Source organism: Paenibacillus sp. RC334, assembly GCF_030034735.1.
GTDB lineage: Bacteria > Bacillota > Bacilli > Paenibacillales > Paenibacillaceae > Paenibacillus > Paenibacillus terrae_A.
The window spans coordinates 1324253-1381923 of record NZ_CP125370.1; the positions used below are offsets into that span (position 1 = coordinate 1324253).

At 48.2% G+C, this 57671-nt stretch carries 51 protein-coding genes, 6 tRNA genes, 2 pseudogenes and 2 riboswitches (2 of these 61 running past the window's edge); of the genes and pseudogenes, 42 read left to right on the forward strand and 17 right to left on the reverse strand.

The annotated features are described in order from the left end of the window. The 6 genes from QMK20_RS06270 to QMK20_RS06295 all read right to left on the reverse strand — a co-directional run. On the reverse strand, positions 1–1929 hold the 5' portion of the coding sequence (locus QMK20_RS06270) for a methyl-accepting chemotaxis protein (protein ID WP_283655041.1). Its footprint begins 114 nt before the window's first position; only the first 1929 of its 2043 coding nucleotides appear in the window; its start codon is at positions 1927–1929; its stop codon lies beyond the left edge, outside the window. A gap of 241 nt (positions 1930–2170) precedes the next feature. Next, positions 2171–3118, reverse strand: a complete 948-nt coding sequence (locus tag QMK20_RS06275; RefSeq protein ID WP_283655042.1) for a DMT family transporter — start codon at positions 3116–3118, stop codon at positions 2171–2173. 170 nt (positions 3119–3288) lie between these two features. Continuing rightward, positions 3289–3433, reverse strand: a riboswitch (FMN riboswitch). Between the two features lie 122 nt (positions 3434–3555). Further along, a complete protein-coding gene (locus QMK20_RS06280; protein ID WP_283655043.1) occupies positions 3556–4251 on the reverse strand; it encodes an ABC transporter permease in 696 nt (231 codons plus the stop codon). After that, positions 4244–5167, reverse strand: a complete 924-nt coding sequence (locus tag QMK20_RS06285; RefSeq protein ID WP_283655044.1) for an ABC transporter ATP-binding protein — start codon at positions 5165–5167, stop codon at positions 4244–4246. Before QMK20_RS06285 ends, QMK20_RS06280 begins: the two co-directional genes overlap by 8 nt. Before the next feature lie 118 nt (positions 5168–5285). Further along, entirely contained in the window at positions 5286–6230 is a 945-nt protein-coding gene (locus QMK20_RS06290; protein WP_283655045.1) for a sensor histidine kinase, read from the reverse strand. Position 6231: 1 nt separating this feature from the next. Next, the gene (locus QMK20_RS06295; RefSeq protein WP_283655046.1) at positions 6232–6939 is read right to left on the reverse strand and encodes a response regulator transcription factor; all 708 of its coding nucleotides are present in this window, start codon (positions 6937–6939) and stop codon (positions 6232–6234) included. 338 nt (positions 6940–7277) lie between these two features. On the opposite strand from QMK20_RS06295, the gene QMK20_RS06300 reads away from it, so the two are divergent. Together QMK20_RS06300 and QMK20_RS06305 are read left to right on the forward strand one after the other, a co-directional pair. Further along, positions 7278–7790, forward strand: a complete 513-nt coding sequence (locus QMK20_RS06300; protein WP_283655047.1) for a DUF6933 domain-containing protein — start codon at positions 7278–7280, stop codon at positions 7788–7790. 393 nt (positions 7791–8183) lie between these two features. Next, positions 8184–9815 carry a formate--tetrahydrofolate ligase gene (locus tag QMK20_RS06305; RefSeq protein WP_283655048.1) on the forward strand — a complete coding sequence of 544 codons (1632 nt, stop codon included), beginning with the start codon at positions 8184–8186 and terminating at the stop codon, positions 9813–9815. Between the two features lie 26 nt (positions 9816–9841). Here QMK20_RS06305 and QMK20_RS06310 read toward each other — a convergent pair whose 3' ends face one another. The 3 genes from QMK20_RS06310 to QMK20_RS06320 all read right to left on the reverse strand — a co-directional run bounded on the left by QMK20_RS06310 (position 9842) and on the right by QMK20_RS06320 (position 14056). Then, positions 9842–11437: an ABC transporter substrate-binding protein gene (locus QMK20_RS06310; protein WP_481857801.1), complete on the reverse strand. Its 1596-nt coding sequence runs from the start codon at positions 11435–11437 to the stop codon at positions 9842–9844. 275 nt (positions 11438–11712) lie between these two features. Beyond that, positions 11713–12708: an ABC transporter substrate-binding protein gene (locus QMK20_RS06315; RefSeq protein WP_283655050.1), complete on the reverse strand. Its 996-nt coding sequence runs from the start codon at positions 12706–12708 to the stop codon at positions 11713–11715. Positions 12709–13294: 586 nt separating this feature from the next. Continuing rightward, positions 13295–14056 carry a DeoR/GlpR family DNA-binding transcription regulator gene (locus QMK20_RS06320; protein ID WP_192510385.1) on the reverse strand — a complete coding sequence of 254 codons (762 nt, stop codon included), beginning with the start codon at positions 14054–14056 and terminating at the stop codon, positions 13295–13297. A gap of 372 nt (positions 14057–14428) precedes the next feature. On the opposite strand from QMK20_RS06320, the gene iolA reads away from it, so the two are divergent. The 16 genes and pseudogenes from iolA to QMK20_RS06400 all read left to right on the forward strand — a co-directional run bounded on the left by iolA (position 14429) and on the right by QMK20_RS06400 (position 32807). After that, positions 14429–15892 (forward strand): methylmalonate-semialdehyde dehydrogenase, encoded by a 1464-nt coding sequence (gene iolA / locus QMK20_RS06325; protein WP_283655051.1) that lies wholly within the window; start codon positions 14429–14431, stop codon positions 15890–15892. A gap of 15 nt (positions 15893–15907) precedes the next feature. Beyond that, positions 15908–16744, forward strand: coding sequence for a 5-deoxy-glucuronate isomerase (gene iolB / locus QMK20_RS06330; protein WP_283655052.1), 837 nt, complete (start codon positions 15908–15910; stop codon positions 16742–16744). A 22-nt stretch (positions 16745–16766) separates the two neighbouring features. Next, positions 16767–17783 (forward strand): 5-dehydro-2-deoxygluconokinase, encoded by a 1017-nt coding sequence (gene iolC / locus QMK20_RS06335; RefSeq protein ID WP_283655053.1) that lies wholly within the window; start codon positions 16767–16769, stop codon positions 17781–17783. A 14-nt stretch (positions 17784–17797) separates the two neighbouring features. Continuing rightward, positions 17798–19708: a 3D-(3,5/4)-trihydroxycyclohexane-1,2-dione acylhydrolase (decyclizing) gene (gene iolD, locus QMK20_RS06340; protein WP_283655054.1), complete on the forward strand. Its 1911-nt coding sequence runs from the start codon at positions 17798–17800 to the stop codon at positions 19706–19708. A 17-nt stretch (positions 19709–19725) separates the two neighbouring features. Further along, entirely contained in the window at positions 19726–20631 is a 906-nt protein-coding gene (gene iolE / locus QMK20_RS06345; RefSeq protein WP_283655055.1) for a myo-inosose-2 dehydratase, read from the forward strand. 5 nt (positions 20632–20636) lie between these two features. Then, complete coding sequence (locus QMK20_RS06350) at positions 20637–22064, forward strand: sugar porter family MFS transporter (protein WP_283655056.1); 1428 nt, start codon at positions 20637–20639, stop codon at positions 22062–22064. Positions 22065–22096: 32 nt separating this feature from the next. Beyond that, complete coding sequence (gene iolG / locus QMK20_RS06355; RefSeq protein ID WP_283655057.1) at positions 22097–23125, forward strand: bifunctional inositol 2-dehydrogenase/D-chiro-inositol 1-dehydrogenase; 1029 nt, start codon at positions 22097–22099, stop codon at positions 23123–23125. 137 nt (positions 23126–23262) lie between these two features. Continuing rightward, the gene (locus QMK20_RS06360; RefSeq protein ID WP_192510392.1) at positions 23263–24138 is read left to right on the forward strand and encodes a sugar phosphate isomerase/epimerase family protein; all 876 of its coding nucleotides are present in this window, start codon (positions 23263–23265) and stop codon (positions 24136–24138) included. Positions 24139–24243: 105 nt separating this feature from the next. Then, positions 24244–25095 (forward strand): 2-keto-myo-inositol isomerase, encoded by an 852-nt coding sequence (gene iolI / locus QMK20_RS06365; RefSeq protein WP_283655058.1) that lies wholly within the window; start codon positions 24244–24246, stop codon positions 25093–25095. Between the two features lie 53 nt (positions 25096–25148). Further along, positions 25149–26021, forward strand: a complete 873-nt coding sequence (gene fba, locus QMK20_RS06370; protein ID WP_349361956.1) for a class II fructose-1,6-bisphosphate aldolase — start codon at positions 25149–25151, stop codon at positions 26019–26021. A gap of 244 nt (positions 26022–26265) precedes the next feature. Further along, positions 26266–26572 (forward strand): annotated as a pseudogene (locus tag QMK20_RS06375) (hypothetical protein). A gap of 116 nt (positions 26573–26688) precedes the next feature. Then, entirely contained in the window at positions 26689–28011 is a 1323-nt protein-coding gene (locus tag QMK20_RS06380) for a LolA family protein (protein ID WP_283655060.1), read from the forward strand. Positions 28012–28272: 261 nt separating this feature from the next. Next, positions 28273–29469 (forward strand): alanine racemase, encoded by a 1197-nt coding sequence (gene alr, locus QMK20_RS06385; RefSeq protein ID WP_283655061.1) that lies wholly within the window; start codon positions 28273–28275, stop codon positions 29467–29469. A gap of 294 nt (positions 29470–29763) precedes the next feature. Further along, entirely contained in the window at positions 29764–30045 is a 282-nt protein-coding gene (locus tag QMK20_RS06390) for a CopG family ribbon-helix-helix protein (RefSeq protein WP_007429334.1), read from the forward strand. Between the two features lie 6 nt (positions 30046–30051). Then, a complete protein-coding gene (locus QMK20_RS06395) occupies positions 30052–30402 on the forward strand; it encodes a type II toxin-antitoxin system PemK/MazF family toxin (RefSeq protein ID WP_007429335.1) in 351 nt (116 codons plus the stop codon). A gap of 182 nt (positions 30403–30584) precedes the next feature. Beyond that, on the forward strand, positions 30585–32807 hold the full coding sequence (locus tag QMK20_RS06400) for a Tex family protein (protein WP_283655062.1): 2223 nt from the start codon (positions 30585–30587) through the stop codon (positions 32805–32807). A 101-nt stretch (positions 32808–32908) separates the two neighbouring features. On the opposite strand, the gene cmpA is transcribed toward QMK20_RS06400, so the two are convergent. Then, positions 32909–33043 carry a cortex morphogenetic protein CmpA gene (cmpA, locus tag QMK20_RS06405; protein ID WP_007429337.1) on the reverse strand — a complete coding sequence of 45 codons (135 nt, stop codon included), beginning with the start codon at positions 33041–33043 and terminating at the stop codon, positions 32909–32911. Between the two features lie 160 nt (positions 33044–33203). Between cmpA and QMK20_RS06410 the strand changes: the two genes are divergently transcribed. The 3 genes from QMK20_RS06410 (at position 33204) to QMK20_RS06420 (ending at position 33914) form a co-directional block, all read left to right on the forward strand. Next, positions 33204–33704, forward strand: a complete 501-nt coding sequence (locus tag QMK20_RS06410) for a SprT family protein (protein WP_283655063.1) — start codon at positions 33204–33206, stop codon at positions 33702–33704. A gap of 44 nt (positions 33705–33748) precedes the next feature. After that, positions 33749–33824, forward strand: a tRNA-Asn gene (locus tag QMK20_RS06415). A gap of 1 nt (position 33825) precedes the next feature. Beyond that, a tRNA-Ser gene (locus QMK20_RS06420) sits at positions 33826–33914 on the forward strand. Positions 33915–34043: 129 nt separating this feature from the next. Here the strand turns inward: QMK20_RS06420 and QMK20_RS06425 are convergent. Then, a complete protein-coding gene (locus QMK20_RS06425; RefSeq protein ID WP_283655064.1) occupies positions 34044–34916 on the reverse strand; it encodes a Cof-type HAD-IIB family hydrolase in 873 nt (290 codons plus the stop codon). A 47-nt stretch (positions 34917–34963) separates the two neighbouring features. Next, entirely contained in the window at positions 34964–35722 is a 759-nt protein-coding gene (locus tag QMK20_RS06430; RefSeq protein ID WP_044644752.1) for a DeoR/GlpR family DNA-binding transcription regulator, read from the reverse strand. Between the two features lie 245 nt (positions 35723–35967). On the opposite strand from QMK20_RS06430, the gene QMK20_RS06435 reads away from it, so the two are divergent. The 6 genes from QMK20_RS06435 (at position 35968) to QMK20_RS06460 (ending at position 37953) form a co-directional block, all read left to right on the forward strand. Beyond that, positions 35968–36039: transfer RNA gene (locus QMK20_RS06435), tRNA-Glu, on the forward strand. An 81-nt stretch (positions 36040–36120) separates the two neighbouring features. After that, a tRNA-Lys gene (locus tag QMK20_RS06440) sits at positions 36121–36196 on the forward strand. 15 nt (positions 36197–36211) lie between these two features. Further along, positions 36212–36294, forward strand: a tRNA-Leu gene (locus QMK20_RS06445). Positions 36295–36457: 163 nt separating this feature from the next. Beyond that, positions 36458–36913: a MarR family winged helix-turn-helix transcriptional regulator gene (locus QMK20_RS06450; protein WP_283655065.1), complete on the forward strand. Its 456-nt coding sequence runs from the start codon at positions 36458–36460 to the stop codon at positions 36911–36913. Positions 36914–37098: 185 nt separating this feature from the next. Further along, positions 37099–37473 carry a helix-turn-helix domain-containing protein gene (locus tag QMK20_RS06455; protein ID WP_283655066.1) on the forward strand — a complete coding sequence of 125 codons (375 nt, stop codon included), beginning with the start codon at positions 37099–37101 and terminating at the stop codon, positions 37471–37473. 96 nt (positions 37474–37569) lie between these two features. Continuing rightward, positions 37570–37953, forward strand: coding sequence for a helix-turn-helix domain-containing protein (locus tag QMK20_RS06460; RefSeq protein WP_014280376.1), 384 nt, complete (start codon positions 37570–37572; stop codon positions 37951–37953). A 127-nt stretch (positions 37954–38080) separates the two neighbouring features. Here QMK20_RS06460 and QMK20_RS06465 read toward each other — a convergent pair whose 3' ends face one another. Together QMK20_RS06465 and QMK20_RS06470 are read right to left on the reverse strand one after the other, a co-directional pair. After that, positions 38081–38302, reverse strand: coding sequence for an XRE family transcriptional regulator (locus QMK20_RS06465; RefSeq protein ID WP_134910706.1), 222 nt, complete (start codon positions 38300–38302; stop codon positions 38081–38083). Positions 38303–38654: 352 nt separating this feature from the next. Continuing rightward, positions 38655–39344, reverse strand: coding sequence for an urease accessory protein UreF (locus QMK20_RS06470; protein ID WP_349361957.1), 690 nt, complete (start codon positions 39342–39344; stop codon positions 38655–38657). A gap of 262 nt (positions 39345–39606) precedes the next feature. Here QMK20_RS06470 and QMK20_RS06475 point away from each other — a divergent pair. After that, a tRNA-Leu gene (locus QMK20_RS06475) sits at positions 39607–39689 on the forward strand. Positions 39690–39841: 152 nt separating this feature from the next. Here the strand turns inward: QMK20_RS06475 and QMK20_RS06480 are convergent. Further along, on the reverse strand, positions 39842–40327 hold the full coding sequence (locus QMK20_RS06480) for a glutathione peroxidase (RefSeq protein WP_283655068.1): 486 nt from the start codon (positions 40325–40327) through the stop codon (positions 39842–39844). Positions 40328–40794: 467 nt separating this feature from the next. Continuing rightward, positions 40795–40970: riboswitch (cyclic di-AMP (ydaO/yuaA leader) on the forward strand. Between the two features lie 115 nt (positions 40971–41085). On the opposite strand from QMK20_RS06480, the gene QMK20_RS06485 reads away from it, so the two are divergent. The 5 genes and pseudogenes from QMK20_RS06485 to kdpC all read left to right on the forward strand — a co-directional run bounded on the left by QMK20_RS06485 (position 41086) and on the right by kdpC (position 46465). After that, positions 41086–41481, forward strand: a complete 396-nt coding sequence (locus QMK20_RS06485) for a hypothetical protein (RefSeq protein WP_283655069.1) — start codon at positions 41086–41088, stop codon at positions 41479–41481. Between the two features lie 215 nt (positions 41482–41696). Beyond that, a complete protein-coding gene (gene kdpF / locus QMK20_RS27565; RefSeq protein WP_223264321.1) occupies positions 41697–41771 on the forward strand; it encodes a K(+)-transporting ATPase subunit F in 75 nt (24 codons plus the stop codon). A 149-nt stretch (positions 41772–41920) separates the two neighbouring features. Then, positions 41921–43598 (forward strand): annotated as a pseudogene (kdpA, locus tag QMK20_RS06490) (potassium-transporting ATPase subunit KdpA). Positions 43599–43650: 52 nt separating this feature from the next. Next, a complete protein-coding gene (gene kdpB / locus QMK20_RS06495) occupies positions 43651–45681 on the forward strand; it encodes a potassium-transporting ATPase subunit KdpB (RefSeq protein ID WP_283655070.1) in 2031 nt (676 codons plus the stop codon). A 58-nt stretch (positions 45682–45739) separates the two neighbouring features. Next, positions 45740–46465, forward strand: a complete 726-nt coding sequence (kdpC, locus tag QMK20_RS06500) for a potassium-transporting ATPase subunit KdpC (protein ID WP_283656220.1) — start codon at positions 45740–45742, stop codon at positions 46463–46465. A 97-nt stretch (positions 46466–46562) separates the two neighbouring features. Here kdpC and QMK20_RS06505 read toward each other — a convergent pair whose 3' ends face one another. After that, positions 46563–47885, reverse strand: coding sequence for an Nramp family divalent metal transporter (locus QMK20_RS06505; protein ID WP_283655071.1), 1323 nt, complete (start codon positions 47883–47885; stop codon positions 46563–46565). A gap of 290 nt (positions 47886–48175) precedes the next feature. On the opposite strand from QMK20_RS06505, the gene QMK20_RS06510 reads away from it, so the two are divergent. From QMK20_RS06510 to QMK20_RS06520, 3 genes are all read left to right on the forward strand, one after another. Beyond that, entirely contained in the window at positions 48176–48595 is a 420-nt protein-coding gene (locus tag QMK20_RS06510) for an organic hydroperoxide resistance protein (protein ID WP_283655072.1), read from the forward strand. 124 nt (positions 48596–48719) lie between these two features. Continuing rightward, on the forward strand, positions 48720–49046 hold the full coding sequence (locus tag QMK20_RS06515) for a hypothetical protein (protein WP_137062016.1): 327 nt from the start codon (positions 48720–48722) through the stop codon (positions 49044–49046). 123 nt (positions 49047–49169) lie between these two features. Next, positions 49170–49610, forward strand: a complete 441-nt coding sequence (locus tag QMK20_RS06520; RefSeq protein ID WP_283655073.1) for a thiol-disulfide oxidoreductase DCC family protein — start codon at positions 49170–49172, stop codon at positions 49608–49610. A gap of 4 nt (positions 49611–49614) precedes the next feature. Here QMK20_RS06520 and QMK20_RS06525 read toward each other — a convergent pair whose 3' ends face one another. Further along, positions 49615–50424: a DUF3153 domain-containing protein gene (locus QMK20_RS06525; protein WP_283655074.1), complete on the reverse strand. Its 810-nt coding sequence runs from the start codon at positions 50422–50424 to the stop codon at positions 49615–49617. Between the two features lie 236 nt (positions 50425–50660). Between QMK20_RS06525 and QMK20_RS06530 the strand changes: the two genes are divergently transcribed. The 6 genes from QMK20_RS06530 to QMK20_RS06555 form a co-directional block, all read left to right on the forward strand. Further along, the gene (locus tag QMK20_RS06530; protein ID WP_283655075.1) at positions 50661–51632 is read left to right on the forward strand and encodes a metal ABC transporter solute-binding protein, Zn/Mn family; all 972 of its coding nucleotides are present in this window, start codon (positions 50661–50663) and stop codon (positions 51630–51632) included. Between the two features lie 15 nt (positions 51633–51647). After that, positions 51648–52412: a metal ABC transporter ATP-binding protein gene (locus QMK20_RS06535; RefSeq protein ID WP_283655076.1), complete on the forward strand. Its 765-nt coding sequence runs from the start codon at positions 51648–51650 to the stop codon at positions 52410–52412. Positions 52413–52417: 5 nt separating this feature from the next. Beyond that, the gene (locus QMK20_RS06540) at positions 52418–53347 is read left to right on the forward strand and encodes a metal ABC transporter permease (RefSeq protein WP_283655077.1); all 930 of its coding nucleotides are present in this window, start codon (positions 52418–52420) and stop codon (positions 53345–53347) included. Beyond that, positions 53344–54231 (forward strand): metal ABC transporter permease, encoded by an 888-nt coding sequence (locus tag QMK20_RS06545; protein WP_283655078.1) that lies wholly within the window; start codon positions 53344–53346, stop codon positions 54229–54231. The genes QMK20_RS06540 and QMK20_RS06545 overlap by 4 nt, the downstream gene beginning before the upstream one ends. A 216-nt stretch (positions 54232–54447) precedes the next feature. Further along, positions 54448–56775 (forward strand): histidine kinase, encoded by a 2328-nt coding sequence (locus QMK20_RS06550; RefSeq protein WP_283655079.1) that lies wholly within the window; start codon positions 54448–54450, stop codon positions 56773–56775. 546 nt (positions 56776–57321) lie between these two features. Continuing rightward, positions 57322–57671 carry the start of a P-loop NTPase family protein gene (locus QMK20_RS06555; protein ID WP_283655080.1) on the forward strand. It continues 808 nt past the right edge of the window, so 350 of the gene's 1158 nt are visible here — the first part of the coding sequence; the start codon lies at positions 57322–57324; the stop codon falls past the right edge of the window.

Here is a 57671-nt window from a genome sequence, read left to right on the forward strand (position 1 = left end):
GGTCGTCTGTGAGCTATCCGCCGAATTGCGGGACAGGCTTGCCAGATGGGTAACAGTAGCCGAAACTTCCTCTGTGCTGGCCGAAATTTGTTCAGCGGCTGCGGATACGCTTTGAATCTGTTCCACAATATGAGATGTGGAGCGCTCAATATTCGTGAAAGCACCTTCTGCATCTTGGCTAATACGCAGTCCCTCGCCCACCTGGTTACGAACATTACCGTTCATCGTAGCTGTGGAGCGCTGGATCAGATCCAGCATCTGTGTAATGATCTGGCTGATGGAATCCGCGCTTTCCTTGGATTGCTCCGACAGCTTGCGAACCTCCACGGCTACCACGGCGAATCCACGCCCGGCTTCGCCTGCTCTGGAGGCTTCAATTGACGCGTTCAGCGACAACAGGTTGGTCTGCTTGGCAATGGCAGCAATTGCGCTATTCATCTGCTTCGCATCGTCAGAGAGCTGTGACAGCTCATCCATCAGGCTGGCGGTTTGGGTCACAGCTTCCAAAATACGGTCCATCTGTGTGCGTACGCTTCCGATCATTTGGCTGCCTTTGGCTACGTCATGCTCAGTCTGTCCTGCTGAATCTACGATGGAGCTTGCCGATTCCGCAATGGTGCTGACACCCTTGGCCATTTCCTCAACGGCATTGGCCGTTTGCTCGGATGCCTCTGCACTGGTGGTCGCATTTTCTGCGGATTCCATAACCGTTTCCGCTACATGCTGCACGGATTCCGTCGTTTGCTCCGTGCTTTCCTTGATCATCAGGGAGGAGGACGCGAGTCGGGACGACGTTTGGTTGACCTCGGAAACCATCGTATGCAGTGCATGTGTCATCTGGTCAAAATTTTGCGCCAGCTCGCTGAATTCATCCTTGCCGGACAGATTGACCCGTGCGGTGAGATTGCCGTCACGGACGCTGCGGGTTCCATTTTGCAGCTTGCCCAGTGGAATCAGGAACGAGCGAATCATCAGGATAATAACAATAGCAGCAGCCAGCACGGATATAGCAATAACGATCAGGCTTTGTTTCAAAATGGGAGCTACCGAATCGCTAAAATCCTCCTGATCTGCCAAGGCGATGATGTTCCATCCCGTGAGAGGATCAACGAGTGTAAATGATTGCATATCTCTGTTCATAAATCGAATTTCTTTCGTTGCAGATGATGATTGGGTTTCCCCTTCATTTAACTTGGTAATAACGGGTAGTCCCTCAATGGAGTCTGCCGGTTTTTTCCCCGTATTCTTAAAGGCAGCTCCAGCACCCGCTACAACTGTACTGTTCGCATCAACCACAAACAGTCCGCCACGATTGCCGATCGTAACATCCTTCAAGCTTTGACTTAGTCTATCCAGACTCAAGTTCATTGCTATAGCTCCTTGACCATCTGGTAAGTTTCTGGACAACGTGACCACTAAATTACCCGAGGAAGCACTGACTGACGGAGCACTAATGAATGTTTCATCGTTTAACTTCATCGCATTTGAATACCATGTTTTTTCACGGGGATCATAATCCGTTGATTCTTTCTTTGGTGAACGGACATATTCTCCTTTTGTATTACCGAGAAGTACCCCATCCAGCTCGGGATGAGCTTTCAGGATCACATCAAATTTAGCCTGAATTTCTTCTTCCTTGGAGTTCAGGGTATTGGATTGAACCTCAGTAGCTAATACATTTAAATCTTTTATTAAAGGTGATACATATTGATTAATGTTGCTGCGAAATAAAAACAGGTTGAAATCAATCGAGCTACCCATTTGCTGGCGAAGCTGTGTTTCGGCACTCTGATAGGAAAAGTACCCAATCAATATGCTGGGAATCAATAAGACAGCCAAAAAAGCTACAATTAATCTTGTTTTCATTAAATAAAACTGTCTGAGAAACCTGGTCCACCATGGCACTGTTTGTTTTGCTTTATTAGTCATAGTTCTTACTCCTCTGTGTCTGATAATTACTACATTGTTTTATTCGACAGAAACCGATGAATTTTATAGATGTAATCTATGGGAAAAGATAAATAGGTGCTTGTTTTGCACGTTTTTATCTAAAAATAGTTCTAAAGTATCATGTTATATATTAATACTTATACATAAAAAGCCAAATCGGAGATGCAAAAGCATCTTCTCGATTTGGCTTGGGTGAGGGATAAAATGGACATTGAACCTATTAGTTTTTTTGCTGACGAGAAATCATAAAGAGTGTAATCCAGATAAGCATAAAGCCAGTCAATTGCGCTACCGTAACGATCTGCTGGAAAGCGATCCAGTTAATTACAACGCCGACCATCGGGAAGCTTAGTTCTGCCATCGTGGCATAAGACGCCTTGGTCGTACTGAGGCCCTTGTAATACAGTAACAGACTGAGAAGACCGGGGAGCAGCGCCTGCAACAACAGATTGATAATCACGGCTGCGCCCGCCCATGTGCCAGCAGGCATATTCCAAGGTGCATGCTCCACAGAGGTGAGAACGATCAGCAGAGGGAGAGCCACCATGAAGCGCAGGGAGGTCACCGTCTCATATTTCATCGAACGAAGCAAGTAGCTTCCCATCACTGTCGAACCGCCCCACAGGACCGCTGCTCCTAGTGCAAGCAGGCTGCCGACGTGGACGAAATCATTAACATGTCCAAAAGGGAGCGACCAGCCGAAGGTAAGAAGATACGTTCCAAACAGAGCCACGACAATTAATATTCCAAAATTACGCGGCAGCATTTCCTTCAATATAACGCGGGCCAGAATAATAGCGACCAACGGCTGAAGCTTTTGGAGCAGCAGCACAGCGTTAAGATCACCGTTGCTAAGTGCCATCGTGAAAATCACGCTGGCCAGAGCAGAACCGCCCCACGAGACGAACAAGATAGCCAAAATCTGACGAAGCCGTACCGCTTTAAGCTCCTCGCGATGCTTCCACAGCACTGGTGCCAGGGCGATAAAGAGCAGCACATGCTCCATCAGCACAATTTGTGTAGAGGTAAATGATTTGAGCAAAATAATGCGAAACAGTGGGTCCGCGCCCCACAAGGCCGCTCCAATCGCGACTAGCCAAAAACCGCTTTTCATGTGGGAGCTACGATCAAAACCTTTGGATGTTAGTACAGTTGATGATTGACTCATTCTCAATTAGCTCCTTGCGAATACAGGACCGGTGGCATAAAAACCCCCGTCCATGGCGATAGGCCATGCAAGACGGGGGTTGATCAAATAAACTTGCCGCTTTATGCAAGTTAAGAAGTTGCTGCAAAACCAAGAATGCAGCATTCATCCACTTGACGGCATGTTCATGCTTCGATCTTCTTCCATCCGGACTTTACCGTCGGCTTTGGCATCTCACCAAATCAGTCCGTATCTTGTTGCCAGATACAGAGTCGCGGGCTTAGCTCCATGAGCCATACCGCCGGTTGGGAATCACACCCTACCCCGAAGATCCTTATTCCGTTTTTTAATTTCTCCTATAGGATATACCTGTTTTAGAATGAAGTCCAGTGAAAAATATGTGTACATCGAGCAAGGTTTTTCATATATTTCTTGAAAGCGTTTTACAAAATTACATATTACGAGGTAATATCGTTATACTCGATGCGGCGGATGGCCGCATAAGCTACGAGCATTCCCAGCACGGCAAAGCCGATCTGTACAAGTGCAATGGAGCTAAGCGTAGCGCCGTTATTATTCGAGAAAAGCAGGGCTACGATCAGGATCGAGCTCACAATGGTGGTAGGTATCGAGTATTTTCGCATCCCCATGTACAGCGGAACCAGCCCCATAAAGCTTGCTGCAACCGCATTGATCAGTGTCCGCACTGATTGCTGTCCCAGTATAGTGAGGCTAAGCTTATCCGGTACAATAACGACAAACTGATTTAATAGATGAAGGGCTGCCGTAATGATGATTTCCGATAAAATAATGGACAGGAACGTAAACAGCAACACGACCAAGAGTTTGGCGACCATCAGCTTTTTGCGGTCAATCGGGTACATGAACAAGATGTTAATCGACTTGGACTTAAATTCGCTCACAATAAAGCGGCACAGCAGGACGGAGGCAAAAATAATAAATGTGGCTCTGACCATATAGTCCAGGAGGTCCAAAAGCTCAGCGTACCCTGTAAATTCGGGCACTCCTTCACTTTGGCTGTCCAGCGCAATAATGATGAACAGGCCAAAAATACACGCGTTGGCGATCAACGCCGAACGGATATATCCTGCCAAATGAAACTTTTTCAGCTCCAGTTGCATCAGTTTAAGCATGGAGTTCACCTCCATGTAACAGCCGCACGAAGTAGTCTTCCAGTGTACTGTTTTTTTGGTGGATGGAATCCACCTCTACATCATTTAAAATGAGTGTTTTCGTAATTTGTTTCTGCGGTACACTTGTATCGTAAATGCGTATATTCTGATCATTCAGCACCCGGATATTCGTCAGATTCAGGTGATGGGAGAGGACGTAGGCTGCTTTTTTGCAGTCATTGGTCGTAAATTCGATGTATTCCGTATTGGTTTCCCGCACCTGTTCCATCGACACTTCCTCAATCAGTCGACCGTGATTAATCACACCCACCGTATCGGCAATTTGCTCGATTTCCACTAAAATGTGGCTGGACACAAGGATCGTCATGCCATATTCCTTGCACAGCATGTGGAACAATTGGCGGATTTCCTTGATCCCCACCGGGTCCAATCCATTAATTGGCTCGTCCAGAATCAGCAGCTCCGGCTTGGTCGCAATCGCTCGGGCGATCCCGAGACGCTGCTTCATCCCCAGAGAGAAATCCTTTACCGGCTTGTCATCTGCGTTTCGCAGGTTCACCAGTTCCAGTGCATCCCGAACAGCCTGCTTGTTATAATAGCCCATGTATTCACAATGAAGTTCGAGATTTTGTCGGGCGGTCAGCCTGTCATAAAAAATCGGATATTCAATAATCGAGCCCATCCGGCCGAGCAGGTGGTACGACTTTGGCGTTAATTTTTCACCGAACAATTCAATCTCACCGGAGGTGGGCTTGAGCAGGTTCGTAATCATTTTCATAATCGTCGTCTTCCCCGCCCCATTAGGACCGAGAAAGCCATAAGTTTCCCCCTGGCGCACATTCATGCTGACCCCCGTTACAATTTCGTTGCCCTTCAGGGCTTTGGTCAGTTGATGCGTCCTTAATATGTAAGTCATGGGTGTTCTCCCTTCGTATACTGTTGATAATTTAAGCATAAAGGGTGAAATGTTCATTTTTCTTTCTCGATTCTTACAAATTTATTAAGTTGAGCATTCTGCATAATGCTGAGTTCGATTAATAGTTGATTTTTTTCAATGTAAAAGAGAAGACCGTCCGCTCATAAGGAATGCTGCTCAAATGAATCTCTCCGTTCATCGTCTCAACCAGACGTTTGGCAATCGTAAGACCCAGCCCGCTGCCCTGTATCGCCTTATTTCGGGAATCCTCAAGCGTGTACATACGTTCAAAAACCTTGTCCTGCTCAGGCTCCTGTATGCCTTGCCCCCGATCCCATACCTCTATACGCACCGTGTCCTGCTGTTCCGTTAGAGTCAGTCCCAGTGTCCGACCATCGGCACCGTAGCGAATCGCATTCGAGATCAGATTGTTCAGCACCCGCCCAAACGCTCCTTCGTTCCCCAAGGCATGAATGGGGTGCTCCGGGATATCAATATGCACAGCAAACCCCTGCGCGGTCAGCAGATCATAAAACTCCAAAATGCTGCGTCTGCACAGCTCTCCCACCTCTAGCCGGGTCAACGGAATGTCCGTATCATTAGCCTCCAGCTTCGCCAAGCTAAAAAAGCTTCCGATCAGCTTAATCGCTTCGCTTGTCTTCTGATGAATCCTGGATAGCAGCTTTGCACGTTCTTCCGGCAAAATATGCGGATCGGCATCCAGCATCTCGGCATATCCGAGTACCACCGTCAGCGGGGTCTTGAGGTCATGAGAAATGTTTGAAATCATTTTACGCATGGCGATTTGGCTTCGGTTGTAATCCACAGACACTCTCAAATTCAAGTCCAGCAGACGGTTAATTTCCGTCATGAGCCTTTGCAGCTCGGGATCGCCTGTGACATATAACAGCTTTTCCGCATGATTAACGGTTACAATCCGTTCCAGTGCGTTTCGGATATCCTTTATTTTGCGCTTTTGGGCCACACGCTCCCGCCAGAGCCATACAATAACGACGGACAGGATGAGGACGACGATCCATTCAGAAATGATCTCGATGTTCATATCACCCGTTCTCCCATTTGTAGCCAATGCCCCATAAGGTCTTAATATGAACAGGGTGGGAGGGGTCTTCTTCGATTTTCTCACGCAAGCGGCGAATATGGACGTTAATCACATTTTCGTCACCCATATAATCCTCTTTCCAGATAAACCCGTATAATTGCGCTTTAGTAAATACACGGTTCGGATGGGTGACAAATAGCTTGAGAATATCAGATTCCTTAGCTGTTAACTGAATTTGGATTCCGTTGCGGGTGACCATAAAATGATCAAAATCAATGCGCAGATTTCCGTAGGTCAGGACCTGTGCTTTCGGCTGTTCCTCCTGCTGTTGCTGCCGCGCATAGATAGTGAATCTGCGGATAGCGGACTGAATGCGTGCCGTCATTTCTACCATCGAAAAAGGCTTGGCGATATAATCGTCTGCCCCGAAGCCCAGTCCAAGCGCTTTATCCACGTCGCTGTCCTTGGCTGACATAATCAGAATCGGCACAGCGCTGTGGGTACGGATTCGACGGATGACCTCCATACCATCCACCTTGGGCATCATCAGATCCACCAATACCAGATCGTAGGTGTGACGTTCAAAGGCAAGAAGCCCTTCTTCCCCGTCATAGGCGGTGGTTAATGTGTAGCCTTCTTTACTGAGCGCTTTGAGCAGCATCTCGGCAATGGCTGTATCATCTTCAATGAGTAAAATATGTTGTGACATAGGTGTGGAACACCCCTAATTTTAGATTAAGCTCGTGTGACGAACTGTACCTGAATTATATAGAGCAGTGGAGAGGATTTCCATGAAAATATCCAACGAATTTAAACGGGCGAATATTCTCAACTTAAATGCACTGAAGTAGATTTTTTTTCTCCATCTCCAGCATAAGATGTAATCAAATTACTGGAAATTCACCGCCTTCCTATATTATACTGAAAGAGTTTACAATCCGAAGTTTGGAATACAGTGTTATGATATCCGGGACATGCCTTATACGAAAGTTTGGACATGATCGAAACATGAGCTACGGCACAGGACCGTCATAAAGGAGAGCAACGATGTTTGTCATACGGGGAACACAAAAGCTGCTGAAGGAATGGGATGTCGAACCACTTCAAGTTGATATTTATCCGCCTTTGAATAGTTGGCACGCCAACTTGTTTTTGCTGAATCGGAAAAAAAATATTGTGTTTATGCATGATGCATCCCGCTTGAGTGTTACACTGTTCGGAATCAAAAAGGCGCAGTACAAAAACCTGCCAACTCTTTTTGTCCAAGCCTTGAAGGAACTTATGCTCAGTGAGGGTTTTGATGAGCAAATTGTAGAGGCGTACACACAGGAAGGTGAGCAGATGCTGCCTGCTACAACCAATAATCGCAGTGTCGTCGGGACGCTGAATGAGATTATTTTCGTCATGAAGGAACTGGATATGGAGCATGGGATCGATCTGGAAAAAAACCAGTGGAATAACCGAATTGTCTTCAAATCGATACAATACCAGTATCCTATTGATGCTTTTAAAGAGGCCTTGGAGAAGCATTATAAACAAGAAAATGTTCGAGAGTCTTGAGATCAATTCGGAAATAAGTTCCATTTGTTCCCTCTTATGATATATAATCTAGTATATTATAATCGCTTACATATTAATGATCTGCTGTCCCAAGGCTATGGTCCTGCGACGAAGAAATCCCAAGCTGTCCTGATTTCTAAAGGATTTATTGCTGAAAATTATGCTGCCAACTTTGTCGGTTAGTTTCTGAGCTGGTCGTTAAACAGGACGTGCCAAAAGAGTATCCACCAAAGTCCATCTGGGCGGGGGATGCTCTTTTTTTACAACTCACAGGAAAGCAAAGCTTGCGATGAAATGAATCACAGCGCAAAAAGCGTCACACTTTGGTAAAATAAAACGATACAGTGTTTGACACCATCGGTCAGACTTAAAAACAGGGGGTACATAACGAGCATGAAACGGATTATTGAGGTAGCCAAAGAAGCAGGAATCGCAGAAGAGCATCTGGAGACGTATGGAAAATATAAAGCGAAGCTGAATCCGTCCCTGTGGGAGCAGGTGAAGGACCGTCCGAACGGAAAGCTGGTGCTGGTCACAGCAATGAATCCGACTCCTGCGGGAGAAGGAAAAACGCTAACCACCATTGGACTGTCACAGGCGCTGAATGCGCTGGGGCACAAGACCATAGCTGCGCTGCGGGAGCCGTCACTTGGCCCCTGCTTTGGCATGAAAGGGGGAGCAACCGGGGGTGGAAAAGCCCAGATTGTTCCGGCCGAGGATATTAATCTGCATTTTACGGGCGATATTCACGCGATTTCGGCGGCGCATAATTTGCTGGCAGCGATGATTGACAATCATTTGTTTCATGGCAATGCTTTGCGCTTGAAGCCGGAACGAATCATGTGGAAACGGGCTGTAGATATGAATGACCGGAGTTTGCGAAGTATAGTAACCGGATTGGGAACAGGTAATGGAGCAGTGAGAGAGAGCGGATTTCTGATTACCTCGGCCTCGGAAGTGATGGCGGTATTGTGCTTGAGCGAGAATATCGACGACCTCAAAGTGCGCTTGGGTCGAATGGTCATCGGATATAATGAAGCGGGCGAAACGGTAACGGCGGAGGATTTGCAAGCAGTGGAAGGTATGGCTGTGCTGCTTCGGGATGCGTTAAAGCCGAATCTGGTGCAAACGCTGGAGGGAACACCAGTCATTGTGCATGGTGGTCCTTTTGCCAATATTGCGCACGGATGCAGCAGTCTGATCGGTACGAAGCTGGCATTGAAGCTAGGGGAGGTTGTCGTGACGGAGGCCGGATTCGGGGCTGAGCTGGGGGCAGAAAAGTTTTTTGATATCAAATGCCGTCAGTCCGGTTTGCAGCCGGATGCGGCTGTGTTGGTCGTAACCGCCAAAGCGCTGAAATATAACGGCGGTGTAGCTAAAAATGAGCTGGACGAGGAAAATCTGGCGCAATTACAGCTTGGATTAGCCAATATGAATCGGCATGTACGGAATTTGCAAAAATTCGGCGTGCCTGTACTGGTAGCTGTCAACCATTTTGTAACAGATAGCGAAGCCGAATTGGAACTGATTTTCGCGGAGTGTGGCAAGCTGGGTGTACCCGCAGAGCTATCGCAGGTGTGGGCACATGGAAGCCGAGGGGGAGAAAAGCTGGCCCAAAGTCTGCTACATCTGCTCCAAGAGGACAAGGCTCATTTTGCACCCTTGTATGATAGTGCGCTTGATCTGCAAGCGAAAATCAGGTTCATTGCGCAGGAGCTTTATGGCGCGACAGAGGTAGCGTATACTCCAGCGGCTAAACGGGCGTTGTCCGGTATGGAGCAGCTTGGCTTTGGACAACTGCCTGTATGCATGGCCAAAACGCCGTATTCTTTTTCAGATCAGCCGTCTCTGCTAGGCGCACCGGAGGGCTTTACGATCCACGTGTCCAGAGTGTCATTGTCCGCAGGAGCAGGCTTTGTGGTCGTGGAAACGGGCAACACCATGACCATGCCCGGTCTGCCTAAAACCCCGGCAGCCGAGCATATGTCGCTGGAGCCGGATGGGAGCATTCAGGGCTTGATGTAGTATTTTTATGAAAAATGTTAGGCGTTTTACGAAGAAGCACCGAGCAGCTTGGGCAATGCGATGAGCAGCTTTTGCCGGGTCATGGCATCGTTCCAGTTCCAGCGGTCAGCTTCTACGAAATACACCCGGCCTTGACGCACAGCGGGCAGGTTGTGCCAGAGAGCGCTGTTCAGCATGCGTTCCAGCGTACGTTTGGAGTCCGGTGCAGTGGGAATGAGCATGAAAATACGGTCCCCGGCGTAGTCGGGAAGCTGGTGTGGCTCGATTTCCGCAAAGCCATGCCCTTCGTCGAGTACCTTTTGGATCGGCTCAACAGGTTGAAAGCCCTGCGGGTGGTAAAGAGCCGCCGAGAAGCCGGACATCCCCATTACAAATAGACGATTACCATGATCGAAGATGAAGACGGAGGCCGTTTCTCCGGCTGTAATCTCTGTGCCAAGCTGTTGCCACATACTCAGATTGCGGTCGGCGAAGGCAGACAGCCATTGTTCGGCTTCGCGCTCCTTGCCAAGCCAGGAGCCGAGCGTCCGCAGACGTTCCTCCAGCGTGGCAAAGGAGTTGAAGGTAACGGTGGGCGCAATGCCGGCAATGCGCTCATATTCCTGTTCATCCGAATTGGCGATGATAATCAGATCGGGATCGAGAGCACTGGTCAAGCGAGTATCGAGTGGAAGACCGACATCGGCAACGTTCGCTAGACGATGCTTATAGACGCTGTATTCACTGAACCGTAAACTTCCACCGATGGCTTTGGCCCCCAGTGCGAACAGGTCGCCCATCGTTTCTCCATGATAAATAATACGGCAGGGGCGGCGCGGAATATGGATTTGGTGACCCGTCCAATCCTTGACGCGGACAGAACAGGGAACGGTAAGCGCGTATTGTCTCGGGGGAATCCCGGTCATTTGCCGAAAGCGGCGGTTAAAATAATATTCGTCAGAGAAACCAACCTGACGGGCAATTTCACGTAAAGGCCGTTTGCATTCCAGCAGCAGCCGCTTGGCATGATTCAAGCGTAGCTCAGTGAGGTAATGCAGCGGCTTTTTGCCTGTCCTTTTGCGAAACATTTGCGAGTATTGCCAAATGGAAACGTTCGCTTGTTCGGCAAGCTGCTTGACGGTAATCGGCTTTTCGTAGTGTTTCTCCATGTAGGTAATGGTGGCCTCAACTGATGCTGGCAAAGCCGGGCAAGAATTATCTTTATGCTCCACATTGACATGCGATTCCTGCCACAATAGCAGTAGCTCCTGAAAGATAATTTGCTGCCGTAATCCAGAAAGGCCATTATGCAGGTGTATCGGCTGATGGGCGCTATGGAATAGCTCATCGGTCAACCGAATGGACTTGGAAGAGGAGGTAACGATATGCTCACGTGACCCCGGCAGTAGAGGACCTCTATATATGGAAGGAGAGCTATTTGTATTTTCAACCAGAGCTGTGTCTGATCCTGATTCCGATGACATGACGATGACCTCGAACATGAGCTTGTAGTATTCGGGTACAGTTCCATTCAGGGGAGCGATCCGATAGGAATCACCGGGAGTCAGCCAATACCCGTGACCCGCATGGAATAGAAACTGTTCCGGTCCAATGTCCACCATACCTGTGCCATCGATGAACATAAGCAGGCAGTGATATGGAACCGCATGTGAATAAGATGTAAATGCAGATGCTGAAGGGCTGGAGGACTGCACTTCACCAGGCTTCCGAACCCACTCAATCCCCTTAAAGTGAAAAAGCAACGAGCTGGGTGAGGGAGGACAGACGGGCGATTGAGGCTGCATGACTGTGTAACACTCCTTTTATTGAGAATCGTTATCATATATACATAAGTATACCTCCTTTTGGGTGAACAAAAAAGAAGCACATCAACAAGTGTCGATATGCTTCCCCATTCTTATTTGATCAGCTTGGGTAATTCCTCCAGCAACCATTCCCGAGTGGTGGCATCACTTTCGGTCTTGCCAATATCCTGAGCGTACACATGTCCCTGCTTTACGGCAGGAAGCTGGAGCCAGAGCTTGCTTTTCATCAACTGCTCAGTAGATTGCTTGGCTTCAGCAATTGGGGTATTGAGTATGAAAATCCGATCTCCGGCGTATTGTCCAATCACTTCAGGTGAAATTTGCACAAATCCTTGGTCTTCATCCAGCACTTTCTGGACAGGGGCCGTAGGCTTGAGGCCATTCTTTTCGTACAATATCTGTGACAGTCCTGTCTTTCCCATCACGAACAAGCGATCACCGGGATAGTAAGTGAAGACCGTAGCTGTTTCTCCCGGCTTGACGCCGTTGGCATGCAGCTTGCTCCACATCTCGGTTTCCTTGATTTTGTACTGTGCAAGCCAATCCTCGGCAGCTTTTTTCTTGTTTACGATTTCTCCGAGGTGCAGCAATCGCTCGTTCAGCGGAGCGAAGGTGTCGAATACAATCGTAGGCGCGATTTTGCTCAGAGCTACATACTGCTTTTCGTCTGTATTGCCTGTAATGATCAGGTCAGGCTTTAGCGTCAATGCTTTTTCCAAATTAATCGGAAATCCCAGATCGGCTACATTCTGAACCTGCTTCTCATACACCTTGCCCTCAATCATGGAAGTGGATGTGCCTACAGCCTGAACGCCCAAAACCAGCAGATCCCCATAGTTTTCTCCGAAATAGGCAATACGTTGGGGAGACGTGGGGATGTTTACCGTGTGTCCCCTATAGTCTGTGTAAGAGCGTGTTGCAGCCGCTTCTGAAGTCTTGGTAGATGCCGTCGTTCCTGCAGTGGGTGCTGTTGTGTTACTATTTGCAGCAGGTTTCTCCGAGGTGCCGCATCCCAACAGCAATGCTCCGATAAGAGAGAATAGGCCGAGCATAGTCGTATATTGTCGAGTGGATTTCTTATTGATCATGGTAACCTCCGTATGATTGATGGATTCAGGGTTGTGTAAATGAGAATTATTATCACAGAAGCAATGATAAGCGATGCACCTTCAATACTCAATGGACAAACTTGGTCACGGAATTCGATTTTGTACAAAATGAAGATGCATGAATAGAGCTGACACGTATCGCACCTTGTATTACAATTTGTCTCACGCAAAAAAGAGGCCGCTTATAGTAGTTAAAACTACTTTTGAGCCAGCCCTATGTGCTTTTGTCTAATTTAGTTATTTAATAAAGAGGAAATAGGTACATTACTGTAGAACGAGCTATATACTATTGTGATTTCAGATGCAGAAGCAAAGGTTAAATATCTTATTGATCCTAATATAAGCTTTATTCAAGAAATCCAGGGGCGACGGTGATGGGAAGCACCATCCGACTGCGCAGTGGCTCCAAATGTAACTATTTACTTTCAGTGCAGCTTATATAAAGATTTTTTGGAATGCACTCAATTTAACTTTGTACAAAACACAAACACACGGATAAGCCGGCTGTCCCGGTTCTATCCGTGTGTTTTGTTCTGTCGCAACGTCCTGTCTGATCGCTCTACTTCTACTCCCGATCCGCAATAATCAACTGAATATCGTGCTCCCGCACATATTCCTGATACGTGTTATCTGGCATCGTGTCTGTGACGAGATAATGAATCTGATCCAGACTGCAATAGGTCATGAGCGCGTATTTGTCGAACTTATAGTGGTCCACCAGCAAGAAAACCTCCGAGCTTTTTTCGACCACTACCTGCTTGATCTCGCTCTCCAGGGGAGAGGAATTGGTGACCCCATTGGCAATGGAAATGCCGGTAGAAGCCATGAACGCTTTATTAATGTTATAGGATTTTAAGAGTTCAATATTTTTGAAACTGGCAAAAGATTTGGTTTTCCGCTCCAGCATACCGCCTGTCGAAATAACATTCAAACCCGGAAACGGGAAAGAGTCGATCATAAAATCAAAATTGTTAGTGATAATCGTCAGTTGCTTGTTTTTGAGAAATTCGATCATTTCCAGCGTCGTGGTTCCCGAATCTATGAAAATAATATCCCCGTCTTCCACATAGCTTGCCGCCGCTTTGGCGATGAGTGTCTTCTCCTGCTGGTGCCGTGTGATTCGGTCGTTAAAAGGCTCCAGTGTCGTATGATTAACCGCCACACCTCCATATACCTTTTTAAGCTCTCCACGTTCCACGAGTTCCTGAACATCGCGACGAATCGTATTTTTGGAAACATCAAATACATTAACTAATTCATCTAATGAAGCCGTCTGGTGCTCAAAAACATATTCCTGAATTTGTTTAATGCGTTTCGTCTTTAACATGTAAATCCACCTTTTAATTTGGTAAATGAGAGCGATTATTGCAATTGAACAGCGGTAAAAGGTTCTCTTACATTCATTATAACAACATTTAACCAAAACTTAATCATTTTTTTGTGTTTTATGTTTATTTCGATATATATTCGTAATTTGGATAGATAAATTTATAAAAAATTCAAATTACGTATTGACTGAAAGCGCTTCAAATATTATGATGTTATCAGATTATGACCAAAACATAACAAAAAGATAACAAAAAAACGATGAAAAGAGGGATTAACACCATGGTTTAGCACCCCTGTGAATGAATTTTGTCCCAATGTAACCAAGAGCTTACTTCAGCATCAACCAAATAGCCGCAAGGAGGAACAATGTATGTCTGAAGCACGGAAACTGAAAAACTACATTAACGGAGAATGGGTAGAGAGCAAAACAACACGTTATGAGGAAGTATACAATCCAGCTACGAAAGAGGTTGTAGCGCTGGTGCCGATTTCGACGCAGGAGGATACAGATTACGCGGCAGAGGTTGCCGCCCGTACCTTTGAACAGTGGAAGAAGGTCCCTGTCCCGCGCCGAGCCCGCATTTTGTTCAATTACCAACAGTTGCTCATACAGCACAAAGAAGAGCTGGCCCGCCTGATCACCATTGAGAACGGTAAAAATTTGTCCGAAGCGTTGGGTGAGGTTGGACGTGGGATCGAAAATGTGGAGTTTGCCGCTGGAGCGCCTACCTTGATGATGGGTGACTCGTTGGCGACAATTGCAACGGATGTGGAAGTGGCGAACTATCGGTATCCGATAGGAGTGGTTGGCGGCATTGCCCCTTTTAACTTCCCAATGATGGTACCGTGCTGGATGTTCCCGATGGCGATTGCGCTGGGAAATACGTTTATTTTGAAGCCTTCCGAGAGAACGCCGCTGTTAACTGAAAAGCTGGTGGAGCTGTTTACGGAAGCCGGACTGCCAAAGGGTGTATTTAACGTGGTGTACGGCGCTCATGATGTGGTCAACGGTATTTTGGATCATCCGCAGATCAAGGCGATTTCCTTTGTCGGCTCCAAGCCGGTAGGGGAATACATCTACAAGCGTGGTAGTGAAAATCTCAAACGTGTTCAGGCTCTTACGGGAGCGAAAAACCATACCATTGTGCTGAATGATGCGGATCTGGACGATACGGTGACGAACATTATAGCTTCGGCTTTTGGTTCAGCAGGTGAGCGCTGTATGGCATGCGCCGTGGTTACTGTGGAGGAAGGAATTGCGGACGCACTTCTAGCCAAGCTGACAGAAAAAGCAGGGAGCCTGAAAATCGGCAATGGGCTGGATGATGGGGTGTTCCTCGGTCCGGTCATTCGGGAAGAAAATCAGCAACGAACCATTCGCTACATTGAAAAAGGCATTGAAGAAGGAGCCACTTTATTGTGTGATGGGCGTGAACGTGTGTCGGACGAAGGCTTTTTTATCGGGCCAACGATTTTTGATGGCGTAACTACGGACATGACGATCTGGAAGGAAGAAATTTTTGCTCCTGTGCTGTCCATTATCCGTGTGAAGCATCTCCAGGAAGCGGTAGACATTGCCAACCAATCTGAATTTGCAAATGGAGCATGTATTTTCACTACGAATGCGTCAGCGATTCGTTATTTCCGTGAAAATATCGACGCAGGCATGCTGGGCGTAAATCTGGGTGTACCCGCACCGATGGCTTTCTTCCCTTTCTCGGGATGGAAATCCTCATTCTTCGGAACACTACCTGCCAACGGTAAGGATGGGGTAGAATTTTATACCCGCAAAAAGGTTGTGACAGCGCGGTATCCCAAGCCTGTTTTTGAGTGAGGGGGGAGTAGAGAGATGAGCAAATTGCTGCGAAAACCAGGCACGAATAACGAAGCTCCAACAACTACACCAACTACGAAAACGGGGACCCTCGTCCATGATGTAACAGCGAGTAATTCGCCATTATCCTATATCGGTTTTAAAATCGTGGATTTGGCTCCGGGTGAAGTGTACGCCGAGGAACTGGGCAAAATGGAATGCTGTATTGTGGCGGTCACAGGCCGCATTCATGTTACCGCGCAGGGAGAAACTTATGAGAATATAGGCACGCGAACGAGCGTGTTTGAGAAAATACCGACCGATAGTGTGTATGTATCCAATGATAGTGCTTTTCAGGTGGAGGCGGTCACGCCAGCCCGGATTGCGTTATGCTACTCTCCTTCGACCAAGCAGCTACCGACCCGGCTCATTCGGGCTGCAGATAATCAGGTGGAGCATCGGGGGCAGTATCATAATCAACGCACGGTGCATAACATTTTACCGGATTCCGATCCGGGTGCGAACAGTCTGTTAGTGGTTGAAGTGTTCACGGATAGCGGAAACTGGTCCAGCTATCCTCCGCATAAGCATGACCGGGATCGTCTGCCAGATGAATCATTGCTGGAAGAAACCTATTATCATGAAATCAACCCGCCGCAGGGCTTTGTGTTTCAGCGTGTCTATACCGATGACCGTTTGCTGGATGAGACGATGACCGTGGAGAACGGCGATGTGGTCATTGTACCGAAGGGATATCATCCGGTGGGTGTGCCGGACGGTTATACGTCCTATTATTTGAATGTCATGGCTGGACCGACACGTATTTGGAAGTTTCATAATGATCCTGCGCATGAATGGATATTGAAGCGTTAACCGGAGAGGAGAGAAACAGCCCGTGAAATATGAATTCAACAGTCCCACCGAGAGAGAATATGATCTGATTGCCATCGGTCGAGCTTGTATTGATCTGAACGCAACGGAATATAACCGCCCGATGGAAGAGACGATGACGTTTACCAAATATGTAGGGGGTTCCCCGGCGAATATCGCGATTGGGGGTTCCAGGTTGGGCTTGAAGGCCGGATTTATTGGCAAAATTGCTGACGACCAGCATGGACGTTTTATTGAAAAATACATGCGCAACACAGGCATTGATACCTCCAATATCGTGGTGGATCAGGAAGGGCACAAGACCGGGCTGGCTTTTACCGAAATTAAAAGTCCGGATGAATGCAGTATTCTGATGTACCGTCAGGATGTGGCGGACTTGTACCTGACCCCGTCCGAGGTGGATGAGGAATATATCCGCAAAGCCAAGCTGTTGCTCGTGTCAGGGACAGCTTTGTCCAAAAGTCCCTCCCGCGAGGCGATGCTGAAAGCGGTAAGTCTGGCACGGAAAAATGACGTTAAAGTGGTGTTTGAGCTGGATTACCGTCCGTATTCGTGGGCCACACCGGAGGAAACGGCAGTGTACTACGCACTGGTTGCCGAGCAGTCAGATGTAGTTATAGGCACTCGTGACGAATATGATGCTTTGGAAAATCAAACGGCTGACGATGAGCAGGGAGAGCAAGCCAATGAGCAGACGATTCGCTATCTGTTTCAGCATTCACCGGAGTTAATCGTGATCAAGCATGGGGTCAAAGGCTCCTACGCTTATACCAACACAGGAGAAACGTTCAGCGGCCGAGCCTATAAGACGAAGGTTTTAAAAACATTTGGTGCAGGCGATTCCTATGCCTCCGCGTTCCTGTATGCACTCTTGCGGGGCAAGGATATTGAAACGGCTCTTAGATTCGGCAGCGCCTCGGCTTCTATTGTGGTGAGCAAGCACAGTTCTTCCGATGCCATGCCGACAGCCACAGAGATCGAGCAACTGATCGCGGAGAATGAAGCCAAACAGTACAGATAGGAGGAGAGCAGACGATGCGAACAATTCGTTTGACGACCGCACAAGCGTTAATACGCTTTTTGAATCAGCAATACGTGCATATCGATGGCCGAGAGTTTCCATTTGTAGAAGGTATATTTAACATTTTTGGACACGGAAACGTACTGGGCATCGGACAGGCGCTGGAGCAGGAATCAGGTCACTTGAAGATTATTCAGGGGAAAAATGAGCAGGGCATGGCCCACGCAGCTATTGCATACAGCAAACAGCTACTGCGGCAAAAAATATACGCAGTCACGACATCCGTCGGACCGGGCGCAGCTAATTTGGTGGCTGCCGCAGGTACAGCGCTGGCGAATAACATCCCTGTGCTGCTGCTGCCGGGGGATACCTTTGCTACACGCCAGCCTGATCCGGTGCTACAGCAGGTGGAGCAGGAGCACAGCGCAGCCATCACGACCAATGACGCGCTGCGGCCCGTGTCCCGCTATTGGGATCGCATCACCCGCCCCGAGCAGCTTATGTCCAGCCTGATTCGGGCGTTCGAAACGATGACGAATCCGGCCACGGCAGGACCAGCAACGATCTGTATTTCTCAGGATGTGGAGGGCGAAGCATTCGATTACGAAGAATCGTTTTTTAGTAAGCGCATTCATTATATCGACCGCAAGCTGCCGTCCGAACGGGAATTACAGGGTGCGGCAGATATTTTAAAGGCGAGCCGCAAGCCCGTGATTCTGGTCGGCGGCGGTGCTAAATACTCTGAGGCACGCGAAGCTTTGATCGCGCTGTCCGAGCAATACCAGATTCCGCTGGTCGAAACACAGGCCGGGAAATCGACGGTGGAAAGCACGTTTGCAAACAACCTGGGCGGCGTGGGTATCACCGGAACGGCAGCAGCAAATGCGGCGGTGCGACAGGCGGATCTGATCATCGGGATTGGCACAAGATACACCGATTTTGCCACATCCTCGAAAACGGCTTTTGAGTGGGATACGACCCGGTTCCTGAATATCAATGTCAGTCGTATGCAAGCGTACAAACTGGATGCATTTCAGGTTGTCGCAGATGCCAAAACAACGCTGGAACAGCTTGGCTCCCGGTTGGAAGGCTACACAAGCACGTGGGGAGACACCATTTCACGGTTGAAGAAGGATTGGTTAGCCGAACGTGACCGTCTAAGCCAAGTGACCTTTAGTCGAGAAGGCTTTACACCAGAGGTGAAAAACCAGTTTACACAGGAAGTGCTGAATGAATATGCGGACGCTCTCCAGACCGAATTGCCGCAAACGACGGCTTTGATCGCAGTTAACGATACGATTGCGCCAGACAGTATCATCATTAGCTCAGCCGGATCTTTGCCGGGGGATTTGCAGCGCGTATGGAATCCTGCCGTCCCGAACACCTATCATATCGAATATGGTTACTCCTGCATGGGGTATGAGGTATCCGGCACGTTGGGACTGAAATTGGCGGAACCGGATAAGGAAGTATACTCCATCGTAGGTGATGGCAGCTTCCTGCTGCTGCATTCCGAACTGATTACTTCGATTCAATACAATCAGAAAATCAACATTGTGCTATTCGACAATTCGGGCTATGGCTGTATTAACAATTTGCAGATGGAGCATGGCAGCGGCAGCTACTATTGTGAATTCCGTACACATGACAATCAGATTCTCAATATAGATTATGCCAAAGTAGCCGAAGGCTATGGAGCGAAGACTTACCGTGCCAATACGGTAGAGGAATTAAAAGCAGCGCTCGAAGACGCGAAAAACCAGACGGTTTCCACACTCATTGAACTGAAGGTGCTGCCGAAGACAATGACGGATGGCTATGATAGCTGGTGGCATGTCGGTGTAGCCGAAGTATCTGATTCAGACAACGTACAACAGGCGTATGAGGCCAAAGAGAAAAAGCTGGAAAACGCCAAACAATACTAGGAAGGAAGGTCTGGCTCATGTCTATTTTGTGGGGGATTGCCCCGATTGGCTGGCGAAACGATGATATACCGGAAATCGGGGCAGACAACACGCTTCAGCATCTACTTAGTGACATTGTCGTTGCTGGATTTGACGGAACAGAGGTAGGCGGCTTTTTCCCTGAACCCCAAATCCTGAATAAAGAATTACAGCTACGCAATCTGAAAATTGCCGGACAGTGGTTCAGCAGCTACATCATTCGTGACGGTATCGAGGAAGCAGCGGCGGCTTTCCACAAGCATTGTGCTTATTTGCAGCAGGTGCATGCCAGTGTGGCAGTTGTTTCCGAGCAAACATACAGCATACAAGGCACAGGCCGATGCGTTTTTTCCGACAAGCCTTATTTTACAGATGAAGAATGGAGCCAGTTGTGCCAAGGGCTGAATGAGCTGGGCAGGATTGCAGAGCAATATCAGTTAAAGCTGGTATTTCATCATCATATGGGAACAGGTGTGCAGACGCTGGAAGAAGTAGATCGTCTCATGGCAAATACCGACCCGAAGTATGTACATTTGCTTTATGATACAGGCCATATTTATGTGTCAGATGGAGACTACCTGACGCTGCTGCATCGGCATATGGACCGCATTCAGCATGTGCATTTCAAGGATGCACGCAAGAAAGTGCTGGATAGCTGTAAAAAAGAGAAAAAATCTTTCCGTGATTCCTTCCTGATGGGCATGTTTACGGTCCCTGGCGATGGATGCATCGATTTCAGCAAAGTGTACGAAGTGCTCTTGAAGCATCAGTATAGCGGCTGGATTGTTGTCGAAGCGGAACAGGACCCGGCGGTTGCGCACCCTCTGGAGTACGCGCTGATCGCTCGCAAGTATATTAATGAAGCTTTACTTGCTCACACTTTAGGGAAGACAGAGGAGAGGTGAACGAATTGAGTAACGGGGCAGTTCAAAATACATTTTTGCGCAAGATCGTCATCATTTCTACCTTGGGTGGCCTGCTGTTCGGATATGACACTGGAGTTATTAACGGTGCGCTTCCTTACATGTCAGCCAAAGATCAGCTTAATCTTACAGCGCTTACACAAGGTTTAGTTGCCAGCGCGCTGCTGTTCGGCGCTGCGTTTGGTGCAGTGTTCGGCGGCAGATTATCCGATTACAACGGTCGCAGAAAAAATATACTGTACCTCGCTATCCTGTTCTTTATCTCCACGCTTGGCTGTACGCTCGCACCGAACATCACGGTGATGATTATATGCCGCTTTATGCTCGGGTTAGCTGTTGGTGGCGCATCCGTAACCGTGCCTTCATATCTGGCGGAAATGTCTCCCGCCGACAGGCGCGGCCGGATCGTCACCCAAAACGAATTAATGATCGTAAGTGGTCAGCTGCTTGCTTTTATTTTCAATGCTATTCTCGGTACAACGATGGGCGAGCATCCACATGTATGGCGTTATATGCTCATCATTGCAGCGCTACCCGCCTTATTCCTGTTCTTCGGTATGCTGCGTGTACCAGAAAGTCCACGCTGGCTTGTATCTAAGGCCAGAAATGATCAGGCTCTGGACGTATTGAAAACAATTCGTAATGAACAGCAGGCATCCAGCGAATTGGTAGAAATCAAAACCAATCTGGCAGAAGAGTCTGATATCCAAAAAGCAGGTTTTAAGGATTTGGCGGTTCCCTGGGTACGTCGTATTTTGCTTATCGGTATTGGTATCGCGGTGGTTCAGCAGATTACAGGCGTGAACTCCATCATGTATTACGGCACCGAAATATTAAAAAATGCGGGGTTTGCAACCCAGGCCGCTCTGATAGGCAACATTGCTAACGGTGCGATTTCCGTACTGGCGACCTTTGTAGGGATATGGCTACTTGGCAAAGTGGGCCGTCGTCCAATGCTCATGACGGGGCTGATCGGGACCACCTCGGCGCTGCTGCTCATTTCCATTTTCTCCAGCACGTTAGCAGGATCACCTGCCCTGCCTTATGTAGTATTGGCATTGACCGTCACGTTCCTTGCTTTCCAACAGGGAGCCATTTCTCCGGTTACCTGGCTGATGCTGTCGGAAATATTCCCGCTTCGTTTGCGTGGCTTTGGTATGGGACTAACCGTTTTCTTCCTTTGGATTGTGAACTTTATTATTGGCTTGTTGTTCCCGGTTTTGCTCGGGGGCTTGGGATTGTCCACAACATTTTACATTTTCGTCGTACTTGGCATTCTCGCAATCCTGTTCGTCAAAAAATTCCTGCCAGAAACGAAAGGGCTTACATTGGAGCAAGTCGAGCATAATTTCCGTAATCACGGCAAACAGCCCGTTGCTGGCAAGCATCTTGAAGAGATCGTGCAAATGAAATAATCGTACAGATGAATTAGAGGAGGAGCAACAACATGACATTAAATATTGGAGTTATTGGAACGGGAGCCATCGGACGCGAGCATATCAGACGAATTACCAACAACCTGTCCGGCGGTAAAATTGTAGCAGTCACAGACGTGAACCCGGAAGCTGCCAAAAGTGCGGTTGAGCAATTCAAGCTGGATGCCGTCGTGTACCCGGATGATAAATCACTGGTTGCTGCATCCGATGTAGATGCGATCATTATTACGAGCTGGGGACCTGCACATGAGGCGAGCGTGCTGGCGGGGATTGCGGCAGGAAAATACGTTTTTTGTGAAAAGCCCCTGGCTACGACAGCCGAAGGCTGCAAAAGCATCGTGGAAGCAGAGATCAAGCATGGCAAGCGACTGGTTCAAGTGGGCTTTATGCGCCGATATGACCGGGGCTACGAGCAATTGAAGCAAGCGATTGACAATCGTTTTATCGGAGAGCCGCTCATGATCCGCGCCGCACACCGGAATCCGGAAGTAGACGATAACTACACGACTGACATGGCGATTACCGATACGCTGATTCACGAAATAGATGTGCTGCACTGGCTCGTCGATGATGATTATACCTCCGTACAGGTCGTATATCCTAAGAAAACGCGCCATGCATCAAGCCATTTGAAGGACCCTCAAATTATTATGCTGGAAACCAAAGGCGGGATCGCTATTCAAGCCGAGGTGTTCGTGAATTGCAAATACGGCTATGACATCCAATGCGAGATTATTGGTGAAGAGGGTGTAGCGAAGCTGCCAGAGGTGCCGGGCATTGTGTACCGCAAGGAAGCTCAACTGGGCGTGGATTTGCTGATGGATTGGAAGCAACGCTTTATAGATGCCTATGACCGGGAGTTGCAGGATTTCATTGATTCGATCAAGGCAACAGGCGAACCGAAAGGCCCAACCTCATGGGACGGCTACATTGCCGCAGTGACAGCCGATGCGTGTGTGAAGGCACAAGCAAGCGGAGTTAAGGAAGCGGTTACAATCGGAGATAAGCCAGCCTTCTACCAAAATGTCGTTCATCAATAATCACAACAAAAGACTTATAACAAAAATTTGTGAGGGACTTCATCCGACCCCGTAGCGCCTTAGATGCTCATATGCTTGTCTGGTACAGCTTTTGATGTAAGGCTAAAAAATCATCACAAAAAATGGAGGAATGAAATATGAAATTAGCGTTGGACCCAACCCTGTACAAAAATATCCCGTTGAAAGAAATGGTAGATAAAACGGCGCAATTGGGCTATGACTACATTGAATTGTCACCTCGTGAGGACTTCTGTCCATTTTACAAATATCCCAAGGTCGATAAGGCTCAGATTAAAAATCTGAAAAAGTGGCTAAACGACGCAGGAGTGAAAATTTCATCGTTGCTGCCGCTATATTATTGGGCCGGACCAGACGAAGATCGCCGCGAGGCTGCCGTGCGGAACTGGAAGCGTGCCATTGAAATCGCGGTGGAGCTGGATGTGGACCTGATGAACAGCGAATTTAACGGCTCCAAGTTTAACGCGGATATTTGCGAGGAAAAGTTTATCAAATCCATGGATGAGCTGCTTCCGGTTTTTGAGAGGGAAGGCGTGAAATTGAATCTGCAAGCGCATCCGTATGATTTTATCGAAACCAATCAGGGCGCAGTGGATATGATTCGGGCGCTCGACAAACCTTGGATTAACCTGGTGTATTCCACGGCGCATACCTTTTTCTATGATGATGGGATTGGCGATATTGCGCCCATGTTCGACTATGCAGGCGACCGCCTGACGCATGTACTGTTTGCAGATACATTTAACCACAAAGCTGCTGACGGCCTGCGTTATATCGTCAACCCTCCCGGCGTCGAAGCGACGGTCCATCAGCATTTGAACATTGGCGAGGGAGAAGTGGATTTTGACACCATCTTCCGTAAGTTAAAAGAGATGAAATTCGACGGAATTGCCACCAACTCCGTATTTGCCTGGATGGAAAAGGCAGATGAATCCAGCACCTTTATGCTGAACAAAATCAAAGATGGTTTGGGACTTGCGTCACCGACGAAATGATCAAGGCAATAACCGGAACTTGAAGATATTTTACGAAACGCCTTGGGCAGACCCGTTCGAACTGGGACTACGGTGTTTCCTCATAACAGGAGAGAGGTGCAGACGATGAAGCTATGTTTTAATCAGGCGACGACCCTGCAAAATTCCAATCTGGTGAAGGATTTGGAGCTTTGTGAACAGCACGGCTACGACTACATTGAAATTCGCACGATGGATAAATTACCGGAATACTTGCAGGATCATACGATTGACGATTTGGTAGCGTATTTCAACACTCATCATATTAAGCCGTTGGCGTTCAACGCGTTAGTCTTTTTCAACAATCGTGACGAAGCCGGATATCAGGAAATCATTCGTGAATTTAAAGAAATGCTCGTTACAGGCCAAAAACTGGGGATTCAATACATCGTAGCCGTTCCGCTGGTGACAGAAGAAAAAATACGCAAAGAGGATATTCGTCAAAGCGCTGTGTCTGTTTTGAAAGAGCTGTCGGATTTAGCTGAGCCTTACGGCATCCGTATAGCGGTCGAGTTTGTGGGGCATCCGCAATGTACAGTTAATACATTTGGTCAGGCTTACGATATTGTCGAGGCGGTGGATCGGGCTAATGTTGGGTTGGTGCTGGATTGTTTCCATTTCCATGCGATGGGTTCACGTTTGGAGGATTTGCAAAAGGCGGACGGCTCGAAAATATTTATTTTGCACATTGACGACACCGAGGATTTCCCAATTGGTTTTCTGACCGATGAGGACCGGGTATGGCCGGGACTTGGCGCCATTGATTTGGAGAGCATTTTGTCCACTTTAAAAGGAATTGGCTTCTCGGACGTTGTATCGGTGGAGCTGTTCCGGCCGGAATATTATGAGCTGGATGCCGAGGAAGCCATCCGGACGGCCAAAGAGACAACCATTCAGGCGGTGTCCGGCGTTTATGAGATTCGGCAGGAAGTCAGATAATCGGTCAGATGATCTGGAAATAGAGATACCCGGAAAGGAGGGCCACTATGCCGTTGCCATTCGTGTCCATGAAAGAGATGCTGCTCAAAGCCAAAGACGAGAAATATGCGGTGGGACAGTACAATTTAAACGGTTTACAATGGGCTAAAGCGATTTTACAGGCAGCCGAGGAAGAGCATGCCCCCGTCATTGTGGCTGCTTCCGACAGGCTGGTAGAATATTTGGGAGGCTATCGGACGATTGCAGTGATGGTCAGCGCCTTAATGGAGGAAATGTCGATTACCGTTCCGGTGGCGCTTCATTTGGATCATGGCAGGACGGTAGAGAACTGCAAGCGAGCGATTGATGCCGGGTTCAGCTCGGTGATGATTGACGGTTCTCATGATCCGATTGATGTCAATATAGCGATGACCCGACAAGTCGTAGATTATGCGCGTCCTTATAAGGTCTCTGTGGAAGCAGAGGTCGGTACGGTCGGAGGGATGGAAGACGGGCTGGTGGGCGGAATCCGGTACGCGGATGCACAGGAATGCTCACGCATGGTGCAGGAAACGGGAATTGACGCATTGGCGCCCGCCCTTGGCTCGGTTCACGGGCCGTATCAGGGAGAGCCCAAGCTGGGCTTTGCTGAAATGAAGCATATTTCGGAATTGACGGGCATCCCGCTTGTACTGCATGGTGGTTCCGGCATCCCTGAGCATCAGATTACCAAGGCGATTGAATTGGGCCACGCCAAAATCAACGTCAATACCGAATGCATTCAGGCTTGGGCTAAGGCCGTTCGTAACGTATTAACGAGTGATTCCCATGTCTATGATCCGAAAACAATTCTCACACCGGGTACGGCAGCGATTACTGCTGTGGTCAAAGGGAAGATGCAAGAGTTTGGCACGAGTCATAAGGCAGATGCGCGTTTTACCGTGTAATGCGATTAGAGAACACAGCCTTCAAAGTAATTTCAAAGCTGCTTCCTGTGCGGATTTTACCGTGTAGGGAACGGCTTTTTTTCGTGCGCAAAAAGTAGGCAAAATGTATCGATTTTTATTTTCCATAGTATACAATGTATTTTTATACATTATTAATGAAAGAGGTTTTGTAACGGGATTGCTTTTTACATATGTTTTACTGGGCTTTTCTATAGCACTGCCTGTGGGTACGATTACGGTTGAGATGACGAAACAAGGGCTAAAGAACGGGTTTATGCATGGATGGATTGTGGGCCTTGGAGGAATGAAAGTTAATTTTATTACTAAACGTTGTTCTCTTCATACAAAAATGGGTTGCTCGTAGCTATTTCACCTGGAAATCTGGTATTCTGATTCATGATTTAGGCTTAATGACTATCGTAGCAACTACTCGAAAAGCGATGAATCGAACGGCAATTAAGTGGGTCACGATCAGTGCCGGAGTTGTTTTAATCGGTTTTTCGATGTATTTTTGGTATGAATTTATCATTAGTGTTCAAAAGCTTTTGTAGCAATACAAATCGCCATCCAAGCTCTCAAGCTTGTCATGCCAGTCTGCATAAATCGAACAAGTCCTTCATAGACATGTACTAATTCATTTAAAACATGTGCTGAAGGGGTTGATGATATGCGCCGGATTTCATGGATGCTTGCCATGGTCATGTGTGTAACGCTGCTGCTGGCCGGGTGCGGCAAGAAGAGCGCGGATGATGTGGTTAAGGATTTGAGTGACGTGGTGAGTGACCTGAACAGCTACCACGGTACAGCTTTGATGACGCTGCATACCGGCGACACGCCGCAGGAGTACAAGGTGGACATTTCCTACCGCAAGCCTTCCTATTACCGAATTGCCATGACGAATGAGAAAAAGGATGTTACTCAGATCGTGTTGCGAAATGATGAGGGTGTATTCGTATTGACGCCCAGTCTGAATAAGAGCTTCCGCTTTAAAAGCGATTGGCCGAACAACCAGGGCCAGGTATATTTGTATGAAACGCTGGTTCGCAGTATTATCGGCGATGCTTCACGTCAGCTGGCTTCGGACGATAAATCCTATGTGTTCGATGTAGCGGCAAACTACAACAGCCACGCGCTGGTAAGGCAAAAAATATGGCTGTCCAAAAATAACTATGCACCCACTCAGGTACAGGTATCTGATGCGAATGCGAAGGTAGTTGTGGATTTGAAATTCGATCAATTTGCGTTTGATACGAAGTTCGACAAGGACTCTTTTGATATGGAGCGCAATATGGCTTCTGGAAAAACAGGTAAGGGAAATGAAGGGACGCCTTCGGCCGGAGCAGTGGATTCCAGCGGGCAACTAGATCCTACAGGTACGATTGATGGCACGACTGGCGTAATCTCGGGCGAGCAAGGACAAGTGCAGGGAACAGCAGGAGAGAAGGCACAGCAGCCGTCAGGAGAAGCGTCGATGGATGGAGCTGCCACAGGCGATACGTCAAAACCGGATAGCGCGGACGCGACGGGCAGCACGGATACGGAGGCCAAGCCGGATACAGCGGGCAACACAGAGACGCAGCAGCAAACCCCGGGTGCATCTGATGCAGCAACAGGGACATCGGCAGGCACGGATGCTGCTGAAGCTGTGATGGGTGAGTTCGGCTTGATTGAACCGTCCTATACGCCGGCCGGGGTACAGATTAAGGATACGCCGGAGCTGGAGGACAATGGTACACATGCGGTGATGCTACGGTATAGTGGGACGTATAACTATACGCTAGTGGAGGCGCGTCCGAAAGATCGGGCCGTTTCGCTGGCTGCGGGTGAACTGGTCGATATTGGAGGAAGCTTTGCTGTTCTGACGGGTAGTGAGCAGCAGACGATGACCTGGATGAATGACGGCATAGAGTTCCGTATTACCAGTGCTGACCTGCCCGTGAGCGAAATGATACAAATTGCCGCTTCTATACAGGATCAATCGGGTAAATAAAACTTTATAGACGGATGCAGACGGTTTAGAGTGTATTTTACTCTGCTTCCGCCCGTATCCGTCTTTTGTTCATTCGAGGTCTAGAGGTGTGCACCGCTCGCTTGGGAGTCATGTTCTTTATGGAGGATGCTGGCAAACGCCATCTGCCATTGACAGCCACGTTTCTGAACATTACCATTAACCTTTGGAAGTAAGGATTTTGCCATTTCGAATGGTAAGAGGCTATGTTACAGGCTAACAATTGAAGAAGGTGACTGGATTTTGCAAGCACAATACAGATCGACCCGGGCCGAAATCAACCTGAATCACCTTGGCGCCAACTATGAGGCTTTTCGCAGGGCATTGCCAGCGGATAAGCTGTTGTTGGCTTGTGTCAAGGCTAATGCCTATGGACACGGTGCCGTGGAAATATCAAAGGAATTGGAACGCCTTGGTGCGGATTACTTGAGCGTCGCTTTTCTGGACGAAGCGCTGGAGCTTCGGCAGGCGGGGATCAGACTGCCTATCCTTGTACTCGGTTATACCCTGCCCGAAGCTGTGCAGACGGCTTGGGAGCATGATATTACACTGACTGTGTTCAGTGAAGAAGTGCTGGAGGGTATTCGCAGACTGGACCGCAAAGGAAGCGAACGCAAGCTGAAGGTGCACATCAAAATAGACAGCGGCATGGGACGACTGGGCCTGCTGCCTGGAGAAGAGGCAGTTGCCTTTGTCCGGCAGACTCACCAGTTGGAGCAAGTGCTGCTGGAAGGCATGTACACCCATTTTGCCCGCGCGGATGAACAAGACAAAAGCTATACACTGCAACAGTATAATCGGTTTCAGGGCGTGGCGGAAGCGCTAAGGGAACAAGGCATCACCATTCCCATTATACATACGGGCAACAGCGCGGCCACCATTGATACCCCTGCGCTTTCCCCCAATATGGTGCGGATTGGCATCAGTATTTACGGCCTGTATCCATCTGATGAGGTTAATCGGCAAGCCATTGAGTTGCTGCCTGTATTGTCATTAAAGACGGCAGTGGTTTACACCAAGACGCTCCCTCCCGGCTGGGGGGTTAGCTACGGCACCCGGTACGTGACCACTGAGGAAGAACGAATTGGCACACTGCCGATTGGCTACGCGGATGGATACTCCCGCATGCTGAGTGGGAACATCGAAGTATTGATACGCGGCCGCCGCGTCCCGGTGCTCGGCACCATTTGCATGGATCAGTGTATGGTATCCTTACAATCTTTCGCAGAGGATGCGGAAGAAATTCAAATCGGCGAAGAGGTTGTTCTCATCGGCCAGCAGTCCGGCGAAACGATTGCGGCGGATGAGCTGGCATCCAAGCTGGGTACCATCCACTATGAGGTGATCTGCATGATCGCACACAGGGTGCCGCGTGTTTATACACGGGGAGATACTCCTGTCGTTCGAGTGAATTCGCTTCTTCCAACCCGCTGGGATTAATTTCATGACGCAAATTACCGGATAAAAGCAGGAGTTTTCGCAGAACGTCCCGAAATATGTACAAAGGAAAGAAAAGAGCGCTGTAACTGTCAAAACGACGCATCAGGCTCCGCTGACACTTGTATTTCGGGGATCAAACGCCTGTACGAAAACGAACTGCGTAGTTTATAATGGAATACAGCATAGATGATATACGAATATCATATACATTCTCTTGTATTCCGTTTGAATAAATTACCGGGAATAACGTTATAATGGTACAATGGCGACAAGGTTTTGGGGGTGGAAGAGAAGTTGGCCAATTTGCAGAACACCAAAAGAATAATGATCAGTTTGCCGGATCATCTCTTGCAGGAAGTGGACGGGATCGTAGCCATGGAAAATTCCAACCGTAGTGAATTTATCAGGCAGGCCATGAAGCTGTATGTGGGCGAACGTAAGAAACGTTACATTCGTGAAGCCATGCAGCGTGGTTATATGGAGATGGCTAAAATTAACTTGACCATGGCCTCCGAAGCCTTTCATGCGGAGGAAGATGCAAACAGCACCTTGGGCCGTACAGTTAGCGGGGTGTAATCCATATTGATCGTAAAGCGCGGCGACGTTTTTTTTGCAGACCTTTCACCCGTAGTCGGTTCCGAGCAAGGTGGCGTCAGACCTGTGCTGATCATCCAAAATGATATCGGCAATCGGTTCAGTCCCACCGTGATTGTGGCGGCCATCACCGCCCAGATTCAAAAGGCGAAGCTACCCACACACGTGGAAATCGACGCGGCGACGCATGGCTTTGATCGCGATTCTGTCGTTCTTCTGGAGCAAATTCGGACGATTGACAAGCAAAGGCTTACCGACAAAATCACCCATTTGGATGAAGAAACCATGCGCAAAGTGAGCGATTCGCTACAAATCAGTCTTGGTTTGATTGATTTTTAGGCATTTTTGGAACGACGAGTGAAACGGGAAAAGGGCAGCGCGTGGGCGCTGTCCTTTTGCGTGTCCGATGAAAAATGCAGGCTGGGCCTGGCCTCATCGTTACGTGCTGGCGCTTTGATTCTTTTTTTGTGATAATGAAAGACATGATGAAAGACAAGAGTTGTAAGGAAGAAGGGATAGCTTTGTCTAACGAGGAAACGAAGATGGAAGTCCGGCAGGAGCCGAACGAAGCAGAACGCCAGGAGCGGATTGTCAAACAAGTGGCGAGAGAGCTGTCGCTGGCACTCAAGCAAATCCGGACGACGATCAGTTTGCTGGATGAAGGGAATACGATTCCTTTTATCGCACGATACCGTAAGGAAATGACTGGGGAACTGGATGAAAATCAGCTGCGTGAAATTGAAGATCGTGTGCTGTATTTACGTAATTTGGAGGACCGCAAGGTAGAGGTCATTCGCATTATTGATGAGCAGGGCAAGCTGACAGAAGACCTTCAGGCTGCCATCACTGCTGCGGTTAAGCTTCAGGAAGTGGAGGACCTGTACCGTCCATATCGGCAAAAGCGCAAAACCCGCGCGAGTGTGGCGAAGGAACGGGGGCTGGAGCCGTTGTCCATCTGGATCTGGAGTCAGCCGAAGCAGGGTGATGCTCTGAAGGAAGCTGAGTCCTATGTGAATGCGGAACTGGGAGTGGACAGCGCTGAGGCGGCAATACAAGGAGCTTTGGACATTTTAGCGGAAAATATAGCGGACGACGCGGGTATTCGCCAATGGGTGCGTCGATATACACTGGATCATGGCATGCTAACCTCCGAAGCGAAGGATGCAGAGCAAGAGTCTGTCTACGAGAATTACTACAGCTATCGTGAGCTGGCTAAGAAAATGCCGCCTCATCGTATTTTGGCGATTAATCGCGGAGAGCGTGAAGGCATTCTCAAGGTCGGACTGGAGGTAGCGCCCGATTCGATTCACAATTACGTCGCAGGTCAAGTGATTAAAGGCTCATCCGCCGTGGAAGAGCTGCTGCGCAACGTCATTGAGGATGCATATAAAAGGCTCATCGCACCCTCTATTGAGCGTGAGGTGCGCGCTGAAATGACAGAGAAGGGCGAGCAGCAGGCCATCTCTATCTTTGCGGGCAATTTGCGGAGCCTGCTGTTACAGGCCCCGATCAAGGGCCGCCGTGTGCTCGGTGTCGATCCGGCGTTTCGGACAGGCTGCAAACTGGCGGTCGTAGATGATACGGGCAAGCTGCTGGAAGTCGCGGTGACGTATCCGACACCGCCGAACAACAAAAAGCGTGAGGCTGCCGAGAAATTCAAGCAGCTCATTGCCAAATACAGCATTGAGCTGATCGTCATCGGTAACGGAACGGCTTCGCGTGAAACAGAGCAATTCGTGGCTGAAGTCATCGCAGATATTGGCGACAGCAGCCTGGCGTACCTGATCGTCAATGAGGCAGGCGCGAGCGTTTATTCCGCCTCCAAGCTGGCGCAGGAGGAGTTCCCGGATCTGGACGTGGCTGAGCGCAGCGCGGCATCCATTGCACGTCGTGTGCAGGACCCGTTGGCCGAGCTGGTCAAGATTGAGCCGAAGGCCATTGGTGTAGGCCAGTACCAGCATGATGTGTCACAGAAGCATCTGGATGAAAGCTTGAAGGATGTTGTTGAATCGGCAGTTAACCATGTCGGTGTGGATGTGAATACCGCTTCCTCGGCATTACTGTCCTATGTAGCGGGCATTAACTCGACAATTGCCAAAAATATCGTGAAATACCGTGAGGAAAACGGCAAATTCAACAACCGTCGTCAGTTGCAAAAGGTACCGCGTCTTGGCGCGAAAACCTACGAGCAATCGGTTGGTTTTATCCGTATACCGGGTGGAGAAAATCCGCTGGACCGCACGCCGATTCACCCTGAATCGTATGCTGTCGTAGACCGCCTGTTGGCTGAACTGGGCATCAGCGCCCACGATCTGGGCACCAAGGCTGCGACGGAAGCGCTGAACGTGTCCAGCATTGACGAACTGGCCGCGAAGCTGAAAGTCGGCGTGCCGACGTTGAAGGATATTCTGGACAGCCTCCAGCGTCCGGGCCGCGACCCGCGTGACGAGCTGCCGTTGCCTGTATTCCGTAAGGATGTGCTCAAGATCGAGGATCTGGCACCGGGCATGGAGCTTCAGGGAACCGTCCGCAATGTAATTGATTTCGGTGCGTTCGTCGATATCGGCATCAAGAGTGATGGATTGGTTCATATTTCGCAGCTGCGCAGCGGCTTCGTCAAGCATCCGATGGATGTCGTATCCGTTGGTGATAACGTAACCGTGTGGGTGCTGAATGTAGACTTGAAAAAAGGCAGGGTCGGTCTGACGATGAAAGCTCCGGCAGAAGCGCAATCGCAGGCATAATACTCTACAAATCCGTATAACCGCCTTTAGGGTATAACAAAAGCCGGAATCTCCGAACCACTTCGGAGATTCCGGCCTTCATTTTTTACTGCCCTGAACTTCTACCCATTGTTGGCATCAAACTCTACACCCGGTGCTTTATGATAAAAAAACCAACAGTCATTCAACAGTTTGATCTGGCGCCGGTCCTTTTTGTAAAAGGCCCGCATAAGCTGGTTGCTGAGCCATTGAGGCAAGCCAATCTCCTCCTCTGCGTTACATCTGTATGTTTAGCATATGGGGTGGGTGCCTAAAGTGTGCTTATCAATTGAATGGCTTATGAATTGAGGGTTAGACTTTGGACGCTATTTTGTAATATGCTTGGCAGTATGGAGCAAAGGAGGGGATTGGGGAAGGATGGAGTCCAAGTCCATAAGCAATTCCATGAGCGAGGAAGAGCTTCAGGAATGGGTGGAGCACATTTCAATGGAGAGTTTTGGCGTACCGTTTCGCCATCGTGCCAGCTTTAATTCGCGTCTGTCTTCCACAGGCGGTCGATATTTTATGAAAAGCCATCATATTGAAATTAATCCGCATCAGCTTGCAGCCTACGGGCGGCCCGAGGTGGAAAAAATTATTAAGCATGAGCTGTGCCATTATCATTTGCATTTGCGCGGGATGGGCTACCAGCACCGAGATGCGGATTTCAAAGCATGGTTGGCCCGTGTAGGAGGGAGCAGGCATTGCCAAACTCTACCGGGGAGAGCGGAACGGAAGCCGCAGCCCTATCGCTACAAGCTGGTGTGCGCCTCATGTAGTCAGGAATACTTACGGAAGCGTAAAATGAACCCGCAGCGTTACCGCTGCGGCAAATGCGGAGGTAAACTTCGTCTGCTGGCACTTGACGGCACCCCCTGAATCATGGTAAATTAAATATACTGTATGATAATTTACAGTAATGTTCCCTGATAGCTCAGTTGGTAGAGCACTCGACTGTTAATCGAGTTGTCACAGGTTCGAGTCCTGTTCGGGGAGCCATGGAGAGGTACCCAAGTGGCTATAAGGGGACCCTCTGCTAAGGGGTTAGGCTGCGAAAGCGGTGCGAGGGTTCGAATCCCTCTCTCTCCGTTGGTTTTTCAAATCAGAAAAAGGACGCTTGTATGCATCGGATGATGCTTGCGAGCGTCTTTTTTTGTCTATATTCGATTCTGAAAATAACGATGATCTAAAAAGTGGCACAGCATGTGAATTTTTAGTTTAAAAGGTCGGCTTCGTAAGTTGATCCAGTATATTTAGGAGAGTATGAGCTACGCCATTCTCTACATTGGTCAGGGTAACTTCAGAGCAGACGGCCTTAATGTCGTCATTTGCATTGCCCATAGCGATGCCTTTACCTACCATTGTCAGCATGGAAATATCGTTATAGCTGTCTCCTACCGCTGCGGCTTCCTCCATGGGAATACTCAAATAATCTGCCAGATAACGTAGTGCGTTTCCTTTGGAAGCATCCTTATGCTCGACTTCGAAGTTGCGGTCTGAGGAAATGACCATGTTCAGGCCGGGAAAATCCCGGTAACGCTCACGACCCCGGTTCAGCTTGGTTTGATCAAAGGAGAAGCACAGCACGTTATAAATCTCTACATCCAGCGGAATGTCTTCATACGAGGGGATACGGGTATGTCCGGTCTGTTCATATTGTTTTTCGGCTGCATGTAACAGAGCATCCAGCGAAATATCCGGATTGGCGCTTAACAGGCGATCCATTTCAACAGCCAGTAGCTGATGACCGTTTTGTGGAGAATAAATAGCGCGGTCTGTCATGACCTCATAATAAAAATCGTTTTCGCGCAGCCAGCTAAGCACTTCAAACGTTTCATTCCGGTCCATAGGCGTAGAGGTTAGCTGGCGACGCTGTGCATCGTGTACGGTCGCGCCGTTTGCCCCGATGACGGGGGTGACAAGTCCTGCTTCCTCCAGCTTGATCCAGGCATCATAAGCGGCTCTGCCCGTGGCAATGGTTACCTGAATATCTTGCTGCTGTGCCTTGCGGATTGAGTCCGCGTTCACCTTACTTATTTTTCCTTCGTCGTTTAGCAGAGTTCCATCCAAATCAATCGCAAACAGTTTCATTTCTCCATCTCCTGTCTTCTTCTTTATGTCTCATGCAACTTCTTCCTTTACGGAACAATAATTTCAACATCATGACGGCGAAAAACATCCAGCATGGCCGGGTCTGGCAAGCGGTCGGTGATAACGATATCCACCTCGTATAAATCGGCAAAGCGGTAAGAAAGGTTTTTGCCGAATTTGGAGTGATCCGCAAGAATGATCACCTGATCGGCCTGTTTCATCATTTGGTGCTTGAGCATACCGTCCTCTTCATGATTAATGCTCAGTCCATGGAGAGAAATGCCCCCGACCCCAACAAAAGCTTTGTCTACAAAATAGCGGGACAGGGTAGCGATGGCGGAGGAACCGTAGACAAAACGGTGCTCCTTTTGCAAGCGTCCGCCGAGCAGATGAATGGAAACGCCGTCCTTTTCGGAAAGAACATCAGCCTGATTGATCGAATTGGTAATGACCGAGCACTCCTGTACATGGAGTCTTTCGGCACATGCCTGCACAGTGGTGGAGGAGTCGAGTATGATGCGATTTCCGTCACGAACCATATTGGCAGCTATTTGTCCGATAATTTGTTTTTCTGCGGATACGGTGAGCAGTCTCTCTTTATAGTTTCTGGTTAATTCATGATCCAGTGTAGGCAGAAGGGCACCGCCACGGGTTCGAATAATCTTCTGGTGCTCCTCTAGCTTTACCAGATCCCGGCGGGCCGTATCTCGTGATACATTAAAAAATTCACAAATATCATCCACCGAAATACGCTTGTGAAGCTGTAGGTAATCCACAATTTTTAGCATCCGTTCTTCTTGATACATACAAAGCTCCTTGTGTTCAAAATGATTTCGGTATTATGTAAGTGATTATAAGTAAAGTTAAGTTATTTTGCAATATAATCTCTTTTTATGCTTCTGATTAATGTGAAAAGAGCAAATTTACGTAAGTGAAAATGCGGTTTAATTTTCGGTAAACTACTTGTTTTAAATTTTTTTAAATAAGTATTGCCATTCATTCTTCTATTTGATATACTCTTTCTTGTCGCCAAGTTGGTGTTTAAAAATGCGGCCCGTTGGTCAAGCGGTTAAGACACCTCCCTTTCACGGAGGTAACAGGGGTTCGATTCCCCTACGGGTCATTGTTGTCTTTATGGACTACATGTTATATGCTTAAGGGAAATTCCTGAAGTCTGATGGCGGACATCTTGGATGAACAGCATGAGCCATTAGCTCAGTTGGTAGAGCACCTGACTTTTAATCAGGGTGTCGAAGGTTCGAGTCCTTCATGGCTCACCATTTATATTTTATTATGCGGTCGTGGTGGAATGGCAGACACGCTATCTTGAGGGGGTAGTGAGCGTATGCTCGTGGAGGTTCGAGTCCTCTCGACCGCATCAATGAATAAACGGAAAAGTCTCTGGTAGTAGAGGCTTTTTTTTGTTTGTGCAGTAATGTAATAAAGTAATTATTATGAAGAAATAATGATTCCATAGTATAATATAAAGCCATAATGTTATAGAATGATAAGTATAAACTGATGAAGTGATGGTGAAAAATATGGACACTCAACTGTTAGGGAATATATCAGAAAATATTTTGGGCTTGTTTCCAATGGTGAAGAAGAAATTTTTCACCTACGGTCCGCTCGATTTCCCATTACATTTGTCGCCTAATAACTTTCAGGCATTACTGTTGCTGCGAGAAGTGCGTTTGTCTACGGTATCTGATTTGTCCAAACTACTTAATGTCTCACGCCCGAACATGACTCCTCTGCTGGACAAGCTGGTGGAGCTTGGGTTGGCTGACCGCCAGTCGTGTGACTCGGATCGCAGAGTCGTGAACGTGGCGATTACAGAAGAAGGCGATGCTTTTTGTGAACAGGTATTTCATACCTTTTCCAATAAAATTCAAGAGAGACTGGTGCTTCTGCCAGAAGAAGATTTATCACACTTGAGTGAAACTTTGAACGAATTGAAGCAGATTCTACTTAAAATTGACAACTATAATTTGTAATGGGTGTACACGAGCTGACTGAGGGCCGCCATTTTCTTCGGAAAATAGGCGGTTTTTGTTGCATATTGTGGTATAATGAAAGCCAACATACATAATTCGGCAATTTTGGCACACGTGATCTTTGAAATGGGAACAGGGGACATGATATGGTTATTTGAGAGTCTGCTGGGGAGGAAGGAACTTCTATGCAATCTATTTACCAACGTATTGAAGAACTTATCAAGGAACGTGGAATGACAAAAAAAGCGTTCTGCGAGCAGTTGGGTATTAGTACAGGGAACTTTGGGGACTGGAAAAGAGGAAAAACGACGCCAGGCACGAATAAGCTCATTGAAATCGCTTCGTTTTTTAATGCCAGTCTGGATTGGATCATGTTGGGGCGCAATGTGCAGGGTGAGGCGCTGAGGGAGTCGAGAGACCCTTATTTTTTTGGAGTTTCAGGGCAACTGGATTGCCAGGGGGAATCGCTTAGCGAGGTGGAAAAGGATTTTATACTTGAGTATATTGAATTTACCCGCTTTCGTAAAGAGAAAAGGCAGGAAGGTTCCACTACGGAATAATCGGGTGCGGAATATTAAAGTAATGATAACCGAATAAGTATGGTTGAAATTTTGGGAATAGTTCAAGAAAAAGTTAGGGTGTCGGAGGGGATAATTTTGGGAGACCAAACGATTTATCAGCGAATTGAAGCCTTGATTAAGGATCGGGGAATGACGAAGAAGGCGTTTTGTGAAAAGCTCAAAATCAGCTCGGGTAATCTTGGAGACTGGAGAAGAGGTAAAACAACGCCGGGAACGATGCATTTAATCCAGATTTCGGACTTTTTTAATGTATCGCTGGATTGGTTAATGAAAGGCGTCAAACCGGGTGAGGGTGTACTTCAGGAGCAGAAGGCTGCTTATTTTTTTGGAGTGATGGGGCCATTGAATTGCCAGGCAGAGGATCTGGATACAGAAGAACAGAATTTCATATTAGAATATGTGGAATTTGCGAAATATCGTAAGCAAAAAGGTGAGAATGACAAAACACAGCCTGAATGATCTTCTCGCTAAAGATCACTCAGGTTGAAAACCCGTAAAACGGACCGACGGGTTCGATTGACGAGTTTATTTGGGTTGCCGATGTTATAGCGTGCCGCATGCTTGGGGGACGCTCACATCGTTGGTTTCAGAGTGGTGATGCCTCCTTATAATCGTTATCGTCGATGTTGAGGATTGCAGCAACTTGTTTTCTGTACCTTTGTGCTTTGCGGGTGCCGTGAATCAGATTGGACAAGCGTGAAGGCGGGATGTTATGCGTTTCACAAAATGTTTTCTGATCCAGCCGAAGTTCGACAAGCCTTTGTTTGATGGCCCACCCTAAGGAGGTGACAGGCATTTTGTTGTTCAAGTGAAATCGCCCCTTACGGATTCTTGCGGAATAATTGGTGTGTTATAATAATCATCAGTAAACATGTTAGAATTAACCATCTAAAACTATGATACACGTTTATACGTGTTTTTACAATCTAAAATACGTAATTCAGATAAAAATATAACTTAATTAAGTGATGGATGTCTGGATAATCCATCTGGAGCCTGTTAATTGTGCGAAATTGCAGTTGTATTCTGGATAAAAAGAGCACTCTGCCACTGGAAAAAGTGGTGGGAGTGCTTTTGTCGTTGGTACTGGATTGGTGAAAACAGGCATCAGGGGGATGCTGTAGGCGTATAATGGGGCCGGACAAAGGAATCAGTGAATTTCACCCGCGCTGGTGGTTGCTGCTCATATAGGGTGGCTGAGCAATGTAGGAGCTGGACCAATGCCTATGCAGAAGGCCACGCTGAAATGCGGTTGGCTCAGACTCTGGGGTGTTGAATTGTTTCCATGCGGTTAGAAGCTCGTTGGTCATTCGCTGAATAACAGGATTCTTTTCCTCATAAGGGGGATTAAGCAGCTTGGAAGCATCTTCGACACAGAAGGACACTGCTGCGGCAAGGTAGCCGTGAATGGTCTGCTCTACATCATTTCCAAGGGAAACGTTAATCCAACTATGAACGGTTGCAAGTGTACCAATCGCATTGTATTGGATGAGTGTAGCTTCGAGTTGGTCGAATTCAAGCCAAGGGTACAAGGCTTTGGCGAGCTTAAGCAGGCGTTGGCCGGATAGGCGTGACTCTTTCACGTGTTGTAGGGAAGAGCGCTGGGCGTGCAGCATTTTATCAATGAGGGCGATACGCCAACCATCATTTTGCTGAACGGCAATATAAAGGCTTTTGATAGCCATGCCATCGAGGGATGTGAACTGAGGAAGCAGATCAGTGCGTGCATAGTGTTCCAGGTCTTGTAAACAGGTTAAGCGGCCATTGCGAAACAGCTCCTCCAGCCCGTAGGAACGAGTGAAGCCACCGACAGGCAGGGAAGGGTCCAACAGCAATGCGTAGTTCAGCAAACGATTGCCTTTGTGCAATGCGGTTCGCCTCCTTGGAGTAGAATGTTTATGTTATATTAAATGACTTTAAAAATGAATTCAGAAAAAATTTAGAGATATTATGTAATATATATTTACACTCATAGTGTTGATATGTCAAATTAAATATTTTTATAGCTTTTATATGTTAGATTATTTGACATAAAAATAATTATTGTATTTATGTTTACAAATAGAATGCAAGGGAGTATAATAAATCTGTTGCCTCAAAACATTAGAATTTGCGGTCGTGGTGGAATGGCAGACACGCTATCTTGAGGGGGTAGTGGGCGTACGCCCGTGGAGGTTCGAGTCCTCTCGACCGCATTACATGCAAGACACAGTTAAAAAAGCATCCTGACACGTTTTTGACGTGATTGGCTGCTTTTTTTGTTATATAAGCCGAACTAAAATATCCCTTTTTCCTAGCCACAGGAGCAGCCGTTTGGATTGGCTGCTTGTGAACAGGGATGGACCTGTCAGCTTTGTTGCAAGAGCTTCTCGATATCCCCCGCCAATTTATCCGGAGTTGTCTGTGGGGCATAGCGCTTAAATACGTTACCTTCGCGTGTAATCAAAAATTTAGTAAAATTCCATTTGATTGCTTTGGAGCCTAATACGCCCGGAGCTGTTTGGGTGAGGTAGCGGAATAAAGGGTGCGCCTGATCGCCATTGACATCTATTTTGGCAAACATCGGAAATGTAACTCCATAGTTGATCTGGCAAAACTCCGAAATTTCCTCGCTGGAACCCGGCTCTTGCTTGGCAAACTGGTTGCTGGGAAACCCTAAGATTTCAAGACCCCGCTCATGGTATTGGTCATATAGCTCTTGTAGCGCCTTGTATTGGGGGGTTAGCCCGCATTTGCTGGCTGTATTCACGATGAGCAGTACTTTTCCTTCGTATGTGGACAACGGAATTTCTTTCCCTTGCAGGGTTTGTGCATCATGTTCATAAACGGTCATGGTTTTCCTCCTAATTTGATATTCTACAATTAAATTGTAAGCAATTTAACGAAGAGTTGCAAGTCTATAAATAGATGTAATGCGCCGTCTGCTGCTGTAAAATCGTATTTTGTCCAAAACGGCAAATGGCACTGCAAATGGGGCAAATAGCGGTGTTTCTCATGGTAAAAACAGGTTCAATCGGCGTTTATCAGGTACATACAGCACTTTTCCTTTCTCTTTTACAAAAAAAGGACAAAAAATGCTCCCCATACGCCAATATTGACATGCCTCTTCATTTTCGAAAAGGGATGAAAAACCGAGATTGAAGGAGCTGGGAGAAGGATATTTGTGTTGTAAGCGCTATTATTAATCTTTTATGCTCCAAAGACCGATTTATAACCCCGCAGGTGAGCTTTACAGTGTTCCTTGCGCGGGTGTATGATTCAAGACGTAATTTCAAATTAAGTGAATGAAGCAGCAACGAATTGTCTATAGCGCTGAATTTTGCAGTTGCAAAAGCGGGGGAACCAAACGAGATCTATGCGGCTTTTAAAGGGCCGAGTGTCTCAAGGGGTGAATTTTCTGGCCAAGTGTCAGAAATAGGGCGACTCTCACGTCCGAATCCGACAGCTAACCTCGTAAGCGTACAGGGAGAGGCAACAAACCGCCGTGTGCAGCCATGGTTTATTTTATCATGGTTACGTAAGAAGCCGGAGGAAAGCCTTTTTCCTTTGGCTTCTTTTTGTTGTCTTTTTATACCGGGAGAGGAGCTACTGATGGAAGGTCGGCTAATCATTGTCACTGCACCGAATGAAACGGGCAGAAATTTTGTGAAATTGCTTATGTTCAAAAAACTGGCGTTTGCGGTTCTTACGAATAGCGCTCAGGAGGAACGACAGCTCAAAAAAATGGGTGTGGAGCATATTGTGCGCATCAATACGATGCAAGCGGGGAAATGGAATTTTCCCAAAAAAGAAATTGGCTGCGTGTATTTGTTCGAGAACAGCTTGAATCTGACGTGCCGTTTTCTGCAAATATGCCGGCCGCTGACATCAGATTCGATCTATGTCATTACACACGGCTGTAATCCTCAAGGGATTTATCGAGGTTTGGGAGCGGACCATGTGATCTACACTTTGAATGGAGAGGTGGGTTTCCTGCTGAACGGATAGTCGCTTACGATATGGCTAATATAAATTAAAATTTTCAAAGTAATTGTATGTTGATTTTACGAGGGTGTAAGAATAACGATCTGAGGACAGATACGGGAGGGTATGAACATGATGGATATATACATGCTGCTCGTGATGGCTGCGAGTTATGGAGTGATACTGCTGTTTGTACGCTGGTGTGATGCACAGACCTCCAAAGGAGGGCGAAAAGGATGATGGTTGTGCTTACGCTTACGGCTATTGTGTTTGTGTATTTAATCTACGCACTCCTGAATCCTGAAAAGTTCTAATCAGCTAAACAGGATCAAGCGGGCGGGGAACAGCAGATCATGGATGAAGCATCAGAGGCAGCGGGCTTTCGCAAACGTGTGCAACGCCTGGTGCTACGAACCCGTCTGTTATTCCAAACGCAGGAGCATTTTGGAGGAGGGAATAGATGATGGAGCTGCTGCAAATTGGAATTGTGATTGTGATATTGCTGCTCTTGGTGAAACCAGTGGGCACCTATATGTATCATGTATTCTCAAATGAACCGAATCGGACGGACCGAGTGTTTGGCGGGACGGAGAAGCTGATTTACAAGGTTATAGGATTGAAAAAGCTGGAGAGCATGCGTTGGACCACGTATGTGATGAGCTTTATCGCTACGAATGTCGTGCTTGTGGCGATCAGCTATGTGCTACTGCGCTTGCAGGGACTGCTCCCCGGTAATCCGGCTGGAAACGACAATATGGAAGCGTCACTGGCTTTTAATACAGTGATCAGCTTTATGACCAATACGAATCTCCAGCATTACAGCGGAGAAAGTGGACTTACGTATATGACGCAGATGGCGTTCGTTACGATGATGATGTTTACTTCGGCTGCTTCCGGTTTTGCGGTTGCTGCGGCTTTTATGAGAGGATTGACGCGGCGCGGTGAAGGAATGGGCAACTTTTTTCAGGATTTTATCAAAGCAATTATACGGATTTTTCTTCCGTTGGCCTTTGTGCTTACGCTGGTGCTGGTCGGACTGAAAGTACCGCAGACGCTTCAGCCTACGGCGGATATCACGACGATGAGTGGAACACAGCAACAGATTGCCTTGGGACCCGTTGCTTCGATGGAATCGATCAAGCACTTGGGGACGAACGGGGGGCGGTTTCGATGGGGCCAACTCGGCGCATCCTTTTGAAAATCCAAGTCCCTGGACGAATGTGCTGGAAATTTTGGCGATGTGGGTGATGCCAGCTTCTCTGCCGTATACCTTTGGGCTGTTCGCTCGTAATCGCAAGCAGGGGTGGATTATTTTTAGCTCCATGATGGTACTGTTTCTCGTATTCCTATCTATTACGTACGTGTCAGAGAAAACGGGTAATCCGCTGATTCAGGCACTGGGGGTGGATGCTTCTCAGGGAAGCATGGAAGGGAAAGAGGTCCGCTTCGGCATCGGACAATCGGCACTGTTCACGGCGGTAACGACGGCGGCTACGACAGGTTCGGTCAATAATATGCACGATACACTGACCCCGCTGGGCGGTATGGCTGCTTTGGGTGAAATGATGCTGAACGTCATTTTCGGCGGTAAGGGTGTCGGGCTGATGAATATGCTGATGTACGCGATTCTGGGTGTATTTATATGTGGATTGATGGTCGGCAGGACCCCGGAATTTATGGGCAGGAAGATTGAAGGCAAGGAAATGAAGCTGATCGCAATTGCCATTTTGGTACATCCGTTTCTCATTTTGGTGCCGACTGCGCTCGCTTTTATGAGTCATTGGGGATACGATGCGGTCACAAACCCCGGATATCACGGGTTGACTCAGGTGTTATATGAATATGCGTCATCTGCGGCTAATAACGGTTCGGGATTTGAGGGGCTTGCGGATAACAACGTATTCTGGAACGCGACAACGGGTATCGTTATGTTCTTCGGACGATATGTATCGATTGTTGCACTGTTAGCTGTAGCAGCTTCATTGAATGCCAAAGCACCGACTCCAGTGACGACAGGCACACTTCGTACGGACAACAAGCTGTTTGGGGCGATTCTGATCGGGGTTGTGCTGCTGATTGGTGCGTTGACCTTCTTGCCCGTCATCGTATTGGGGCCTGTGGCTGAATTTTTGACCATGTGAAGAAGATGAACATGAAGAAGAAATTGAGAATGGATGAACGGGGTGCTTGATCATGAAGGAACAACGCAAACGCATGCTGGATAAAAGCATCTTGAAGCATGCGATCAAGGATAGCTTTATGAAATTAAATCCGATGATCATGATGAAAAATCCTGTCATGTTCGTCGTGGAGATCGGCACTTTGGTTGTGTTGCTGATGCTGCTGTTTCCCGGTTATTTTGGAACGGGTAATGAAATGGGCTTTAACCTGGCTGTTTTTATCATCCTGTTGTTCACGTTGCTCTTTGCTAACTTTGCTGAAGCGCTCGCAGAGGGTCGGGGTAAAGCACAAGCTGCCTCTTTGAAAAAATCCAAGCAGGACACACAAGCTAACAAGCTTGTCGGGGATGAGATTCAGGTGGTCAGCTCAACCGAGCTGCGGAAAGGTGACATTGTGATGGTGTCCCAGGGCGAGATGATTCCGAGCGATGGTGAGGTTATTGAAGGTCTTGCCTCAGTGGATGAATCGGCGATTACGGGAGAATCGGCTCCGGTGATCAAGGAATCGGGTGGTGATTTTTGCTCGGTAACCGGCGGGACGCGTGTGGTTAGTGACCGGATTAAGGTCCGGATTACGACAGAACCGGGTGAGACGTTCATTGATAAAATGATTTCGCTCGTGGAAGGCGCACAGCGGCAAAAGACGCCGAACGAGATTGCGCTGAATACCCTGCTGATCAGCCTAACGATTATTTTTCTGATCGTGGTAGTGACACTAGCACCGATTGCTCGTCATTTTAACATCGATCTGCCTGTTCCCATACTTATCTCGTTACTGGTCTGTCTGATTCCGACGACGATTGGAGGACTGCTGTCAGCCATCGGGATTGCCGGTATGGACCGGGTCACGCAGTTTAACGTGCTGGCGATGTCAGGCAAGGCGGTAGAAGCATCTGGAGACATCAATACAATGATTCTGGACAAAACGGGTACAATTACCTTCGGTAACCGGATGGCGAGCCAATTCGTGCCTGTAGGGGGCGTAGAGGAAACAAAGTTAGTAAAGTGGGCTGCGATGAGCTCGATGAAGGATGAGACGCCCGAGGGGCGCTCAGTTCTGGAGTTGATGCGCAAGCAGGAGTACACACTGGATGAATCCTTGGCAGCAGGAGGGACCTTTATCGAGTTCAAGGCGGAAACCCGGATGAGTGGTCTGGATCTGGCCGATGGACGAAAGGTACGTAAGGGCGCGGTGGACTCTGTCCGGCAGTGGGTACTATCGCAAAACGGCAGCGTCCCAGCCGATCTGGAGGAAAAGGCGAATCAGGTGGCCTCTGAAGGAGGTACGCCGCTGGCTGTCGCGCTGGATGATCAGATGTATGGCATTATTTATTTGAAGGACACGGTGAAGCCGGGCATGAAGGAGCGGTTCGATCAGCTCCGGGAAATGGGTATCCGTACGATCATGTGTACAGGGGATAATCCGCTGACTGCTGCGACGATTGCGCGGGAAGCGGGTGTGGATGATTTTGTGGCTGAAAGCAAGCCAGAGGATAAGATCGCGGTTATTCGTCGTGAGCAGGAGCTGGGAAAGCTGGTTGCCATGACCGGGGACGGTACGAATGATGCTCCTGCGCTGGCGCAGGCTGACGTTGGGCTTGCCATGAATAGTGGCACGGTCGCAGCCAAGGAAGCCGCCAATATGGTGGACCTGGATTCCGATCCGTCCAAAATTATTGAGGTGGTCGCTATCGGAAAGCAGTTACTCATGACACGCGGTGCTTTGACGACATTCAGTATCGCGAACGATGTTGCCAAATATTTTGCCATTATTCCGGCGATGTTCATGCTGGCGATTCCGCAAATGAGCGCATTGAACGTAATGGGGCTTGGCTCTCCGTTGTCCGCTATTTTGTCGGCGCTGATCTTTAATGCTGTTATTATTCCGCTTCTGATCCCGCTGGCCATGAAGGGCGTGAAGTATAAGCCCATGAGCTCGGATCGCCTGCTGGGACGGAATTTGCTGATTTACGGTTTGGGCGGTATGGTGGTGCCGTTTGTTGGCATTAAAGCCATTGATTTGCTAGTGCATTTGTGGATTTAACGCAGCCTGTGAAGGTGTGCATCTTGGATACTGAATGGAAGCGGAAAGGGTGAGCAATATGAGTGGCTTTTATCGGATGATGTCTGGACGCAGATTTGCTGCCCACGAAAAAGCCGGGTCTGCCCGGCAGGGGAATAACAAGCGTCCAGAGGGGGCTGTGCCGAATGGACAGTCGGAGAGAGAAGAGATGCGGGGAGGCACCATTATAGGAGTAGCCTTGCGTACCTCGGTGCTGATGATCCTCCTGTGCGGCCTCGCTTATCCGCTGGTTAGCACGGGCGTGGCACAGGTATTGTTTCCGCAGCAGGCGAATGGCAGTATGCTTCGTAATGCCGAGGGTCAGGTAGTCGGCTCCGAGCTGATCGGGCAGTCCTTTGCCAATCCGGCGTTTTTTCAGGGGCGGGTATCGAGCATAGATTATAATGGGGCCGGTTCAGGCTCCAGTAACTACGCACCGTCCAATCCGGCCTTGATACAGCGGGTCAAGGATTCCATAGCGGATTGGCAGAAAAATAACCCGGATGTACCGATCAGTCAGGTTCCGGTGGACCTGATTACGAACTCCGGCTCTGGTCTGGACCCGCATATCTCGCCGCAGGCGGCACAGGTTCAGATCCCGCGTATTAGCGGCTTGACCGGTATTGCGCAGGATAAGCTGAAGGCACTGGTGCAGGAGCAGACCGAAGGACGCAGTGCCGGAGTGTTTGGTGAGCCACGTGTGAACGTGCTCAAGCTGAACCTCGCGCTTGAAGCCCAAACGCGGGCCCAGCCTGCCAAGCGGTAAGTCTAGAGGTTGGAATAGAGCGATCAAAAAAAGGTATCCCGCAGCCATTTGGGCTAGTGAGATACCTTTTTCTTGATTTTAAAGTGTTGCTTATCTCTCAATGACCTGAAATGGTTTGAATGATAAGCACCACATTCAAAACAATGATGACGGCGGTCACGATCCAGGTTAATACTTTTTGCCATGTTTTGTTCGCAAACTCACCCATACGCTTTTTGTCGCTGGTGAAGATCAGCAATGGGATGATGGCAAAGGGAAGCTGGATGGACAGAATAACCTGACTTAGTACCAGCAGCTCTTCGGCCCCTTTTTCACCCGCGATAGCTGTGACGATTACCGCTGGAATGATAGCAATGAGTCGGGTCACCAGACGGCGCAGCCAAGGCGCGAGACGAAGGCTGAGAAAGCCCTCCATGACGATTTGCCCGGCTAAGGTACCGGTTACGGTTGAATTCTGACCGGAAGCGAGCAGCGCCACCCCGAACAGGATACTCGCGAGTGTGGTTCCGAGCAATGGCGACAGCAGATAGAAAGCATCGCTGATTTCCGCCACATCGGTTTTTCCTGCTGTATGGAACACGGCTGCGGCCACGATCAGAATGGCGGCATTGATAAACAGGGCGAACATGAGTGCTATACTCGAATCCCATGTCGCGAATTTGATAGCCTCCCGTTTGCCTGCTGACGTCTGCTCGAATTTACGAGTTTGTACGATGGACGAATGCAGGTACAGGTTATGGGGCATCACGGTAGCACCCATAATACCAATGGCGATATACAGCATGCTTGGGTTGGTCAAGATTTGCGAGTCCGGCACAAAGCCACCTAACACGCCGCTCCATTCCGGTTGGGCCAAAATGAGATTGATGCCAAAGCAGCCGGCAATCGTCACCATCAGTACAATGACCAGCGTTTCCAAAGCACGAAAACCTTTGTTTTGCAGCAATAAAATGAGCATGACATCGAATGCAGTAATCAGGACACCGTACAATAGGGGTATGCCGAACAGCAGCTTGAGTGCAATGGCTGAACCGATGACCTCGGCCAAATCCATGGCTGCAATAGCGATTTCGCATAAAAGCCATAAGCCGATCGCGACCGGGTGACTGTAGGCTTCACGGCACATTTGAGCCAAATCTTTACCTGTGGCAATGCCGAGCTTGCCGGATAAGGCCTGCAGCAAGATGGCCATCAGATTAGAGATCAGAATGACACTGAGCAGTGTATAGCCAAATTGCGATCCGCCCGCAATGTCTGTAGCCCAGTTGCCGGGGTCCATATAGCCGACAGCGACCATATAGCCGGGTCCGGCAAAGGCTAGGAATTTCCGAAACCACGTGCCGTTCTTCGGGACGTTCAAGGAACGATTCACTTCCGCTAGTGAAGCGATTTCCGCCAAGTTACCTTTTGTATTTCTCATACGCTTCACCTTCTTTATTCATGTTGAAATATATTATTAGTGACATAATGATTGCCTTATCCCTATTGTACACCCACAATAGTTTTTGTCTAGTGCAACTTTTGTGTGGTCAAGCAAATTAATCTTATTTTATAGATATAATGAAAAAATCAAGCTTTCCCTTCATTCATATTTCAAATGATTCATTTTGTGTGGTTCGTTTAAAGTACATACGAGAAGGAAATCATCATTAATATGACGATAATCCCAGCCAGCAGAATGTAAAACATAAAAGAAGGAGAGATGAAATCATGGAAGCATTATACACAGCATCAGCAACGGTACATGGTGGAAGAGACGGCTCTGTCGCTTCCTCGGACGGAGTTTTGAAGCATAAGCTCAGTACGCCGAAGGAATTGGGTGGCGCAGGTGGAGAGGCAACGAATCCGGAGCAATTGTTTGCGGCAGGCTATGGTGCATGTTATGAGAGCGCATTGGCTAATGTAGCCCGCAAAGCCAAGGTAAAGGTAGACAATGTTGAGGTCACCAGCCACGTGTCCATCGGCAAGGACCCGAGCGACGGCGGCTTCCAATTAGCGGTGCGTCTGGACGTGAAAATACCGGGTGTTGAGCGTCCCCAAGCCGAAGATTTGGCACGTCAGGCGCATGATTTTTGTCCATACTCCAAAGCGACTCGCGGCAACATTGACGTTGAGCTGAACGTCATTTGATCACGAAACACATCATCTCTACGTTCCAGCCGCTGATTGATCGGCGGCTTTTGCATATAGACCTTGATTCGCCGAGATCCGCGACCATTTGACATCATCGCCAAAATTCATTAAGATGGCTTAGGTGATTCTGGTCATCAGGTACGAAACAAATTTGAAAAATACGGGTGATATGATGTCTTACAGACCGAATATTGTTAATTTCACGCTGGCTGGCAGCAACGAAAAAGAAGGGCTTTATGAGTTTAAAATGAGTTTGGCCGATGGAACGGAGTGCCGCGTTTTTTCTCAACGTAATCCGGAGTGGATCTTGACGAATATCAGTCGATTGCTAACGACGCCTTGCCCGGTATGTCATAAGGATTTTATCTGCAAGTGTATGGATAAGTTCCATGATGAGTTTTTAGAGCAAATTAAATCGAAACAGCTGTTTGAGAAAGCATTGAGCTAGTTCTCAAAACAGGTAAAAGCCTATACATTGTTAAACAAGCGTCGGATGATTTCGGCGTTTTTTTGTTTATACTATATTGCTGATTATATTCTGTTGTTTATTTCCTGGAGGTGAAATGCATTTATGAAGCAATCTGACGATGCTTATCGAAATCCTTCTCAGCAAGATTATTCAATTGTGTTGGTGGATGGTGTATGCCATTTTTGTCAGGGGGCGGCCCGCTTCATTATTAAGCGTGACCCGAAGGGGAGGTTTCATTTTGGTTCCTTGCAATCCGAGCAGGGACAAAAGCTATTGCGTGCAGGAGGATTGTCAACGGATAAGCTGGATACGTTCGTACTAATTGAAGGCGGTATGTATTACACGAGGTCAACCGCAGCTCTGCGGATTGCCAGACGTCTTCGTTTTCCATATCCGCTGGCCTATGTCTTCATCCTCGTCCCCCGCTTTATACGCAATGCAGTCTATAGCTGGGTGGCACGTAACCGATACCGCTGGTTTGGCAAGGATGAGGAGGATCAATGTCAGATCCCCCCACCAGAAATGAGGCAACGATTTTTTTAACTGTTCAGGATTCAGGTTTCGGAGGAGCAGCTTCCTTATTAGCGCCCTTTTTGGAGCGATGACGACGGATTAGCCATATCACAATTGCCGTAATGAGGATCAGGCCCGCAACGGCTACATATATAATATGACGCACATTGGGTACGTTGACGGATAGCTTTAGCTCATTAGGCTCTAATGGGGCAATATCCCAACGTAGCGTTTTCCCGTCTGCCGATACACTGTCGGCATTGCTCGCAGCGGGCTGGATCGGTAAGGATAGGCTAAAATTAAGATCAAGCTGCCGCTCCAGTATTTTGCGTGCGAACACATTCATTTGCTCCAATTTGTCACTCAGTCCCCGAGCTTCTTCAGGAAGCATTCGTGGCAGATCGAGCTTCATTGTAAGATCAACATTCGTTGTGAAAAAATGTTGAGTCACAGCGCTTTTAAATTCTAATCCCTCAGGTAGATTTAAACCCAGAATGGGATTTTTTCCGCTTGTACTCCAATCTCCTTGATAGTGCCCCTTGATTTGATAACCCTTTCTTCCCTGCTCAGATAGTGGCTTAACATTTAGACTGTTGCCTTGAATCCGCTTGGCCAAGCGGTCCAGTAGCCCGGGATTATTCAGCATCAACAGCGTCTGATTGTTTACACTGAACGAAGCATCCATATCCACGCTCTGATCCAGATGAACGTCTACATGGACATCCCCACGTGCACAGGAAGTGAGAGGGATCAGACAGCACAGCAACACAAAAATGGGCAGCATTTTCCGTGTTTGATTTTGTTGATGCTTGTCCCGGTAAGGGTCGTATTCTGTTTGCTCCATGATCTTCACCTTCTTTATATATGTTCTTTCATTTAACGATTGGATATCTTCTATATATTACACATTCGGAGAGCTAAAATCGAACGAGCTGACAGTATAAATAGATTTTTATATTTAATATGTTTACCTAGGGAAACATTTTAGTGTATACTCTAAAAAATAGTATTAGTAAAAAACAATTGATAACACGAAATAGTTTGTCCTGAATGCATATAAATAGAGGAGGATATTGAAACATGAATAAACGGTTTAAGGCGGCTGTACCGCGTTGGGCTTTGATTGCAGGAACATTGTTCCTGATTTTAGTTGCAGCAAGTGCATGCACTAATGGTAAGAAGGCGGAGCAGGGAGCTGCCGGGGAGGCGGGGCAAAAAATAAAGGCCACAGCTACTATTGGCATGATTTCTGATATTGTCGGCAAGGTAGGCGGTAATCATGTGGAGGTCACAGGCATTATGAGATCAGGCGTTGACCCGCATTTGTACAAGGCTTCTCAGGGAGATATGCGCAAACTGGATCAGGCAGATATTATTTTTTATAACGGGTTGCATCTGGAAGGAAAAATGCAGGACATTTTGGAGAAGATCGGCAAGCAAAAACCTGTCGTACCTGTATCCAAAAATATTGCTCAGGATCAGTTGCGCTCAGGTAGCCCGGAAATGGGGTCGGAGCATGATCCGCATATCTGGTTTAACGTACAAAACTGGATGTCTGCGGTAGAAACCGTCAGAGATGAATTGTCTGCGCTTGATGCTGCTCATGCGGAGGATTATAAGGCGAATGCAGAAGCCTATCTCGCTGAGCTGCGGAAGCTGGATGATTACACGCGGGAGCAGATTGCCAGCATACCGGAAGCCCAGCGCGTGCTCGTCACGGCCCATGATGCTTTTGGCTATTTCGGAGATGCATACGACATTCAAGTGAAAGGGCTTCAAGGAATGAGTACAGAATCAGAAGCGGGCTCTCAGGATGTGACCAAGCTGCGTGATTATTTGGTTGAACATAAAATCAAGGCCATATTCGTAGAATCCAGCGTTCCGAGAAAGGCCATAGATGCGGTCATTCAGGGAGCGGCTCAGCAGGGTCATACGATCAAGGTTGGTGGCGAGTTGTACTCGGATGCCATGGGTGAAGAGGGCACGGAAGACGGTACGTATATTGGAATGGTCAAGCATAACGTCAATACGATTGTTAAAGCTCTTAATTAAAGGAGGAGGCAACACATGAGGCATTCACCGCTTGTGGTTCGTGATTTATCTGTAGCTTATCAAAAAAAGCCCGTTCTGCTTGACGTTTCCTTCGAGGTGCCAGAAGGCAAGCTGATTGGTATTATCGGTCCGAACGGGGCTGGGAAGTCCACGCTGATCAAGGCTGCGCTGGGACTAATACCAAAGCTCAGGGGCGAGGTGTTGGTTTACGGCAAGCCTTATAAACAGCAGTTGCTCAAGGTTGGTTATGTGCCGCAACGTGAGTCGGTAGATTGGGATTTTCCAACGAATGCGCTGGATGTGGTCATGATGGGACGATATGGCAGACTTGGTTGGTTCAAGCGGCCGGGAGCCGCTGATCGTCAGGCTGCGCTGGAAAGTCTGGACAAGGTAGGCATGAGCGACTATGCGGACAGGCAGATCAGTCAGTTATCCGGCGGGCAGCAGCAGCGTGTTTTTCTAGCCAGAGCACTTGCGCAGGACGCTCAGCTTTATTTTATGGATGAACCGTTTGTAGGTGTGGACGCTGCAACAGAAAAAGCCATTATTTCATTGCTCACAGATCTGAAGCGGCAAGGAAAAACCGTACTTGTCGTTCATCATGATTTGTCTACGGTCACAGATTATTTTGATCAGGTCATGCTGCTAAACGGGCATCTGATGGGGTTCGGAGAGACGGCAGATATTTTCACCGAGGAAAATCTGCAACGTACGTATGGCGGACGTCTGAGCATACTCAAAACAGGTCCGGATTCCGGATCGATACTCGGAGTGAGGTGAGCGGTATGACAAGCTTGGCTACGCTTTTGGCCGATCCGAATATGCAGTGGATTTTACTGGGCTGCATCTTGCTCGGTTTAAGCAGCGGCGTGATTGGCAGCTTTATGTATTTGCGCAAGCAGTCGCTCATGGGGGATGCTTTGGCACATGCGGCTTTGCCGGGGGTATGTGTAGCGTTTATGATTACGGGCACAAAATCCGTATTTGGATTTATGATCGGGGCCGCCATTGCAGGTATTGTTGCAACCTTTGCCATCAGTGCGCTGACCCGATACTCACGAATCAAAAGCGATTCGGCGATTGCGGCCGTGCTGTCTGTATTTTTCGGCTTTGGCATTATGCTCTTGACGGAAATCCAGCACAGCGGGGCGGGGAATCAGAGCGGGCTGGATAAATTTCTGTTCGGTCAGGCAGCGGCGATGGTATTGTCTGATGTTTACACGATGGCGGCCATTTCGGTGGTACTGATCGGGATCTGTATATTGTTCTTCAAGGAATTTAAGCTGCTTAGCTTTGATCCCGGCTTTGCCCGTGGACTTGGTTTTCCGGCAGGCTTGCTGGATAAGCTGTTGATGCTGCTGATTGTTATTGCGGTGGTTGCCGGTATTCAGGCGGTGGGTGTCATTATGATGGCGGCCTTGTTAATTACACCCGCGGTGTCTGCAAGATACTGGACGGAGAAGCTGGGGGTCATGGTGTGTCTGTCGGGTTTGTTTGGTGCTATAGCGGGCTTCGGTGGAACAATTATTAGTTCTCTGGGACAAAATCTGCCCACAGGGCCGTTGTGTGTGCTGTGTGCGACTGTCGTGTTCGGGGTGAGTCTGGTTTTTGCACCGCAGCGTGGATTGATTTCCAAGGCTATCGTTCGGTTGAACGCCAAAAAGAATCTGGAGCTGGCAGCTGCAACACAGCCAGGAAAGGAGCATGCCCTGTGAGTACATTTTATGTGATCTTGACTGGAATGTTAGTGGCAGGGGGATGCAGCATTGTCGGCTGTTTTCTCGTGCTACGAAAAATGGCCATGATTGGTGATGCCATCAGCCATGCCGTGTTGCCAGGGATTGTCATTGCCTTTTTGATCAGCGGGTCCAGGGATTCGGTGTGGATGATGTTTGGTGCAGCGGTATTGGGACTCCTTACGGTGTATCTGATTCAGCTGTTCCAACAAAGTGGTCTGCAAAGTGACGCCGCCATTGGTGTGGTGTTTACGACACTGTTTGCCATAGGTGTTCTGCTGGTTAGTGTGTTTGCTTCCAATGTCCATCTGGATATGGATCACGTGCTATATGGTGAGATTGCATATGTGCCGTGGAATACATTGGAGATTGCCGGCGTAGATGTCGGTCCGAGAGCGCTTTGGATTACGGGTGCGATGTTTTTGATTAATTTGCTCGTGGTAGGAGTATTTTTCAAACAATTTAAAATCACTTCTTTCGATCCTGCGCTGGCGGCTTCGATAGGTATTCCGGTTGTTTTTTTTCACTATCTGCTGATGAGTCTCGTCTCGCTTACGACGGTGGCATCGTTTGAGAGCGTGGGTGCGATTCTGGTGGTCGGAATGCTCGTGGTACCGCCTCTTACGGCTTATCTGCTGACGGAGAAGTTATCCCGTATGATTGTGTACAGCGTCGGGTTGGGGGCGATCAGTTCGGTAGCAGGCTTTTACATAGCAAGTGTACTGGATGCCTCTATTGCCGCATGTATGCTGTGTGTATCGGGTTTGCTGTTGCTGTTGGCCTTTCTCTTTTCCCCGTCCCATGGGGTGGTGTGGCAAAAGCTGTTCCAGCAACGAGGACTGGTTCGTGAAGACAGCAAGTAATTCGCAGAAAGCGATCATCTATGAGTGCCTAAAATAGCGTGCAGACAGGTAGAAAATGCCTGAATGCGCGTTTTTTTGCGCGTATGCTGCCCTGTGTGACTTATTTGGCGCAAGCTGGAGCGGATCGTCTTGAATTGTTGGGGACACGGGAGTACATTCATTACAGCGATACAAGAACGGACGGAACGATCTGTCACGTTGCAGGGAGGCACAAAGATGGAGAGTTTTAAACGTAAATCACCAGAGGAAATATTGGATTCCATTAATAAACTGCATCGAGGCAGACTCAAAATATACATTGGAGCGGTCAGTGGATCGGGCAAAACGTATCATATGCTTCAGGAAGGACAATCGCTTCAGCATGAAGGTATCGACGTTGTGATTTGTGCAGTGTCGACCATGCAGCGGCGCGAGACGGTGGAGCAGGTGGGCACGCTGGAGCGGATACCCAGTATCCATTGGGTTCAGGATGGGATAGAGCAGAAGGATTTAAATCTAAAAGCACTGGAGGAACGCAATCCCGAGGTGGTGCTGGTGGATCATTTGGCACATCGCAACCGGGAAGGCGCCCCATTTCCAACCCGGCTGGAGGATATTCAATATCTGCTGGAGCTGGGGATTAGTGTCATTACGACGGTCAATGTCTATGAGCTGGAAGGAATTACGGAGTGGGTTTATCAGCTAACAGGAATAGAAGCGGAATATACAGTTCCTATCGATACGCTGGAGCTGGCGGATGAAATTCGTCTGATTGATGTCACACCCGAAACGATTTTGGAACGGCTGGCGAAAGGGTACATGCATGCGCCCAATCCTGAGATGTTTCATCGGGGGAATCTGGGTAAGCTGCGTGAGCTGGCTCTGCGATTGGTGGCGGAGGATGTGAACGATTCACTGGAACGGCACCGGGAGGAATTGGGTCTGCACGGGGCGTCAGGAGCCGCAGAGCGTATTTTGGTGCCTGTCCAGTATCACTGGAACGGGTCCATATATGTACGCAGGGGAGAGCAGGTCGCCAAGCGGCTGGGTGGAGATATGCTGGTGGCCTCCTTTGTCGATCCGAAGCGCAAGCTGTCCAAGGAATCGGCGGCCTTCAAGCGCTCGATTGAGCAACTGGTTGACAAGGTAGGGTCGGAATTTGAAGAAATCCCGCTCATTTCCCGCAGAAGATTGCCTCGGCAGCTTATCCATTATGCGGTGGCGCGCAATGTTACCCGGATCGTTATGGGACATTCCCGGCAGACCCGGTGGCAGGAACTGGTTAGAGGCTCGCTGGTGAACGGAATCTTTAAGCGAATGAAAAATATGGATCTGCTGCTTATTGCCGACCGCGCTGAGCAGGAGGGCGAACGTATTTTGCCGACGATGAGGCAGGAGGAAGGAGACAATGATCCGTATCATCGTCTGAGCGATGAAGAAGCGCAGGCTGAGGCTGCCAAAATCCGGCGCGGCAGGCTCAAGGTATATATTGGTGCTGCTCCCGGTGTCGGCAAGACGTACACGATGCTCAGAGAGGGAAATGATCTGCTGACAAGCGGGATTGATGTTGTTATCGGACTACTGGAAACGCATGGAAGGACGGAAACGCTGGCACAAGTAGGCTTGCTGGATACCGTTCCTCGTCAGACTATGGAGCGGCATGGCGTACATTTGGAGGAAATGGACACTGAAGCGATTCTCAGGCGCAATCCCGAGGTGGTCCTAATTGACGAACTGGCGCATACCAATGTTCCCGGCAGTTCAAGATCCAAGCGTTATGAGGATGTGCTGATGATTTTGGAACAAGGGATTTCTGTCATTTCCACAATGAATGTACAGCATCTGGAGAGCCTGAATGACGCGGTTGAGCAGATTACCGGGATTCGGGTGAGGGAGACTGTTCCCGACCATATGATGCGGCTGGCCGATGAGGTGCAGCTCATTGATGTGGCTCCCAAATCGTTGCAACAGCGTATGCGTGATGGCAAAATATACGATCCTGTCAAGGTGGAGCAGGCGCTTAGCCACTTTTTTAAATTAGGCAATCTGATTGCCTTGCGGGAGCTTGCTCTGCGGGAATTGGCAGATGACGTAGATGAACGGTTGGAATCCTGGGATCGACACGAATCGCTTAGAGGGCCGTGGCGTAGAGAGGAAGTAATCTTCGTAGGAGTGACGCTTAGTAACAATGCCGAAAGGCTGATTCGACGCGGCTTTCGTATTGCTTTTCGTTTGAAGGCGGTATGGATCGTGACCTATGTTCATGTCGGTATAAGCATACCGGAGAAGCTAAACTCCCGGCTGGAACAGTTGAAAATGCTAACCCACCGTCTGGGAGGAACCTTCGAAATCCGGCTTGTTTCCAGTCGGAGAGAGATTGCTGACATATTGATTGCTCCGGTGGAAGGATATACGGGTACGCAGTTAATTGTGGGGCAGTCCTCCAGAAGCAGTCGTTGGGGAATGGATGCGGTCGTCCCGCAAATTCTCCGTCAAGCGCGTCATATGGATGTTCTGATCGTGGCGGACTATGACCCGGACATCAAGTTGGAGGAAGAGGATTGAATCGCCTAATCCTTTTATAAATAGTCAGATGCTGGTTTCCGGTTGTTCAGTGCTTCCATAGTATATTCTATCTCAAAGAATTGGAGGCGAATTCGAATATGTTTAAACATCGTCCGCGTCATTGTCATTTTCCTAAGCCAAGAAAACGTTTCTTTAAGAAGATTTTCAAAACAACGGTGACTACAATTAAATTTGAACCTAAAGTTAAACGTCGTCATTTCACTCATGTGGAATGTGGCGTGCTGAAAGGCCATCACCATCACCACCGGAAACATCGTCATCATCGTCACCATGACTGTCACCGTTGTCACCACAAATTCTTCTAAGATTAAGGCAATGGAGGCGGGCTTGAATGCCCGCCTTTTGCTACATAAGGATTGTGAAGAAATTCTAACATAAAAAATGCTTGCTCTAAAATAGGCGCTGTGCTATTCTACCAGTAAATAGATTGCACGTGACGGAAGCACCGTTCACCAACCGTATGTATGTACGGTTTGATGAACGGTGCTTTTTTGCGTTGTTGTTTTGGGGGAGGGGATGAGCGTCATGATTCCGGTAAAAGTGGTTCTGGCTGTAGGTAGTCGGGATTATATCGAGCCACTGCTGAATTATGTACACGGAAGCGAGTACGCCAGAAGGCTGAGAGTAACGGCATTTTCGCAGCCGGAGGCATTTCGCCAATACATGATGGAAACGGCTGGAATGAAAAAGCCGGATGTTGTGGTGGGTGAAGCCGCTTTTTTGAGTCTGTGGACAGATCGGGAAGCTTCTGATATTCCTTGTCTGGTGCTACATGAGGGAGAACAGGTGAGCGAATACGGACAACCTTTATTAAAATATCAGCCCTTGTCTGAACTGGTGGGCTTTATTTTGGAAACGGTGAGACAGCGGACAAG

What these genes read in the sequence shown, in the direction of transcription:
- QMK20_RS06275 (WP_283655042.1), bottom strand. Translation starts at nt 3,118, where the DNA reads ATGAGTCAATCATCAACTGTACTAACATCCAAAGGTTTTGATCGTAGC.
- QMK20_RS06280 (WP_283655043.1), bottom strand. Translation starts at nt 4,251, where the DNA reads ATGCTTAAACTGATGCAACTGGAGCTGAAAAAGTTTCATTTGGCAGGA.
- QMK20_RS06285 (WP_283655044.1), bottom strand. Translation starts at nt 5,167, where the DNA reads ATGACTTACATATTAAGGACGCATCAACTGACCAAAGCCCTGAAGGGC.
- QMK20_RS06290 (WP_283655045.1), bottom strand. Translation starts at nt 6,230, where the DNA reads ATGAACATCGAGATCATTTCTGAATGGATCGTCGTCCTCATCCTGTCC.
- QMK20_RS06295 (WP_283655046.1), bottom strand. Translation starts at nt 6,939, where the DNA reads ATGTCACAACATATTTTACTCATTGAAGATGATACAGCCATTGCCGAG.
- QMK20_RS06300 (WP_283655047.1), top strand. Translation starts at nt 7,278, where the DNA reads ATGTTTGTCATACGGGGAACACAAAAGCTGCTGAAGGAATGGGATGTC.
- QMK20_RS06305 (WP_283655048.1), top strand. Translation starts at nt 8,184, where the DNA reads ATGAAACGGATTATTGAGGTAGCCAAAGAAGCAGGAATCGCAGAAGAG.
- QMK20_RS06310 (WP_481857801.1), bottom strand. Translation starts at nt 11,437, where the DNA reads ATGTTCATCGATGGCACAGGTATGGTGGACATTGGACCGGAACAGTTT.
- QMK20_RS06315 (WP_283655050.1), bottom strand. Translation starts at nt 12,708, where the DNA reads ATGATCAATAAGAAATCCACTCGACAATATACGACTATGCTCGGCCTA.
- QMK20_RS06320 (WP_192510385.1), bottom strand. Translation starts at nt 14,056, where the DNA reads ATGTTAAAGACGAAACGCATTAAACAAATTCAGGAATATGTTTTTGAG.
- iolA (WP_283655051.1), top strand. Translation starts at nt 14,429, where the DNA reads ATGTCTGAAGCACGGAAACTGAAAAACTACATTAACGGAGAATGGGTA.
- iolB (WP_283655052.1), top strand. Translation starts at nt 15,908, where the DNA reads ATGAGCAAATTGCTGCGAAAACCAGGCACGAATAACGAAGCTCCAACA.
- iolD (WP_283655054.1), top strand. Translation starts at nt 17,798, where the DNA reads ATGCGAACAATTCGTTTGACGACCGCACAAGCGTTAATACGCTTTTTG.
- iolE (WP_283655055.1), top strand. Translation starts at nt 19,726, where the DNA reads ATGTCTATTTTGTGGGGGATTGCCCCGATTGGCTGGCGAAACGATGAT.
- iolG (WP_283655057.1), top strand. Translation starts at nt 22,097, where the DNA reads ATGACATTAAATATTGGAGTTATTGGAACGGGAGCCATCGGACGCGAG.
- QMK20_RS06360 (WP_192510392.1), top strand. Translation starts at nt 23,263, where the DNA reads ATGAAATTAGCGTTGGACCCAACCCTGTACAAAAATATCCCGTTGAAA.
- iolI (WP_283655058.1), top strand. Translation starts at nt 24,244, where the DNA reads ATGAAGCTATGTTTTAATCAGGCGACGACCCTGCAAAATTCCAATCTG.
- QMK20_RS06380 (WP_283655060.1), top strand. Translation starts at nt 26,689, where the DNA reads ATGCGCCGGATTTCATGGATGCTTGCCATGGTCATGTGTGTAACGCTG.
- QMK20_RS06410 (WP_283655063.1), top strand. Translation starts at nt 33,204, where the DNA reads ATGGAGTCCAAGTCCATAAGCAATTCCATGAGCGAGGAAGAGCTTCAG.
- QMK20_RS06425 (WP_283655064.1), bottom strand. Translation starts at nt 34,916, where the DNA reads ATGAAACTGTTTGCGATTGATTTGGATGGAACTCTGCTAAACGACGAA.
- QMK20_RS06430 (WP_044644752.1), bottom strand. Translation starts at nt 35,722, where the DNA reads ATGTATCAAGAAGAACGGATGCTAAAAATTGTGGATTACCTACAGCTT.
- QMK20_RS06450 (WP_283655065.1), top strand. Translation starts at nt 36,458, where the DNA reads ATGGACACTCAACTGTTAGGGAATATATCAGAAAATATTTTGGGCTTG.
- QMK20_RS06455 (WP_283655066.1), top strand. Translation starts at nt 37,099, where the DNA reads ATGCAATCTATTTACCAACGTATTGAAGAACTTATCAAGGAACGTGGA.
- QMK20_RS06480 (WP_283655068.1), bottom strand. Translation starts at nt 40,327, where the DNA reads ATGACCGTTTATGAACATGATGCACAAACCCTGCAAGGGAAAGAAATT.
- QMK20_RS06485 (WP_283655069.1), top strand. Translation starts at nt 41,086, where the DNA reads ATGGAAGGTCGGCTAATCATTGTCACTGCACCGAATGAAACGGGCAGA.
- kdpB (WP_283655070.1), top strand. Translation starts at nt 43,651, where the DNA reads ATGAAGGAACAACGCAAACGCATGCTGGATAAAAGCATCTTGAAGCAT.
- kdpC (WP_283656220.1), top strand. Translation starts at nt 45,740, where the DNA reads ATGAGTGGCTTTTATCGGATGATGTCTGGACGCAGATTTGCTGCCCAC.
- QMK20_RS06505 (WP_283655071.1), bottom strand. Translation starts at nt 47,885, where the DNA reads ATGAGAAATACAAAAGGTAACTTGGCGGAAATCGCTTCACTAGCGGAA.
- QMK20_RS06510 (WP_283655072.1), top strand. Translation starts at nt 48,176, where the DNA reads ATGGAAGCATTATACACAGCATCAGCAACGGTACATGGTGGAAGAGAC.
- QMK20_RS06520 (WP_283655073.1), top strand. Translation starts at nt 49,170, where the DNA reads ATGAAGCAATCTGACGATGCTTATCGAAATCCTTCTCAGCAAGATTAT.
- QMK20_RS06525 (WP_283655074.1), bottom strand. Translation starts at nt 50,424, where the DNA reads ATGGAGCAAACAGAATACGACCCTTACCGGGACAAGCATCAACAAAAT.
- QMK20_RS06530 (WP_283655075.1), top strand. Translation starts at nt 50,661, where the DNA reads ATGAATAAACGGTTTAAGGCGGCTGTACCGCGTTGGGCTTTGATTGCA.
- QMK20_RS06535 (WP_283655076.1), top strand. Translation starts at nt 51,648, where the DNA reads ATGAGGCATTCACCGCTTGTGGTTCGTGATTTATCTGTAGCTTATCAA.
- QMK20_RS06540 (WP_283655077.1), top strand. Translation starts at nt 52,418, where the DNA reads ATGACAAGCTTGGCTACGCTTTTGGCCGATCCGAATATGCAGTGGATT.
- QMK20_RS06550 (WP_283655079.1), top strand. Translation starts at nt 54,448, where the DNA reads ATGGAGAGTTTTAAACGTAAATCACCAGAGGAAATATTGGATTCCATT.